A 56239-nucleotide genomic window follows, 5' to 3' on the forward strand; every position below is an offset into this window, starting at 1 on the left:
ACGCGGGCAAGGCCATCCGGCCCGCGCTCGTCCTGGCCGCGGTGCGGGCGCTCGGCGGCGATCCGCGCGCGGCCGTCCGGGCGGCGGCGGCCGTGGAGTTGACCCACCACTTCACGCTGCTGCACGACGACGTCATGGACCGGGGCGCCACCCGTGGGCGCCGTCCCACCGCGTGGACCGTGTTCGGCGACGCCGACGCGATCCTCGCGGGGGACGCCCTCCAGGACCTGGCACAGCGGCTGCTCGCCGAGGACCCCCACCCGGGGGCCGCGGTGGCCGCCACCCGCCTGGCCGCCTGCGTCGTGGAACTGTGCGCCGGGCAGCGGGCGGACCGCGCCCTGGAGCGGCGCGCCCCCGGGGAGGTCTCGCTCGCCGAGTGCCTCGCCACGGCCGAAGCCAGGACCGGGGCGCTGCTCGGCTGCGCCTGTGCGATCGGGGCGGTGTACGCGGGCGCGGGCGTGGAGACCGCCGATGCCCTCGACGGGTTCGGGAGGCAGGCCGGGCTCGCCTTCCGGCTCATCGACGACGTGATCGGGATCTGGGGAGATCCCGCACGCACGGGCAGGCCCGGGTGGGCGGACCTCGCGGCTCGCAGGAAGTCGCTGCCGGTGGTCGCCGCGCTCGCCTCCGGCACCCCGGACGGCGCAGCCCTGGCCGTGCTGTACGACCGTAGGGCGCGGACGGGAGACCTGGACCGGATGGCCCGCGCGGTCGAGGGCGCCGGAGGGCGGGACTGGGCGCAGGCGCAGGCCGCCGACCGGATGTCCCGCGCCCTGCAGGAGGTCGCCCGCGCGGTGCCGGACCCCGAGCGGGCGGGGGGTCTGCTGACGCTCGCGGAGTTCGTCACCCGGCGATCCCACTGACGACCGGCCCGAGGGGGGTGCCCGGTGGGTGGGGGTCCGTGGTGCCGCGCCATGCGGCCCGCGGACCCCGCCCGCCGGGCGTTCGGACCGCCGTACCACCGCGTCGCCGCGTACGAAACGATCACTTAGGCTGCAACCGGCAGCACGGGGGGAGGAGTTGACGGTGAAGGGGTGGGGTCGTGGGAGTGGCGATACGGAGAGCGGTCGAGCGTGACCGGGCGGACGTCGTCCGGCTGATGAACGAGTCGTTCCACCGGGACCCGGTGAGCAGCTGGCTGTTCCCGGACGAGGAGCGCCGACGGAGCAGGCACGGCGCGCTGATGAGCGCCTTCCTCGATCTCGCGTTCGCGGAGGGGTACGTGGACATCGCCGAGGACGGCTCGGCGGTGGCCCTGTGGTGGTCGGTTCCCGCGGGCGCGGGGCACGGGGACGGCGCGCCCGAGGACGGGCCCGCGCAGCTCCGGGAGGCCGTCGACCCGGCGAACGAACGGGTGGAGGTGATCGGCCAGTTGACGTCCGACATCCATCCGACCGACCGGCCGCACCAGTATCTGCACATGATCGCCGTGCGGCCCGACCGGCAGGGGCAGGGGCTCGGCACGGCGCTCGTCGCCTCCGTCCTCGAACGGTGCGACCGCGACGGGCTGCACGCCTATCTGGAGGCGAGCAACGCGCGCAGCCGCGCGCTGTACCTGCGCCTCGGCTTCACCGATCTGGGGGCGGCGCTCGACCTCCCGGACGGGCCCACGATGTGGCCCATGTGGCGCGAGCCGAAGGCATCCTGAACCGACGGAACTCCCTGCACGTCCCGCCTGGAGGGTGGCGGAAGCGGCCCTCCGCGCCCGCTCACCCGCCGTCTCGGAGAGGTCCCGGCTTGCGCAAGCTCACCTACTTCGTCGCCGTCTCGATCGACGGGTTCATCGGTGACCCGAGCGGAGACGCCAACTCCTACATGGCGTACGTGGACGAGGAGTTCCTGGAGTTCCTGAAGACGGAGTACCCGGAGACGATCTCCGTCGCCGGACGTCGCGTCCTCGGCTTCGACGGAGCGCCGAACCAGAAGTTCGACACCGTCATCCAGGGCATGAACACCTACCAGGTCGGCCTGGACGAGGGCATCGCGAGCCCGTACGCGCATCTGCGCGAGTACGTCGCCTCGCGCAGCCTGGGCGCGGCGCCCGACCCGAAGGTGCAGGTCATCGCCGACGACCTCATCGGCAAGGTCCGCGAACTCAAGGCCGAGGACAGCGGCCTCGACATCTGGCTGTGCGGCGGCGCGCGGCTCGCGGGCCTGCTGCGCGACGAGATCGACGAGCTCGTGCTGAAGACGTATCCGGTGCTGCTCGGCTCCGGCATGCCGATGTTCACGGGCGTGGAGTCCGCCGTCAGCGGCTTCGCGCTGACCTCGTCCCGGGTCTTCGGCAACGGAGTCGTCGTACGGAACTACGCGCGGCAGCCCGCGGACGGGTGACCCCCGGACCGCAACCCGACACCGCTCGGGCCGAAGCAGGCACCCCTCGGGCTGTGCGGCCCCCATAAATCGCCATATCCTGGCCTTATGGGCACTGATGGGAGCCGGTCCGTCCCCCGTCCCGAGGGTGAGCACGTCTGCCCCAGCTGTGGACGGCAGGTCGGCACGGCCGTCAAGCGGCGCAAAGTGCTCGGGGTCTTCGTCCCCGTCTGGGGACCGGCCCCGTGCCACAACCCCGCGTGTGACGCGTGCGTCACCGAGGAGCAGTCCGAGGACCGGGGCAGGCGCGGTCACAAGAGCAGGCGGCGGAGCGCTCCGCCGCAGAAGGCGCGCCCCCGGGCGCCCGGCCCCGCCGAGGCCGACACCAAGTCGGTCGTGGAGACGGAACCGGACCCCGGCGCCTGAGCCGTCGGCGCCCGGGGCTCCCGACGGGGTCGCCGGGTTCTCGGCTGGGTGCTGAACCCCCAACTGACCTGCGCGGACGGCCGATTGTCAGTGGGCGCCGATAAGGTCGCGGGCATGAAGGTCACATGGGGGAAGCGGTGGGCCGCCGCGCTGGTGGCGGTGGTGGCCCTCGCCGGGTGCGGGGCCGGAGGCGGCGGCCGGGACGGTGCCGGTGTGTCGGCCCGTGGCGCGCGGCTGTCCGGAGCGCCCGAGGTCGACTCGGAGCGTGACCTTCCGGAACTGCCCCTGGACCGCTACGAGTTCAGTCGGCGCGACTACGACCGACAGGAGGCCGCCACCCTGCGCCTCACCCAGGTCTGCATGAAGTCCTACGGCTTCGCCGACTTCCCCCTGCACTGGCGCGAGCGCGACGCCACCCTGGGCGGCGTCGCCGTCGCAGCGGTCATCTCGACCACGCTCACCGGCTCGCTCGACCTGGACCGGGCCCGGCGCTTGGGGTACGGCGTGGACGGCGACGCACTGAAGGAGTACCGCGAGCGGCGGCTCCCGAAGGGGCGCCTGATCACACAGGACGAGTACGCGGTGCTGCGCGGCGTGGGCGAGGGCCCGAGCGGCGGCGGTTTCAAGGTCGACGGCCGGGAGGTGCCGAGCGGCGGCTGCTCCCAGCGCGGCGCGCGGCAGCTGAGGGCCGACGTCAAGGACGAGCCGCGCCTGACCTGGTACGTCACGAAGCGCCGCACGGCACTCGACAAGGCCGTCGCCAAGGACCGGCGGATGCGGCGCGCCCTCGACGTCTGGGCCGACTGCGTCGAGGACAAGGGCTTCGCCCGCTACGCCAGCCCGGAAGCCGCCTTCCGGGACAAGGCCTGGCGGCGCGGCGGCGACGGGCGGACCGGGCACACGCCCCGGGAGCGCGGCACGGCCGTCGCCGACATCGAGTGCAAGCGCGAGCACAACACGGCGGGAGTGTGGTGGACCGTGGCCGCCGAGAAGCAGCGGTACGACATATCCCGGCACCAGGCGTCGTACGACGCGGTCCGTGCCGACCTGGAGCGGGTGCGGGCGGCGGTGCGGCGGGCGCTCGCCTAGCGGCCGTTCACCGCGGGCGGCGCGCCCGGTGCCGGGCCACCGCGTCGTTGTTGGCACACCGCACCGAGCAGTACGCGCGACGGCCCGCGCGCGAGGTGTCCACGAAGGCGCGGCCGCAGCCCGCGCGGGCGCAGCGGCCCAGGCGGCGGGCGTCCGCGTGGCACGCGATGTACGCGAGCCCGGCCGCCGTCAGGGCGCGGACGTGGGCCACGGGGTCGGCGCCGGGCGCGCTGTAGTGGAAGTGCGGGGTGCCGTCGTGCAGGGCGATGTACGGGCGGCTCGACGCCTCTTCGAGGAGCCGGTTGAGACGGGCGCAGCGCTCCGCGAGGTCCTGCGGGCCGAAGCAGTCGGCGAGGCGGCGGGCCCAGGTCCGGAGGTCCCGCCGCTGCGCGGGGCCGAGCGCGTGCTCCACGACGCCGTGCGCGGCGAGCAGGGCGGAGGGGTCGTCGGCCGTGGCCGTGTCGCCTGGGCCCGCGCCTCTCGGGTCCGCCTCGCCCGGGCCCACGCCGTCGCGGCCCGTGCCGTCGCGGCCCCCGCCGTCAGGGCTCGCCTCACCCAGGCCCGCGCCACCCGGGCCCGCGCCATCCGGGCCCGCCTCGCCCAGATCCGCCTCACCCGGGCCGGCCCCGTTCGGGCCAGCCCCGTCCGGGCCCGCATACGCGTTCACCAGGTCCGCGGCGAGCAGCGCTGCCTCGCCTCCGTAATGGTTGAAATGCATAAGGGCATGACATCACGCTGGGCCCATGGGGAACACTCGCGCCGCGCGCGGCGCCCTCGGCCTGGTGCTCGCGCAGGTGGTCAGCCTGCAGGCGGGCGCGGCGGTCGCCAAGGCCGCGTACGGGCAGGTGAGTCCGACCGCCCTCGCGGGCCTGCGGCTGGGGTTCGCGGCCCTCGTGCTGTGGTGCGTGGTGCGGCCCCGGCCCCGGCGGTTCACGGCCGAGCGGTGGTGGGCCGCCGTGGGGCTCGGCGTGGTCCTCGCCGCCATGAACACGGCGTACTTCCAGGCCATCGGGAAGCTGCCGCTCGGGGTCGCCGCCACCCTCGAACTGCTCGGGCCGCTCCTGCTCGCCCTGGCGCTCTCGCGCAGCCCGGCACAGCTGTGCGCGGGGCTGCTAGCCCTCGCGGGGGTGCTGCTGCTCGCGGCGCCGGGCGGGGCGCTGCCGGTCGCGGGGCTCGCGCTCGGCGCGCTCGCCGCGGGCTGCCGGGCCGCGTACGTGGTGCTCAACCGGCGCGTGGGGCGGCTCTTCCCGGACTGGTCCGGGCTCACGGTGGCGCTGGCGGTGGGCGCGCTGCTCCTGGTGCCGGTCGCGGTGTTCACCGACGGCGCGGCCGTCGCCCGGCACCCGGGAGTCCTCGCCACCGGCCTCCTCGTCGCGCTCCTCTCGTCCCTGATCCCGTACTCCCTCGACCTGCTCGCCCTGCGTCGCATCGGCGTCCGCGCCTTCGGCGTCCTGCTGGCCCTCGGGCCCGCGGCGGGCGCGGCCGTCGGCTTCGTCGCCCTCGGTGAGCGGCTGAACGCCCGGCAGTGCGGGGCGGTGGCGCTCGTGGTCGTGGCCTGCGCGTGGGCGGTGTGGTCGGGGGACGGAGGCCGCGGCACCGAGACCGGGGGCCGTTCCGCCGGGGAGGGAGGCCGCGCAACCGGGGACGGGGGCCGCACCGCCACCGGCGAAGGCCGCGCCGCCGAGGCCGGGGGCCGTACCGCCACCGGCGAAGGGCGTGGTGGCCAGGGGCAGGGCTGGGGCGGTTGAGGGGGGCGGGCCTGGCGCGCGCACGGGCTCACCGGGCGGTGGGGTCGTGTGCATGATGGGGCCATGACCCGACTCGAAGGCCTCATCCGGTGACCGACACCCAGGCAGGCCTCATACGCCCGGCCGACCCCGTGCGCCCCCGCCCCTTCGACGCCGTGCTCACCGATCTCGACGGCGTCATCCGTTTCTACGACATGTCCCGCCTCACGGAGCTGGAGCGCGCGGCGGGGCTGCCCGAGGGGGCCACCGCCGAGATCGCCTTCGCGCCCGAGACCGATCTGCCGCTGATGCTCGGCCGGATCGGCAAGGACGAGTGGGTGGCGGCGATCGCCACCGGGCTCGCCGAACACCGGGGGCTCGACGCGGCGCGCGGCCACGAACTGGGGCTCGCGCTGGCCGAGTCGGCGTTCTGGGCCGACCGGACGGTCGTGGACCTGCTGGGCCGCGCCCGCGCCCACGTACCGGTGTCGATCGTCACCAACGCCACGCCCTGGCTGGACGAGGACCTGGCGCGGCTCGGCCTGACGGCCCTGGTGGACGACGTCGTCGGCAGCGCCGCGCTCGGCCTGGCCAAGCCCGACCGGCGGATCTACGAACTGGCCGCCGAGCGCGTCGGAGCCGCCGTCACGCGCTGCCTGTTCGTGGACGACCGCGAGGAGAACGTGGCCGCGGCGACCGCGCTCGGGATGAGGGGCGTGCTGTACCGCGGGCCGGACGACCTGCGGGCGGCCCTCGCACCCCTGCTCGGCTGACCCGGGCGCGGGCGCCCCACCCCGTGTCGCCCGCCGCCGGGCGCGGTGGCCCCGTCACCCGGCCCGTCCGCCGGAGCGGGGCCGTCCGGTCGGTCGGGCCGGGGTCGGCACACGCGCGTCCATCTGTCTGTCCTCCACATCACACGCAGGCCCATGTCACATTCGGGCGGGGATCGATACCGTGGACGTACCGCTTCGTGATCTTCTGGTCGGCGCCGCAGCGCGGCGGGTGACGCACCGCCGTTCTCGGTGTGTCGCTGCTTTGACGGATCGCGACGAAGGAATGTGACAGATGGACGGAAGAGATCTCCTGGCGGAGCGCTTCGAGGAGCACAGGCCCCACCTGAAGGCCGTCGCGTACCGCATGCTGGGCTCCCTGAGCGAGGCCGAGGACGCCGTCCAGGAGACCTGGCTCAAGCTCAGCCGCACCGACAGCGACGCCGTGCAGAACCTGGGCGGCTGGCTGACGACCGTCGTGGGCCGCGTCTGCCTGGACCTGCTGCGCGCCCGCCAGCAGCGCGGCGAGCAGTCGCTCGACGTGCCCGACACCTATGTGCCCGACCCGCAGGTCAGCGCGCTGCCCGGGCGCCGCGAGACGGTCGACCCCGAAGAGGAGGCGCTGCTCACCGACTCGGTGGGGCTCGCCCTCCTCGTCGTCCTTGACACGCTCAGCCCGGCCGAGCGCCTGGCGTTCGTGCTGCACGACATGTTCGCCGTGCCGTTCGAGGACATCGCGCCCATCGTGGAGCGGGCCCCGGCCGCGACCCGGCAGCTGGCGAGCCGGGCCCGCCGCCGGGTGCGCGACGCGGCGCCGGTGCCGGACCCGGACCGGGCCAAGCAGCGCGAGGTCGTCGAGGCGTTCCTCGCGGCGGCGCGCGGCGGCGACTTCGACGCGCTGCTCGAACTCCTGGACCCGGACGTGGTGCTGCGGGCCGACGGCGGCGAGGTCGCGGGCCTGTCGCGCCTGGTGCGGGGCGCCCAGGCGGTGGTGGCGGGGGCGCGTTCGTTCGCCACCGTCGCGCTCGCCACGCACCTGGTGCTCGTCAACGGCAGGGTGGGCCAGCTCTCGGTGGTGGACGGCAAGCCGTTCTCCGTCGGCGAGTTCACGGTCCGCGACGGCCGGATCGTCGAGATCAACATCCTGGCGGACCACGACCGTCTCGCCGCCCTCCTGGACTCCGCCACGGTCACGGCCGTCACCGGGGAGGCCACGGACTGACGGGAGCCGTCCCCCGACCCCGGGGGACGGCGCCAGGCCGCCTGCGTCCGCCGTATCAGCCCGCCTGCGTCCGCGCGTCAGCCCACCCGGGTCCGCCGCGTGACCCGCCGCACGTACTCCTTCCGGTCCAGGGGGTCGTGGTCCGTGCGCGGGCGCTCCGGCGGTGCCCCGCGCACCGGCTCGTAGCGCTCGAAGGCGGACTCCAGCTCGCCCTCGCCGCGCGTGAGTCCGGGCAGGAGCCGCTCCAGCTCGTGCACGCGCGCGGCCGGGACCACGCCGTCGAGCACGTACGCCGGGCCGTGCACCGTCGGCGCGTACGGCACCGCGCCGATCCGCCCGAGCGCGGGCAGCAGGGTGCCGAACACATCGGCGGGCACGGTCAGCCGGAACCGGTGCACCGGCTCGTGCACCCGCGTGCCCGCCGCCCGCAGCGCGGCCATGAGGACGAGCGGCGTCAGCCGGCGGAAGTCCCCGGCCGTGCTCGACATGCTCTTGTCGAAGACCGCGTGCGCGTGGCTCTGCCGCGGCCATTACCCGCAGCGCGTCAGGGTGACGAGGCAGTCGGAGACCTCCCAGCCGTGCAGGCCCTGTCGCAGCGTCTCCCGCACGGTCTCCTCGACCGCCGCGAAGAACGCGTACGGCATCGAGCCCAGCTCGACGCCGAGGCGGAACGCCACCCCGGACCCCGGCGGCGAGGGCGCCACGCGCAGGCCCACCGTGGCGAGGAACGGATTGAGGTCCGTGTCGATGACCTCGACGTGCGTGCCGGTCCCGACGACCCGCTCCACGCACAGCGCCGTGGTCGCGCGGAAGTCGACGCCGACGCCGAACTTCTCGGCGAGCGTGGTCTCGATGACCTCCTTCTGGACCTCGCCGTACAGCGATACGGAGACCTCCTGGCGCAGCGGGTCCTGGCGCAGGCCGATCAGCGGGTCCTGCTCGGCGAGCCGGGTGAGCGCGGTGTGCAGCGCGCCCCTGTCGCCCGGGCGGCGCGGCTCGACGACGGTCTCCAGGGTGGGCGGCGCGAAGTGCCGCCGCGGCGCGTGCCGTTCCGGTACGGCGCGCACCTCGCCGAGCACGTCCCCGATCCGTACGTCGCCGAGCCCCCACACCCGGGCGATCTGCCCGGCGACGGCGGCCTCGCGGCGCACGGCCGTGCCCTGCTCGAAGACGCCGACCGCGGTGACCTTGCCGGGCTCCGCGCGGCCCCCGAAGGGCACCCGGTCGCGCACGCGCAGCGTGCCGGAGTACAGGCGCGTGTACGCCACCTTCTCGCCCGCGGCGCCGCGCTCGACCTTGAAGACGGTGCCCGCGAGCGGCCCCTCCGGGCTGCCGGTGGCCCGGGGCAGCAGTTCCTTGACGGCGTCCGTCAGCGCGTCGAGGCCGGTGCCCGTGATGGCCGAGCCGAAGAGCACCGGGTGCGCCTCGGCCCGCCGCGTCTGCTCCGCCAGGGCCGCGCGCAGCCGCGCGTACGTGAGAGTGGCGTGGTCGTCCACGACGTACGCGGCGAGCAGCGCGTCGTCCCGCTCGGCGAGCGACTCGGCGAGCAGGGCGCGGAAGCGGGCGTCCTCGGGCGCGTGGCGGACGGCGCGCGCGCCCCGCGTACCGGGGGAGTGGACCGTGCCCAGGGCGACGGCGGCCGGGGTCAGTTTCCGGCCGATCTCGGCGCGTACGCGCTCGATGTCGGCACCCCGGCGGACTTGATGGTGATCCCGCGCCGCCGCTCCAGGGCGAGCGAGTCGGTGAGGGTGCTGCCGTCGTCGACGCTGCCGAGCTCGTCGACGACACCGGCGGCGTGCAGGAGCCGCTCGGTCAGGCTGGTCTTACCGGCGTCTACGTGCGCCAGGATCCCCAAGTTCAGCAAGGGTGAAGGGGTGTGCGACGGCACAGGGCGTCATGTCCTCGTGATGGGGGGCGATTCCTTTCCGGCGGGACATGGACGTCTGGCGCATCTGAGGTCTCCTGGTCGGGGAGGTACGGGCGGGACACGACCAGCGCAGCAGGGGGCGCGGCGGCGGAGCAACCGATTTCCGCGGCCGCGGCATGGCGAAGGGGCCCGGCCGGATCGCTCCTGCCGGGCCCCTCCACGTGTGAACCGCCCTGGGATCAGGCCTTCTTGGTCTCCCAGAAGATGCGGTCGATCTCGGCGATGAGCTCCAGGGCCTTCTCGCCGGTCTTCGGGTCCGTCGACGCCTTGGCGGCCGACAGGGCCTTCAGGGTGTCGTTGACCAGCACGTGCAGCTGCGGGTACTTCTCGAAGTGCGGCGGCTTGAAGTAGTCGCTCCACAGCACCGAGACGTGGTGCTTGGCGAGCTCGGCGCGCTGCTCCTTGATGACCGTCGCGCGGGCCTGGAAGTGCGCGTCGTCGTTCGCGGCCATCTTCTCCTGGACGGCCTTGACCGACTCCGCCTCGATGCGGGCCTGGGCGGGGTCGTACACGCCGCAAGGCAGGTCACAGTGGGCGCTGGCCTTGACCTTGGGGGCAAACAGGCGGGAAAGCATTCAGCTGTCCTTCCTCGTGATCGTCTTCTCAGGTGGGACATTACTCCGTGAGAGACGCGTTTTCGCGAGTGCCCCCATGGGCTTAGGACAAAAGTCCAGGGTCACACTGGAACTGGTGGAGGATGGGACCGGGAGGTTGTCTGATGCCGGAAATGACGGCAGACGGGCGGGAGACACGCGTGCCGTTCCAGTTGATCGAGGTCGACGGACCGTCGATGGTGCCCACGCTGAATCCGGGGGACTGGATGCTGGTGCAGCACGGCGCGCGGGTGCGGCCCGGCGACGTGGTGATCCTGCGGCATCCGCTGCAGCAGGACCTGTTGGTGGTCAAGCGCGCGGTCGAGCGGCGGGACGGCGGCTGGTGGGTGCTCGGCGACAACCCGTACAACACGGGCGGCGACAGCAACGTCTACGGAGTGGTGCCGGAGGACCTGGTGCTCGCCCGGGTGCGGGGGCGCTTCCGGCCGCTCGGCAGGTTCCGCGAGGAGCGTGAGGCGCTGGGGCGGCGTCAGCTCTCCCTGACGGCGCTGGTCTCCTGGACCTTCTCCGCCGTGCGTCCCGTGCTCGCCGACCGCTCGCTCTCCAGGCGCTTGCGCGCGCGGTAGGCCGCCACGTTCGCACGGGTCGCGCAGCGGTCGGAGCAGTAGCGCCGGGAGCGGTTCGTCGAGGTGTCCAGATAGGCGTTGCGGCACGGCGCCGCCTCGCACAGGCCGAGCCGGTCCACGCCGTGCTCGGTGAGGTGGAAGGCGAGGCCCATGGCCGCGATCGCCGCGTACCCGGCGGTGACGTTCGACGGGTGGTCGGCCAGGTGCATGTGCCACAGCGGACGCCCGTCGTCGTCGCGGTAGTCGTGGCCGGAGATCTGCGGACTCACCGGGAACTCCAGGAGCAGGGAGTTCAGCAGGTCCACGGCGAGGGTCTCGTCGCCGCCGTCCGCCGCCTCGAAGACCGACCTGAGCCGTGCCCGCACCGAGCGGAAGCGCGTCACGTCCGAGTCCGTGGCGCGCCGGGCCGCCTGCTGGTTGGCCCCGAACAGCTCGCGGACCGCCTCGACCGACGTCAGCGTGTCCTTATTGCGCGCCGGCTCCTCGGTGTTGACCAGACGTACGGCGTAGTCCGAGTAATAGGCCAGTTCCACTTGTAGTCCTTACCGGGGCGGGCTATCTTCGTCTGCGGGCGTGGTAACAGTCGATGTTCTATCGCGGGTGTTACCTGTCGAGGTTAATCGAGGGTAGTACGGGACGGAGGGCTTCCGGTGACGGAAACGGCTAGCGGTACGGGATTCGGAACCGACTGGCGTGCCTGGCAGGACAGCTGGGACCGGCAGCAGGAGTGGTACATGCCGGACCGCGAGGAGCGGTTCCGCGTCATGCTCGACATGGTCGAGGCCCTGGTCGGCCGCGCGCCCCGCGTCCTGGACCTCGCGTGCGGGACGGGCACCATCACGGCCCGGCTCCTGGCCAGGTTCCCCGGGGCCACCAGCGTCGGCGTCGACCTCGACCCGGCCCTGCTCGCCATCGCCGAGGGCACCTTCGCGGGTGACGACCGGGTCACCTTCGTGACCGCGGACCTGAAGGACCCGGACTGGGCCGCGCAGCTGCCGCACGACTCCTACGACGCCGTGCTCACCGCCACCGCCCTGCACTGGCTGTACAGCGAGCCGCTGGCCGCGCTGTACCACCGGCTCGGCGGGCTCGTCCGCGACGGCGGCGTCTTCCTCAACGCCGACCACATGCCCGACCCGACGACGCCGCGCCTCAACGCCGCCGACCGCGAGCAGCGCCACGCCCGCCAGGCCGAGGCCCGGGCCGCGGGCGTCCTCGACTGGGCGGACTGGTGGGCGATCGCCGCGCAGGACCCGGTGCTCGCGGGGCCCACGGCCAAGCGCTTCGAGATCTACGGCGAGCACGCGGACGGCGACACCCCGCCCGCCGAGTGGCACGCCCGCACCCTGCGCGAGGCGGGCTTCGCGGAGGCCCGCACGGTGTGGTCGTCGCCGTCGGACGCGATGGTCCTAGGCCTGAAGTAGGGACTTCCGCGCGTCCGGCAGGAAGGGGCGGTCCGGATCCCGAAGGATCCGGACCGCCCCTTCCGCGATTGCGGCACCCCGCGAGGGCTACAGCACCTTCGACAGGAACGACTTCGTCCGCTCGTGCTGCGGGTCCGTCAGGACGTCCCTCGGGTTCCCGGACTCGACCACCACACCGCCGTCCATGAAGACGAGGCTGTCGCCGACCTCGCGCGCGAAGCCCATCTCGTGCGTGACGACGACCATCGTCATGCCGGACTCGGCCAGGTCGCGCATCACGTCGAGCACGTCACCGACGAGCTCCGGGTCGAGCGCCGACGTCGGCTCGTCGAACAGCATCAGCTTCGGGTCCATCGCCAGCGCGCGGGCGATGGCCACGCGCTGCTGCTGGCCGCCGGACAGCTGCGAGGGGTAGTTCTTCGCCTTGTCGGCGAGCCCGACCCGCTCCAGGAGCTGCCCCGCACGCTCCCGCGCCGCCGCCTTGGACTGGCCCTTGACCTGGACCGGCGCCTCCATGACGTTCTCCAGGGCCGTCATGTGCGGGAAGAGGTTGAAGCGCTGGAAGACCATGCCGATGTCCCGGCGCTTCATGGCGACTTCGCTGTCCTTGAGCTCGTACAGCTTGTCGCCCTTCTGCCGGTAGCCGACCAGCTCCCCGTCTACGTAGAGACGGCCGGCGTTGACCTTCTCCAGGTGGTTGATGCAGCGCAGGAACGTCGACTTGCCGGAGCCGGAGGGGCCGATGAGGCAGAACACCTCGCCGGACTCGACCTCCAGGTCGATGCCCTTGAGGACCTCTACGTGGCCGAACGACTTGTGGACGTTCTCGGCCTTCACCATGGCGGTCATCAGCGCACTCCCGAACGGTTGCCCAGCGACACCATGTTCGCCTTGATCTTCTGCCAGGGGGTGTCCGGCAGGCTGCGCGAGGAGCCGCGCGCGTAGTACCGCTCCAGGTAGAACTGGCCGACGCTGAGGATCGACGTCATGATCAGGTACCAGGTGGCGGCGAGGAGCAGGGCCTCGACCGTGGCGCCCGACGAGGTGCCGATGTCCTGGGCGTAGCGCAGGAGTTCGTAGTACTGGACGGCCGCCACGAGGGAGGTCGTCTTCAGCATGTTGATGACCTCGTTGCCCGTCGGCGGGACGATCACGCGCATCGCCTGCGGGATGATGATGCGCCGCAGCGTCTTGCCGTGGCTCATGCCGAGCGCCTGCGAGGCCTCCGTCTGGCCCTCGTCGACCGAGAGCAGACCGGCGCGGCAGATCTCCGCCATGTACGCGGCCTCGTTCAGACCGAGGCCGAGCAGCGCCGTCAGGAACGGCGTCATGAAGTCCGACCACTCGTCCTGGTAGATCGGCCCGAGGTTGATGTACTCGAAGACGAAGCCCAGGTTGAACCAGACGAAGAGCTGGACCAGGACCGGCGTGCCCCGGAAGAACCAGATGTAGAACCACGCGATCGACGAGGTCACCGGGTTCTTCGACAGGCGCATCACCGACAGGAGCACACCGCCCACGACGCCGATGAGCATCGAGAGGACCGTGAGGACCAGGGTCTCGCGGACACCCTTGAGGATGCGCTCGTCGAAGAAGTTGTCGGGGATGGCGTCCCAGTTGATGTCGCCCTGGGAGAAGGCGTAGATGATCGCGCCGAGTACGCCGAGGGCGAGCACGCCGGCTACGTAGCGGCCGTAGTGCCGCACCGGGACGGCCTTGATGGCCTCCGGCGCGGAGCGTGGCGGCTCGTCCTTGGGGCCGGGCGAGCCCGACTTGGTGATGTCCGTTGTCACGGGTGGTGCCTTTCAGCGACGAGGTGTGACGAGGGGTGCGGCAGGGTGCGCGCCTGCCGCGGGCCTTCGGTGGCTTCCGCCCTTCGGTGGCTGCGGGCCCGCCGCGGCTTCGGCCCGGCGCGGGCCTTCGACGGCCGCGCGGCCGCCGAAGGCCGGTGTTCCGCCGTCGGCGTGCCGGTGGCCTAGGGTCCGCTTCGCGGGCTTCCGGTGGCTTCCGTCGGTCTTGCGGTGGCCCGGGCCCGGCGACCGGTGGTCGCCGCGCCCGGCGGGCGGGGGCCTGCCGCGGGGGCCGCGGCCGTCGACGGGCCGCGGCGGGCGGTCAGGCGCCGCTCACTTGCCGCCGTTGACCTTGGCTTCCTTGACCGCGCCGGCCTCGACGCCCCACTCCTTGATGATCTTCTCGTACTGGCCGTTCGCGATGATCGCGCCGAGCGCGGCCTTGATCGCGTCGCGCAGCTTGGTGTTGTCCTTGGAGACCGCGATGCCGTACGGGGCCGCCTCCACCTGCTCGCCCACGAGCTGGAAGTCCTTGCCGCCGCCGGAGGTCTTCACCGCGTACGCCGCGACCGGGAAGTCCGAGGAGCCCGCGTCCGCGCCGCCCGAGCGCAGCCGGGTCTGGGCCTGCTGGTCGTTGTCGAAGGACTCGATGGAGATCTTCTTGCCGCCCTTGCACTTCTTCGACTCGGCCTTGGCCATGTCGTGCGAGACGGTGCCGCGCTGGACCACGATCTTCTTGCCGCAGAGGTCGGACCAGGTCTTGATGCCCTGGTCCTCGCCCTTCTTGGTGTAGATCGAGACGCCCGCGATGAAGTAGTCGACGAAGTCGACGCCCTTGCCGACCTTCTTGCCGGTCTCCTCGTCGACGCCCTCCTGGCGGTTCTTGGTGTCCGTCATCGCCGACATCGCGATGTCGTAGCGCTTGGAGCGCAGACCGCCCAGGAGCGTGTCGAAGGTGCCGTTGTCGAACTGGAACTCCACGCCGAGCTGCTTGCCCATGGCCTCGGCGATGTCGGGGTCGATGCCGACCGTGTCGCCGTTCTTGTCCTTGAACTCGACCGGCGGGTAGGCGATGTCGGAGCCGACCTTGATGACGCCCTTGTTGCGGACGCTCGCGGGGAGCATGTCGGACAGCGGCGCGTCGACGACCTTCTTGCCGCCGTCGCCCTTCTTGTTGTCCCGCTGGTCGCCGCATCCCGTCAGGAGCAGCGAGCCGGCGACCGCGATCGCGCCGACAGCGACGATCCGGGACTTCGCGGACTTCGCGGCGGTCGTGCGACAAGTGGTGCTTGCGGTCATAGGGGTCCTCCGGCGGATGGGGAGTAGCCATGGGTCTGACATGGGGTCGTGCACACACCTTCGGGCGTCGCGACCTCGTGTGATGGTGCATCTTGCCATTCGGACCGTCCGATTCTGGGGGCCGGAGATGTCAAAATCGGATAACGGGTGATCCGGCGACCACAACGGGCCGCTACGCCTTGCTCATTGACGTGGTGGGGCGAAGCGGTGACAACCACGGGATAACCACCCAATCTCGCTATGCGGACCCGCCGAACGGACCTTTGTGTCATAGAGGGATGAATCCCTGACCTCCGCGTGCCCGTCCCGGGCCGGAAACCCGCCGTTCACATGGGGCTGCGACAGATATGGCTCGTCGGCGGCGGGAGGCATCCGGTAGAAAAGACGGTTACACCCCTCATCCGGGGCCAGGGCGCGTGTGCGGCGCGCCCGCGCGTCCGTTACGTACCTCCCGTACCGCTTCGCCGACAGGCGGAGGGTCGCGGGCCGCGAGGCCCGGGGCCTCAGCGCGGACGCGGTTCCCGCCCCACTTCTCCACCAGGAAGTGGTCCACCCTCAACCATGAACACTTAAGGGGTCAGACACAGTGGCAGCGGAGATCGTCAATCCTCGCAGCGACAGCGGTACGAGTACCGGTCACGAAGGCGCCGACGAGCCCTTCGATCCGGCCTTCGCCCTGCATCGCGGCGGCAAGATGGCCGTGCAGGCAACCGTCCCGGTGCGGAACAAGGACGACCTGTCCCTCGCGTACACGCCCGGCGTGGCGAAGGTGTGCAGCGCCATCGCGGAACAGCCGGAGCTCGTCCACGACTACACCTGGAAGTCGAACGTCGTCGCCGTCGTCACCGACGGCACGGCCGTGCTCGGCCTCGGGGACATCGGGGCGGAGGCCTCCCTTCCGGTGATGGAGGGCAAGGCCATCCTCTTCAAGCAGTTCGGCGGCGTCGACGCCGTGCCGATCGCCCTCGGCACCACCGACACGGACGAGATCATCGAGACCGTGGTGCGGCTCGCCCCCTCCTTCGGCGGGGTGAACCTGGAGGACATCTCCGCGCCGCGCTGCTTCGAGATCGAGCGGCGCCTCCAGGAGCGGCTCGACATCCCGGTCTTCCACGACGACCAGCACGGCACGGCGGTCGTCACCCTCGCCGCGCTGCGCAACGCGGCGCGGCTCACCGACCGGACGCTCGGCGACCTGCGCGCCGTGATCTCGGGCGCGGGCGCGGCGGGCGTCGCCATCGCGAAGTTCCTCCTCGAGGCCGGGCTCGGCGACGTCGCGGTCGCTGACCGCAAGGGCATCGTCAGCCGGGACCGGGACGACCTCACCCCGGTCAAGCGGGAGCTCGCGGAGCTCACGAACAAGGCGGGCCTGAGCGGCTCCCTGGAGAGCGCGCTCGCCGGTGCGGACGTGTTCATCGGCGTGTCCGGCGGTACGGTCCCCGAGGCCGCGGTGGCCTCGATGGCGCCGAACTCGTTCGTGTTCGCCATGGCCAACCCGAACCCCGAGGTGCACCCGGACGTCGCCCACAAGTACGCCGCCGTGGTGGCGACGGGCCGTTCGGACTACCCGAACCAGATCAACAACGTCCTCGCCTTCCCCGGCATCTTCGCGGGCGCGCTCCAGGTGCGGGCCTCCCGGATCACCGAGGGCATGAAGATCGCGGCCGCGGACGCGCTCGCCGACGTGGTCGGGGACGAGCTCTCCGCCGCGTATGTGATCCCGTCCCCGTTCGACGAGCGGGTGGCGCCCGCGGTCACCGCGGCGGTCGCCGCGGCGGCCCGGGCCGAAGGGGTCGCCCGGCGCTGACGCCCCTTGGCCCCACCTCGCTCGGCGGGGTGGGGCTTCGCGCTTTCCGGCCGCGGGCCGCGGGTGCGGTGCCTTGTGCGGGGTGCGGCTGTCGCGGGGGCCGGGGTGTGGCGCGGGCTCCGGAGGCCGGGGCGCGGTGTGGGCCCGGGGGCCGGGACTGGGGGCCGGGAGTGGGGTCTCTGGAGGCTGGGGGTGCGGCGCGGAGCCCGGGGCGTGGCGTGGGTACGGAGGCCGGGGTGCGGGGCCGGGGGTGCGGGGCCGGGGGTGCGGCGTTGGTCCGGGGACCGGGTGTGGTCGGGGTGGGCGCGGTGTGGGTCACACCCGTGGGCCGTTCCCAAGGTCCGGGGGCCGGACTACGGTCGGCGCCATGTTCGCTGCCTACGCCGCCCGCATCGACTCCACGCACCCCCTCAACGGCCTTGAGCTGGGTGACCGACCGGCCCCCGAGCCCCGCCCCGGCTGGTCCACCGTGAACGTCAAGGCCGCCTCCCTCAACCACCACGACCTGTGGTCCCTGCGCGGGGTCGGCCTCGATCAGGACAAGCTCCCGATGATCCTCGGCTGTGACGCGGCCGGGACCGACGAGGACGGCAACGACGTCGTCCTGCACTCCGTAATCGGCCAGTCAGGTCACGGCGTCGGCCCGCACGAGCGCCGCACCATCCTCACCGAGAAGTACCAGGGCACCTTCGCCGAGCAGGTCTCCGTGCCCACCTGGAACGTCCTGCCCAAGCCCGCGGGCCTCTCCTTCGCCGAGGCCGCCTGCCTGCCCACGGCCTGGCTCACCGCCTACCGCATGCTGTTCACCAACGCGGGCGTACGTCCCGGCGACTCGGTCCTCGTCCAGGGCGCGGGCGGAGGCGTCGCGACCGCCGCGATCGTGCTCGGCCGGGCCGCCGGGCTCAAGGTCTTCGCCACCAGCCGCGACGAGGCCAAGCGCAAGCGGGCCGTGGAGCTGGGCGCGGTGGAGGCGCTGCCCGCGGGCGCGCGGCTGCCGCAGCGGGTCGACGCGGTGATCGAGACGGTCGGCGCCGCCACCTGGTCGCACTCGATCAAGTCGCTCCGCCCCGGCGGCACCCTGGTGATCTCCGGCGCCACCAGCGGCGACCGCCCCTCGCACGCCGAGCTGACCCGGGTCTTCTTCCTGGAGCTGCGCATCGTCGGCTCCACGATGGGCACGAAGGACGAACTCGAAGACCTGCTCGCGTTCTGCGCGAACACCGGCGTGCGGCCCGTCATCGACGAGGTCCTGCCGCTGGACCGCGCCCGGGAGGGCTTCGCGCGCCTGGAGGCGGGTGACCAGTTCGGCAAGATCGTACTGACGGTCTGAGCGTCCCGGGGCCTCCCCGCCCGCCCGCCTATTCGTCAACCACGGTTGACGAATAGGCGGGCGTCAACCTACATTGACACCCATGACCGAAGCAACGGATCTCGCCGAGCGCGCGGGCGACCGCGATCCCCGGGTCGGGCTGCGTGCCGTCACCGCGCTGCGGCGTCTCGTGGAGCAGCTCGAAGCAGTCCAGGTGCGCAGCGCCCGCCAGCAGGGCTGGTCGTGGCAGCAGATCGCCGCCGAACTCGGCGTGAGCAGGCAGGCCGTGCACAAGAAGTACGGGAGGCAGTGATGTTCGAGCGATTCACGAGAAATGCCCGGGCCGTGGTCACCGGCGCGGTCGAGCACGCCGAGCGGGCGGGTGCCGATTCCATCGACGACGGCCATCTGCTGTTGGCCCTGCTCGACCGGCGGGGCAGCCGCGCCTCCTTCGCCCTGGCGGCGCTGGGGGCCGACCGGCGGCGCGAGGAGATCGCCGAGGCGCTGGCCGACGCCCGCCGCCGGGGCGGTCTCACCCAGGCGGACACCGAGGCGCTCGCCGGGCTCGGCATCGACGTCGAGGAGATCGTCGCCCGAGTCGAGGAGACCCATGGGGCGGGTGTCCTGGCGACCGTCGGGGAGGGGCGGGGGCGCAAGGGGATCGGTTCCCGGTTCGGCCATCGCGGCTTCACCCGGGACGCCAAGGGCACGCTGGAGCGGGCCCTGCGGATCGCCACCGCGAACCGGGCGCGCACCATCGGCGACGAGCACATCCTGCTCGCTCTGACGAGCCGCCCCGGCATCGTGGCGGAGGTCCTCGGCGACCGGGGCGTGACGCGTGAGGCGCTGGACCGGGTGCTGACGTAGGGGTGGCGGCGGGGTGTGGGCCGGTGGTGTGGCTCGGCGGCGCGGCCTGGTGGTGTGGCTGGGCGGCGTGGCTGGGGGCCGAGGCCGTGAAGGGTGGCTGCGTGGCGTGGCGTGGCTCGGCGATGTGGGCCGGTGGTGTGGCTGCGCGGCGCGGCCTGATGGTGTGGCTCGGCGGCGTGGTCAGGGGCCGTGGCCAGGGGCCGTGGCCCTGAAGGGTGGCTCCGGGTGTGGTCGGGTGACGCGGTCCGGTGGTGTGGCTCGGTGGTGCGGTCCGGTGGTGTGGCTCGGTGGTGCGGGCCGGTGGTGCGGTCCGGTGGTGCGGGCTCGGCGACGCGGTCCGGTGGTGTGGCTCGGCGATGCGGGGCTGTGGCGCGGGCCGGGCGTGGGCTCGGCGGGTGCCCGGACCCCGGGCGCCCCGAGCGCTCCCGGGGCCGGGCCCGCCGTCGCCCCTCAGGGCTTGGGCATGCGCAGTATCGCCGTGACATGGGCCGCCGCTTCCGAGAGGTGGCGGCGGGCCTCGCGGAGCTGGTCCGGGGAGACCCCGTGGTCGCGGGCCGTGTCACGGACGTCGTCGCGGAAGCGGTCGAGGAGCCGCTCCAGGTCGCGCGCGGGGTCCGCGCCCGTCGCCTCCTCCTGGGCCCAGTCCGGCAGATACTCCACCGGCACTTGGGCCTGCGGCGGCGTGAACACGGGGCCCGGCGCGGACGCCTTGGCGTGCTCGGCGGCCTCGTCCTGCTCGGGTGCCCCTTCTCCTGACGCCTTGGCCGTGCCGGAGGCCCTGCCCGTCTCGGAGGCCTTGCTCGTGTCAGAGGCCTTGCTCGTGTCGGACACCGTGTCCTGGCCGGGTGCCTCGCCGTGCCGGGGGGCCTTGGCGCGCTTGCCCTCCGGGTCGCCGAAGCCGAAGTCCACGAAGTCCTTGCCGAACTCCCTGCCGAAGTCGCCGACCTCCTTGGCCAGCTCGGCGAGCCCTTCCCGTACCCCGGTGGGCCAGTCGCCACGCGCGAAGTGCTCCTGCACGTGGTCCTGCACCCGCTGGGCCATGCGCTGCCACTCCTCCCGCGCCTCCTCGTGGGCCTGCTCCCGCGCGTCCTTGGCCTGGCGGCGGGCCCGCTGGGCCTCCTCGCGGGCCCGGCGGCTCTCGTCCTTCGCGCGCCGCGCCTGCTCCTTCCACTCCTGCCGGGCGCGGCGGACCTCCTCCTTCGCCTGGCGCCAGCCCTCGCTGTCCGTCCACGCGCCGTCGAAGAGGTCGCCGAGGCCCGAGTGGCCCGCGCCGGTCCTGCCCGCCGTCCGGGCCTGCTGGGCCGCCGCCCGCATCTCGCGCCGCAGCTCGCCCGCCGCGCCCTGCACGCCGTCGCGGATCTCGGCGGCCAGCTCGGCGACCGACTCGCGGATCTCCAGCTCCAGATCGGCCAGCTCGCCGCTGCGCCCGGCGAGCTCGGCGCGGCCCGCGTCCGTGATCGAGTAGACCTTCCTTCCGCCCTCCGTGGTGTGGGTGACCAGGCCCTCCGCCTCCAGCTTGGCCAGGCGGGGGTAGACGGTGCCCGCCGATGGCGCGTACAGCCCCTGGAAGCGCTCTTCGAGGAGGCGGATCACCTCATAGCCGTGGCGCGGGGCCTCGTCCAGGAGCTTGAGCAGATACAGGCGCAGACGGCCGTGGGCGAACACGGGGGGCATCTCAGAGCACCTTCTTGTCGGTCGGGGCGTCGGCGGCGGTGTCCGCCTCCGGGGTGCCGGTCGGGGTCTCGGGCCCGGCGTCGGCCGGGGGAGCCGAGGGCGGGGCGTCCGTCGGGGCGGCATTCCGCGGGGGCTCGTCGGTCTCGTACCGATCTTCCTCTACCGCCGGCCTGCGCAGAAGCGCGATCGAGCCGGAGACCGTCGTCGCCTTGAGCTGGCCGCGGCCGGAGCCGAGCCTGCCGGTGATCTTCTTCGCGCCCCAGTGGCCGGTGATCCTGAGGTCCTCGAAGTCGCTGGAGACCGAGCCGCTCGTGGTGTCCGCCTCCACATCCGCGTGCCCCGGGTGGGGCAGCCGGATGGCGATCTCGCCCGAGACGCTGCTGAGTCCGACGTCGGCCGGACCGCCGACCGGGTCCAGATCCAGGATCATCGAGCCGCTCACCGATTCGGCCCGAACGGAGGACCCTGCTCCGTCGACGACCGTCAGGTCGCCCGAGACCGAGTTGAACCGCAGCTCGCCGGTGATGCCCTGGGCCTCGACGGCGCCGGAGACCGTCTCGGCCCGGACCGGCCCGGTCAGGCCGACCAGGGTGGAGTCGCCCGAGATGCTCCGCACCTCCGCCCGGCCCTCGATCCCGGTGACCACCGCGCCCGCGCCGACCACGCCCACCTCGACCTGGGTCCCGGCCGGGACGGCCAGCGACACCACCGCGCTGCGGCGCGCGCCCTTGGGGGTGAGCCAGCCCAGGAGGCCCTTCCAGGGCAGGTCCTCGTACACGACGGAGAGCGTGCCGTCGGAGTGCGTCACGGCGAGCGGGGGGCCCGAGATCTCGGACACTTCGAGCCTTCCGGTGTCGTCGCTCGTGCCCACCACGTTCACCGTGCCGTTCACGACGCGGACGCGCAGGCGCCTCACCGGCGCGTCGAACGTCAGCTTCCTGGGCTCATCGACGGACCACTTCGGCATGGTGACTGACCTCCTGGGGCGGCTCGGACGCAACGCGCCATATCGCATCCTTGGCTATACACGATATATCGCGGATGCGGAAAGTCAAGAGGTACTTCTTCGCCGGAAACCGGACGCCGCCCTTCACCGGGAAGTGGCGGGGCCCTTCGCCGGGCGTCGGATGGCGGATGCCCTCCTTCGCTGGAAACCGGCGGTCATCGCTCGGCGGCGCCGTCCGGCGCCTCGGCGGTATCGGACGCCGCAGGCCCGAGCGCCAAACATCATGGTTTGTCCTAGCGTGGGGCCATGTCCTCCGAGTCGACCCCCGCCCGCGCGACCGACCCCGCCGACGCCGCCTCCTCTCCCGGTGCGCTACTGCTCTGCCGGGCCCGGCCGGACTCCGTGGAGACGGTCGCCCAACTGCTGCGCGAGCGGATGCTGCTCGCGCCCGCGGGCCCGGAGTGGAGCGTGCTCGTGCCCGAGGGCAAGCCGTGGCTGGAGGGCGGCGAGCCGGTCGACAGTGTGCTCGCCGGGTGGGCGACCGCGCTCGCCGTCGGCTCGCCGTGGCCGGTTCTCGCGCTGTGGTGGGACGCCGACCGCTCCGGCTGCACGCTCGCGGCGGGCTTCCGGCGGACGGTCGGCTATGTGTGGCTGGCGAACGGCACCCCGGTCGGCGAGGACGAGGCGATGCGGACGTTCGCCGCCCGGCTCGGCCTCGACCCGGTGCTCGACATGCAGGCCCTGGACACGCTGACCCGCCCCGACTCGGAGGCCGACGCGCGCGCCCGGCTGCGCGGCCTCATCGCGGTGCTCACGCGCGTGGGGGTCGATCTGCCGCCCGGCCTGAGCCCGGGCGAGTCCGCCGACCGGCTGCGGGAAGTGGCCCGCGTCCTGGACGGCGTACGGCACGTCGAGTGGTCGGGCTGGCGTGACGCGGTGCGTGCCGAGCTCGACGCGGTGGAGAGCGGCCCGCTGGGCCCCTGGCTGCGCGGGCCGCGGGCGCGGGCCCTCGCGGGTGCCCAGCTCGCGGCGGGCGTTCCGCTCCTCGCCTGGTCCCTGCGGCGGCGCGGCGGTGGCGGCTGGGCGGTGGCGGGCCTCGTCCTCGTGGTGCACGGGGTGCTGGGGTTCGCCTACGACCGGGCGCGCGAGCGGGACTAGCGGCGCGCGGCCCGAGGTTCGCGCGCCTTCAGCGGGCCGTGCCGCCCGTCAGCGTGTCCGTACCGCGTCGAGGACCAGGCCGAGCAGGCGGTCCGGGCGCTGGGGGTCCTCGGGCGACCGTTCGTCCGTGCGTGCCGTCGACAGGGCGATGCCGACGACCAGGTGGAGCAGGTCGGAAGGGCTCAGGTCGGGGCGTGCGGCGCCCGCTCGCTGAGCGCGGGTGAGGAGCGCCGCCACGGCGTCGTGGACGCGCTGGTGGCAGTCGGCGCCCAGGGCGCCCGACTCCTCCAGCTGCTCGACCAGCAGGGCGCCGCCGAGGCCGTGGTTCACGCGCGCGTGGACGAGGAACGCGTGCAGCCACTCCGCGAGGGCGTCGTAGGCGGAGTCCGCCGCCAGGAGGTCGTCCGCGCGGCCGCACAGGGTGTCGATGCCGTCCTTCAGGACGGCCGCCAGCAGTTCGGGCCGCCCGGAGAAGTTGCGGTACAGCGTGCCGGGTCCGACGCCCGCGCGGCGGGCGATGTCGTTGAGGGACGCCTCGGCTCCCGCTTCCGCGAAGGCCTCCCGCGCGGCGGCGACGATGCGCTCGCGATTGCGGACGGCGTCCGCGCGCGGGGCGCGGCCGTGGGCCGGGGCGACGGCCCGGGTGGTCGCCGCCCGTCCTGGGGGCTCGGTCATCTCTGGTCCCAGAGGGTCGGGGTAGCTGTCCGGAGAACTTCTCCGTATCGTACCTCCACAGATATCCGGAGAGGTTCTCCGGTAAGAGTGGGAGGTGTCGACGTGCGAGGACTCCGAGGAACGGACGGGCTCGGGCGGGTCGGTGTCTGGACCTTCGCCTTCGAAGGGCAGCCCGCCGGACGGGTGCGCGAGGCGGCCGCCGAGATCGAGGAACTGGGGTACGGGGCCCTCTGGTACGGGGAGGCGTTCGGACGCGACACGGTGGGGCAGGCCTGGCTGCTGCTCTCCGCCACGCGGCACCTCCCGGTCGCCTCCGGGATCGCGAGCATCGCCTACCGCGAGCCGCTCGCCATGGCCAACGCCGAGCGCACGCTCGGGGAGGCCTTCCCCGGACGGTACGTCCTCGGGCTCGGCGGACACCGGGTCGACGGCGCCGTCATCGAAGTGGACGGCTATCGCGTCCCCGCGCGCGGGAGGGCGGTGACGACCATGAGGGCCTATCTGGACGCCATGGACGCGGCGCCCGCGCACGGGCCGGTGCCGGACCCCGCTCCCCGTCGGCTCCTCGCCGCGCTGGGCCCGAAGATGCTGGGGCTCGCGGCGGAGCGCACCGCGGGAGCGCACACGTACTTCGTACCCGTGGAGCACGCCGCGCGCGCCCGCGCGGCCCTCGGGCCGGACGCCTTCCTCGCCGTGGAGCAGGCGGTCGTCCTCGATACGGACCGGGCGCGGGCGCGGGCCGTGGCCGAGGAGCACGTCGCCGGGTACGCGCGCGTGCCGCATCAGGTGGCGAGCCTGCGGCGGCTCGGGTTCGGCGACGACGACCTGCCGCCGGGCGGCCCGAGCCGCAGGCTCGTCGACGCGATCGTCGCCTACGGGGATGCCGACGTGCTCCACGCGCGCGTACGGGAACACCTGGACGCCGGGGCGGACCACGTGTGCGTCCAGGTCCTGACGGCCGGCGGGGCGTTCCCGCTGCGCGAGTGGCGCGAGCTCGCGCCGGCGCTAACGGCGGTGCCCGCCCGCCCCTAGGGCGTACAGCTCCGCCCACTGCCGCGCGGTGAGGTCCTTGGGCAGCCGCGCCGGGCCGATGCCGTGGCGGTCGAGCCACTCCCGCACGCCGCGCCTGGGGAGCTCCGGGCAGGCGGTGGCGACGATCCGGGGCAGGCCCCGGCCGCGGCCCGTGAAGACGCGGTGCACCAGGTCCTGGTAGGCCTTCAGGGCCGCGCGGTCGACGAGCGGGCGGTCGCGGCGGGCGATCGTCAGGAGGCCGCCGTCCACGTTCGGGCGCGGCCGGAACGCCCCGGCGGGGACCCGCCGCGCGAGCGTGAAGGCGTACCAGGGCCACCACTGGGCCGTCATCAGCGTGGCCCCGCCGACGCCCGCACGCCGGCGCGCGACCTCCCACTGGACCAGCAGGACGGCATCCGTCCAGGCCGGTGCGCGCAGGATGCGGCGGAGCATCGGCGTCGTCTCGTGGAAGGGCAGGTTCCCGGCCAGGACGTGCGGCGTCGTCGGCATCGCGTAACGCAGGAAGTCGGCTGTGACGATCGTCGTCGAGCGGTTCGTGCGGCGCTCCAGGCGCGCGGCGTGACGGGCGTCGATCTCGATGCCCGTCAGGCTCCGGCCGAGCTCCTGGAGGGGCAGCGTGAGGGAGCCGTCGCCCGTGCCGATCTCGACGATCGGCCCCCGGGTGCGGGCCACGAGGCCCACGAAGGCGTCGATCGTGGCCCGGTCGGTGAGGAAGTTCTGGCCGAGCTCATGACGGCCGTGGCGGTACGAGGGGGTGGTGGTGCGGTGCGTGCGCACTGGGACTCCGCGGCTTCGAGGTGAGCCGGGCAGCACGAGGTGCCGCTCGGCGCTGACGCGCTGAAGCGGCGGAGCGTTCCGTTCCTGAGGGCCACCGGGACGCGAGGCGTCCGGTGGGCGCGGGAGAGTCCGACCGCCGCTACGGGCGGCGGTACCTCGTCACCGCGCAGGCGGCACTGGCTGCGATTCCACACATGCCGCGCACGGTAGGCCGTCGGCGGAGCCGACGGCAAACGGTTTACGGAGCCCGGGCGGGCCGCGGTGCTCCGCTGGAATCGGTGCGACTGGCTGTTGGCCGCCTGCCGGTCCGCCGTGGCTGGTCGCGCAGTTCCCCGCGCCCCTTCGGGGCACTGCCGAGCCGCGGATCGGCACAGCCCCGCGCCCCTTCGGGGCACTGTCCAGTCGCGGCCCCGGGACTCCTACTCGTCCTCGTCCTCGTCGTCCAGGCGCGCCAGCCACGTCGCCAGGCGCTCCACCGGCACCTCGAAGTCCGGGTTGAGGTCCACGAACGTGCGGAGCTGCTCGGCCAGCCACTCGAAGGTGACCTCCTCCTCGCCGCGCCGCTTCTCCAGCTCCTCGATGCCACGGTCGGTGAAGTACAAAGTCATGCTCCTGACGAGACGGGATGTGCCCGTTCATCGTAGGCCGCGACGCCGGTGGGCCCGGCCCCGAGTCCGAGAACTCGGGGCCGGGCCCACCTTCCGTACGACCGTGCCGGGGCCTAGGCCTCGAACACCTCGCGCACCAGCTGCTCCTGCTCGGCCTGGTGCCGCTTGGCGGAGCCGACCGCCGGGGCGGAGCCGTGCGGCCGCGAGATGCGGCGCAGGCGCTCGCCGTGCGGGATGTCGGCGCCGACCGCCAGGTCCAGGTGGTCGATCAGGTTGAGGGCGATGAACGGCCACGCGCCCTGGTTCGCCGGCTCCTCCTGGGCCCACAGGTACTTCTCGGCGTTCGGGTGCTTGGCGATCTCCGCCTGGAGCTCGGCACCCGGCAGCGGGTACAGGCGCTCGATGCGGATGATCGCGATGTCCGTCGCGCCGCGCTTCTGCCGCTCGGCTTCCAGGTCGTAGTAGAACTTGCCGGCGCAGAACACGACCTTGCGGACCGCGGCCGGGTCCACCGTGGTGTCGCCGATGACGGGGCGGAAGCCGCCCGTCGTGAACTCCTCCGTCTTCGAGGCCGCGGCCTTGAGGCGCAGCATCGACTTCGGCGTGAAGACCACCAGCGGCTTGTGGTGCGGGTTGTGCACCTGCCACCGCAGGAGGTGGAAGTAGTTCGACGGGAGCGTCGGCATCGCGACCGTCATGTTGTTCTGGGCGCAGAGCTGGAGGAAGCGCTCCGGGCGGGCCGACGAGTGGTCGGGGCCCTGGCCCTCGTAGCCGTGCGGCAGGAGGAGCGTGACGCCGGACGTCTGCGCCCACTTCTGCTCGGCCGACGAGATGAACTCGTCCACCACGGTCTGCGCGCCGTTCACGAAGTCGCCGAACTGCGCTTCCCACATGACGAGCGACTCGGGGCGGGCCAGCGAGTAGCCGTACTCGAAGCCCATCGCCGCGTACTCGGACAGGAGCGAGTCGTAGACGTTGTAGCGGGCCTGGTCCTCGGAGAGGTACAGCAGCGGGGTGTAGTCCTCGCCGGTCGTCTGGTCCACGAGGACGCCGTGCCGCTGGCCGAAGGTGCCGCGCCGGGAGTCCTGGCCCGCGAGGCGGACCGGGGTGCCCTCCATCAGCAGGGAGCCGATGGCGAGGGTCTCGCCCATGCCCCAGTCGATGGTGCCGTCCTCGACCATGGCCGTGCGGCGCTGCAGCTGCGGCAGCAGACGCGGGTGCACGGTGATCCGCTCGGGGATGTTGACCTGGGACTCGGCGATCCGCTTGACGACCTCCTGGGAGACCGCGGTGTCCACGGCCACGGGGAACTCGGTCTGCGGGGCCGGGACCTCAGCCGGAGCCGGGGTCGTGGTGGCCTCGCGGACCTCCGTGAAGACCTTCTCCAGCTGGCCCTGGAAGTCCTGGAGGGCCTGCTCGGCCTCTTCCAGGGTGATGTCGCCGCGACCGATCAGGGACTCGGTGTAGAGCTTGCGCACCGAGCGCTTCTTGTCGATCAGGCTGTACATCTGCGGGTTCGTGAACGACGGGTTGTCGGTCTCGTTGTGCCCGCGGCGGCGGTAGCAGATCAGGTCGATGACCACGTCCTTGTTGAACGCCTGCCGGAACTCGAAGGCCAGGCGGGCCACGCGGACCACGGCCTCCGGGTCGTCGCCGTTCACGTGGAAGATCGGCGCCTCGATCATGCGGGCCACGTCGGTGGAGTACATCGACGAGCGCGCGGACTCCGGCGGGGCCGTGAAGCCGACCTGGTTGTTGATGACGATGTGGACCGTGCCGCCCGTGCGGTAGCCGCGCAGCTGCGACATGTTGAGCGTCTCGGCGACCACGCCCTGGCCCGCGAAGGCCGCGTCTCCGTGGAGGGCGACCGGCAGGACGGTGAAGTCCGTGCCCCCCTTGTTGATGATGTCCTGCTTGGCGCGGGCGACGCCCTCCAGGACCGGGTCGACCGCCTCCAGGTGCGAGGGGTTGGCGACCAGGGAGACCTTGATCTGCTCGCCGTCCAGGCCCGTGAAGGTGCCCTCGGCGCCCAGGTGGTACTTCACGTCGCCGGAGCCGTGCATCGACTTCGGGTCGAGGTTGCCCTCGAACTCGCGGAAGATCTGCGCGTACGACTTGCCGACGATGTTCGCGAGCACGTTCAGCCGGCCGCGGTGGGCCATGCCGATGACGACCTCGTCCAGGCGCGACTCGGCCGCGGAGTCGATGACCGCGTCGAGCAGCGGGATGACGGACTCGCCGCCCTCCAGGGAGAAGCGCTTCTGGCCGACGTACTTCGTCTGCAGGAAGGTCTCGAACGCCTCCGCCGCGTTGAGCCGGCGCAGGATGCGCAGCTGCTCCTCGCGCTCCGGCTTGGCGTGCGGGCGCTCGATGCGGTCCTGGAGCCACTTGCGCTGCTTCGGGTCCTGGATGTGCATGAACTCGATGCCCGTGGTGCGGCAGTACGAGTCGCGCAGGACGCCGAGGATGTCGCGGAGCTTCATCATCGACTTGCCGGCGAAGCCGCCGACGGCGAACTCGCGCTCCAGGTCCCAGAGCGTCAGGCCGTGCTCGGTGATGTCCAGGTCCGGGTGCTTGCGCTGCTTGTACTCCAGCGGGTCCGTGTCGGCCATGACGTGGCCGCGGACGCGGTAGGAGTGGATCAGCTCGAAGACCCGGGCGGCCTTCGTGACGTCGTCGTCGTGCGAGGCGTCGATGTCCTTGAGCCAGCGGACCGGCTCGTAGGGGATGCGCAGCGCCTCGAAGATCTCGTCGTAGAAGCCGCCGTCGCCGAGGAGGAGGTTCGCGACGATCCGCAGGAACTCGCCGGAGGCGGCACCCTGGATGACCCGGTGGTCGTACGTCGAGGTCAGGGTCATGACCTTGGAGATGCCCAGCTTGTTCAGGGTGTCCTGGGAGGTGCCCTGGAACTCGGCCGGGTAGTCCATGGAGCCGACGCCCATGATGACCGACTGGCCGGGCATGAGGCGCGGCACGGAGTGGACGGTGCCGAGGCCGCCGGGGTTGGTCAGGGAGACCGTGACGCCGGTGAAGTCGTCCATGCCGAGCTTGCCGTCGCGGGCGCGCCGGACGATGTCCTCGTAGGCCTGCCAGAACTCGAAGAAGTTCAGGGTCTCGGCCTTCTTGATGCCCGCGACGACCAGCTGGCGGTCGCCGTTGGGCTTCACCAGGTCGATGGCGAGGCCGAAGTTGATGTGCTCCGGCTTGACCAGCGTCGGCTTGCCGTCCTTCTCCACGAAGGAGTAGTTCATCGACGGCATGGCCTTGATGGCCTGCACCATCGCGTACCCGATGAGGTGCGTGAAGGAGATCTTCCCGCCGCGGGCGCGCTTGAGGTGGTTGTTGATGACGATGCGGTTGTCGAACAGCAGCTTCACCGGGACCGCGCGCACGGACGTGGCCGTGGGCACCTCCAGGGAGGCGTTCATGTTCTTCGCCACGGCGGCCGAGGGGCCGCGCAGGGTCACGTACTCGGGACCGGCGGGCGCCTCCGTCGCGGGCGCGGCCTTGGCCGCGGGCTTCGCGGCCGCGGGCTTCGCCGCGGCGGCGGGCTTGGCGGCGGGGGCCGGGGCCTTCGCGGCGGGCGCGGGCGGCGCGGCAGCGGGCTGCGCGGCGGGCGCGGCCGGGGCGGCCGGGGCCGGGGCGGGGGACGTGGTGGGCGCGGCCCCCGCGGCCGCGTCACCCGCCGGCTTGGCCGGAGCGGCGGCGACGGACGCGCCTACCCCTGGCTTGTAGTCGGCGAAGAAGTCCCACCAGGCACGGTCGACCGAATTCGGGTCCTGGAGGTACTGCTGATAGATCTCGTCGACGAGCCACTCATTGGGACCGAACGCGGCAGCAGGGTTCTTGCCCTGCGCTTCTTGGTCGGTCGAAGTGCTCGAGTTACTGGGGGACTGTGGCGACACGGCGGCAACCGCCCTCTTCCGCTTCACAAGGTGATGGACAGCGGAAATAAAGGCTACGCCTCCATCGACGTCAGGTGCAGGCCGGGCCGGTCATCCGTCGCGTAAGTCACACTGGATTGCGAGTTTCGGGGCGGTAAATGGCGGGAAACAAGCGAGGTTTGCCTACGCCACTGCGCCGCGTGGAGACCCCTGGGGCACGTCGACACGCGGTTGCGGCCCGTCCGGCGCGTGACCTGCGCGCCCGTGACTCGCTTCCGCTTCGAACCTTACGTCAACTTCAGTCGTCGAGCAGGCCCGGAAGGCTGACCTGGATCCGGCAGCCGCGAGCCGATTCGGCCACCCCGATGTGGCCGCCGTGGAGATCGACGGCCCAGCGGGCGATGGCGAGGCCGAGGCCGGTGCCGCCGTCGCCTCCGGGAGGGGCGCCGGCGTGCGCGCCCCGGTTGAAGCGCTCGAAGACCCGGTGCCACTCCGACTCGGGGATCCCGGGGCCCTCGTCGAGGACCTCCAGGTCCAGGGACTCCGGATAGGGGCCCCGCCGGGCGCGGACCGTGACGCGGCCGTGCGGCGGGCTGTGCTTCACGGCGTTGTCGATCAGATTGGCGACCACCTGGTGCAGACGCTCGGCGTCGGCGTGCGCCGTCAGCTCCGGAGGCGACACGTCCAGGTGCAGATGGACATCCGTACGGGTGTGGCTGCCGGAGCCCGACGGCATCCCTTTGCGCGAGGAGGCGACCATATTGGCCTCCTTCAGGACCCCCGACAGATAAGGCCACACTTCGAAGCGGCGCGCTTTGAGGGGGACGACCCCGTTGTCCAGGCGGGAGAGGTCGAGGAGGGTGTCCACGAGGCGGCCCAGGCGCTCCGTCTGCTTCAGGGCCGTGCGCATCGTCTCCGGGTCTGCGGCCGAGACCCCGTCGACGACGTTCTCCAGGACGGCCCGCAGGGCCGCGATGGGGGTGCGCAGCTCGTGCGAGACGTTGGCGACGAGCTCCTTGCGCTGCTGGTCCTGCGCCTCCAGGTCGTCAGCCATGCGGTTGATCGTCGTGGCCACGTCGCCGAGCTCGTCGCGCCGGTCGGCGCCGCGCACGCGCCGCGTGTAGTCGCCGTGCGAGACCGCGCGGGCCACCGAGTTCATCTCGTCCAGCGGCGCGGTGAGGCCGTGGGCCACGAACTGCGTGATCAGCAGGGTGGCGATCACCGAGAAGACCGTGATGAAGCGCAGCTCGGTCTCGGTCTTCATGGCCACCATCAGCAGCCCGGTGGTGATGAACACCGAGACGACGACCAGCGTCCCGAGCTTCGTCTTGATGGAGAACGGCCTGAGCCCGCCGAAGGGACCGCTCATCCCCCCACCTCCGCCCCGGTCGCAGCGCCACCTCAGACCCATGCCCGGGGTGCCGCCCGCCGTACCCCGCGCGGCGCCGTGCGCCGTCGTACCGCTCCCGGCGCTCTGGGGCGTCGTACCGCTCAGGGCGCTGGGGGGCGGGCCGTCGGCGGCGCCGGGGTCCGCGGTCATGGCGTCGGGGTCTCCAGGGCGTACCCGACGCCGTGAACCGTACGGATGCGCTCCGCGCCGATCTTGCGCCGCAGCGCCTTGATGTGGCTGTCGACCGTGCGGGTGCCGGAGGCGTCCGCCCAGTCCCACACCTCGGCGAGCAGCTGCTCGCGCGAGAGCACCGCGCGCGGGGTGTTGGCCAGACACACCAGGAGGTCGAACTCCGTGGGTGTCAGATGCACGTCCTCGCTGCGCACCCGCACCCGCCGCTGCGCGTGGTCGATCTCCAGCTCGCCGAGCCGGAGGATGCCGCTGCGCGGCGTCGTCGCGGCGAGCGCGGCCCGCTCCACGCGGCGCAGCAGCACATGAACGCGTGCGGCCAGTTCGCGCATGGAGAAGGGTTTGGTCATGTAGTCGTCCGCCCCGACGCCGAGCCCGACGAGCATGTCCGTCTCGTCGTCCCGCGCCGTCAGCATCAGCACCGGTACGGGACGCTGGGCCTGCACGCGGCGGCAGACCTCCAGGCCGTCGAATCCCGGCAGCATGATGTCGAGGATCAGTAGATCGGGCTGCCAGGCCTGGGCGGTGTCCACCGCCGCCGGGCCGTCCGCCGCCGTTTGCACGACGAAACCCTCGGCGCGCAGACGGGCGGCGATGGCGTCCACGATCGTCGGGTCGTCCTCGACCACGAGGACCCGGCGCTGTGCTCCTGGCATCGCCGCCGTGGCGCTGTTGTGGGAGGTGTGTGTCTGCTCCATCGCCCCGCCCCTGACGTGATCGCTTGGTGTCCGGTCAGCAGAGTACGGGGCGCGGAGGCACCTCGGCTACGCAGCCCTTGTCGCGAGGTGGACCACGTCCGGTACGCCCCGGGCAACGGCGATCTCTTCCGTACGTACGTGCTGGAATCCGGCATTCCGCAAAGCGGAGTCGAAAGCGGGTGACGGCTGCGCGGACCACACCGCCAGGACGCCGCCGGGGTTGAGGCGGGTGTGACAGGCGGCGAGGCCGGTGGGGGAGTAGAGGCTCTCGTTGTCCTGGGTGACGGTCCAGTCGGGTCCGTTGTCGATGTCCAGACAGAGGGCGTCGTACCTGGCGGGGGTCGCGTCGTCCGTGGTCCTGGGCGCGATGGAATGCGGAGATTCCGGTTCGTTGACGCTTGCGAATGCGCCCCTGACATATGCGATCAGATCGGTGTGCAGGATCTCCGTGCGCGGGTCGGCGCGCGCCTGCTCCGAGAGCTCCCCGAGCGGTCCGTCCCGATGCCAGTCGATGACGGCCTGCTCCCGCTCCACCACCGTGATGCGGCCCCAGCGGGGGTCCGCGGCCGCGTGGGCGAGCGAGAAGCCGACGCCCAGGCCGCCGATGAGGACGCTGGGCCGCGGGCGCCCGTCCAGCGCGTCGTACGCGGCGTCGACCAGGAGGCGCTCGGAACGGCCGTCCGAGGTGTCCATGAGGAACGTGCCGTTGGCGATGATCTGGAGCAGGTCCCCGTGGCGCCGCAGCACGACTTCGCCGTAGGGGCCGTCGCGCCTGTCGAGGACCACGGGGGGATCGGGGCGGTACGGAGTGCGCATCCCCTCATCCTGCTGTTCCCGTCCCGCCGACTCCAGGGAATTCGAGCGACCCGGAGGGTCTCGGTAGGCCCGCGTGCGACGCCGCGGAATGGTGTCGGGTTGCTGTGAGTTCCTGTGAATCGCGTCGCACGTGGCGTCGGTCATAGACAGCGCGGGGTTGATCGGTGAAGCGTGAACGTGATCGATTCGTGATGTAGTGAACGTGATCGATTCGTGATGCAGTCGCGTAGGAAGTTCCTAGTGAAGTTCCGTGACGGAGGGAGCGCCTCAGCGTGAACCGGACCATTTCTGGCGTGGGCACCTCTGTGGGTACTGGCGAGGGCGCTTCTACGGGGAGTACGGGGTCTACGGAGTCCACGAGGTCTGGCGGGGGAGCCGGTGCGGCTTCTGGTCAGGACTCCGGGGCTTCCGCCCCGGGCGGCCCCGAGGCGACCGGCGGCAGAGACGTGCTGGGCGGGGCGCCGGGCGAGGACCTGTTGGACGGGATACCCCGCGAGGGCCTGTTGGGCGGGATACCCCGCGAGGGCGTGCTGGACGCGATGCCGCGGCAGCGGCGGGTGGTCGCGGCCGGGGCGCTCGCGGGGGCGGCGGGTGGTTTTGAGGGGGTGGCTTCCGGGAGCGGGGCTGGAGCCGCTGTCGGCTCTGGTGTCGATTCCGATTCCGGTTCCGATTCCGGATGGGGTTCCGGTTCGGTCGGGGCGGGTGCTGCTGCGGCTGGTCCGGCCGAGGCCGGTATGGCTGTGGCCGGGGGCGGGCCGGGCTCCGGCTCTGTCCCTGCGGTGGCCGTGCCCGCCACGTCTGTGCCCCTCGGCGCCGCCGCCGCGCGGGCCGGGATGCGCGGGCTGCGGCCCTGGCGGCTGCTGCCGACCCCCACGGGCACGCCCTTCACCTTCTGCTACGCGGTCGTCCTCCTCGTCACCTCGCTGGTCGCCGAGCACGCCGACCCGTCGGTGATCTCCTCGATGCACCAGGGTTCGAGCACGGATGTCGCCCATTTGGCGGACAGGCCCGTATTCGTCCTCGTCGCCAGCGCGCTGTGGATCGCGGGCGGCATCACGTCGCCGTACGCCATCGGGTTCCTGTTCGTCCTGACCGCGCTCGAACGGCGCGTGGGCGCGCTGCGCGCCGCGGCCGTCTTCGTGCTCGGGCACGTCGTCGCGACGCTGGCCACGGAAATCCCAGTGGGGCTCTCGGTCCTCGTCGGCCACCTGCCCGGCACGTCGCTGCACCGGCTCGACTACGGCATCAGCTTCGGGGTCGCCGCGAGCGTCGGCGCCCTCGCGGGCGTCCTCGCGCCGTGGCTGCGCTGGGCGGTCCTCGCGGGCTTCGGCTGGATGCTCGTCGAGGACCTCATCGCGTTCACCGACCCGATGACGAACTGGGGTCATCTGCTCGCCCTCACGGTGGGAGTGGCGACGTGGCCGCTGCTGCGGAGCGGTGTGGGGCGGACTGCGGTTTAGGGGGTTGCCGGGGCTCGGTGCCCTGTGCCCTGTGCTGTGGTGCCGGGTGTCTGGCGTCTTGTGCCTGTGTCTTTGCCTGGGGCTGGGTGCCTGGCGCCTGGGCCCGGGGCCGGGTGTTTGGTGCCTGCGTCCGGGGTCGGTGCTCGGGCGGGGCTTGGCGGTGGGGTTCGGGTCCGGCGGAGGCGTAGGCGCTGACGCCGGGCTCGGCTCGTGTGCCGGGCTTGGTTTGTGTGGCGGGCTCGGCTCGGGTGGCGGCCCTGGCGGCTGTGGGCCTGGTCGTGGTGCCGCCCGGCCGCGGTACCTGGAATCTGTGATGGCGTCAGAAATCAATGCGCGCGAGACTCTTGCGGCGCAAGACAATGTCCGACTATCTTGTACCGCATGACAAAGGAGCTGTCCGCGTCGCACGACCAGCGCCGTAGCCAGCTGCTGCGCGGGGTGCTCGATCTGTGCCTGCTCGCGCTCATCGCGGAGCGGCCTCGGTACGGCTATGAGTTCGTGGAAGCCCTGACCGAGAGCGGTCTTGACCTGGTGAGCGAGGGGAGCATCTATCCCCTGCTCGCGCGCATGCAGCGGGCAGGCCTGGTCGAGTCCTATCGCGCTCCGTCCGCAGCGGGCGGAGCGCCGCGGAAGTACTACCGCCTCACCGAGGCGGGCGCGGCCGAGCTGACCAGCGGCCGCACCACCTGGACCGCCTTCACGGGCGCGGTCTCCAGCACCTTGGGGACGTGACCAGGGCACACGACACGGCGCACAACGGGGGGACGAAACTCATGACGTACGAAACGAAGAACGAAGCGGTGACCGGCGCGGCGACGGCCAACGCCACGGTGACCGGCGCAACCGCGATCGGTGACACGGCCACTGGCGGCACGCCCACCGGTGGCACGCCCACTGGTGACACGCCCTCTGGTGAGGCGGGGATCAGTGCGGCGACGGCCCGCGAAGCGAAGGGCGGAGGGGCACCTCCACCGGGCGGTCGCGCCCCGGACCGCGACCCGCTGGACGAGGCAGCGCGCGTCACCGGCCTCACCCGCGAGCGCGTCCTGGCGATCTGCCGGAGCAACTGGGAGTACCGCGGAATCGACGACGCCTCCCTGCGCGAGATGCTCAGCGAGCTCTCTCATCACCTGGAGGAAGCCGCCGCCGCGGGCCGCACTCCGCAGGACGTGGTCGGGCCCGACGTGAAGGCGTTCGCCGCCTCCTGGGCTCGCGCGCACACGCCCCTGCCGCTGCGCGTCCTGCGCATGGCCGCGCTGATCCCCTTCGTCGTCGGCTCCCTGCTGCTGCTCACCCACCTCATCGACCGAACCCTGACCCTGTCGATAGAAGCGCCCCGGATCGCCTTCTACGGAGCGCTGGCAGCAGGCGCCGTCATCTTGGAAATGCGGCGAGGGAACCTCGGCTTCAGAGGCTGGATGCTCATCGGCCTGGCCGCGCTGCCCGTAGCGGCGCTCGTCGGCTGGCTCATAGGTGATGACCCACTCTTCCGCCTGCCGCTGTGGGGCACGCTGCTGTTCCTCCTGCCCGGCCTGCCGTACGCCATCAAGGACGTCCGCGCGAGAAAGGGCGAGCCCTCGCAGGGCTGAGGGATCCGGCGGTGCCGCCGAGGGGGGGGCGGCGGCACGCGAGGGGATGGACCGCCGGGCCGCCGGGACGGTTCAGCGGCTGATCAGCGGCCGCCAGATCGGGCCAGCGGCTGCCGGGACGGCCAGCGTCCGCGACGGCCGGTATCCGTGCCGGCCGACGGCCGCCGACAAGTCGGGCGACAGCTGCCCCATCGGCAGGCAGCGGCTCACGCGGCGGACAAGACGATCACCGACACGAGGTGTCGGACAGCAGCCGGGCCGGGCCCGCCACACCAGGCGACCCCGGCAGCCAAGGGCGGCCCGTCACGTCCATCACCACCAGCCCGCAGCACCCGTCACCTGTCGGCGGCACCCGTCACCAGCCATCGCTCACCGCGCCCGTCACCTGCCCGCAGCACCCGCCACTAGCCACCGCTCACCGCACCCGTCACCAGCCCACCCACCCGCCAACGCCCCACCCAACAACGCCCCGCCGTCGCTCAAGACTCGTCCGGCCCCTTGCGGCGGGCGCTCGTCAGTGAAGCCACCACCCGCCAGCCGAGCGCCTCGTACAAGGCGCGCCCCTCCACGGTCCCGGCCAGGACGCCGACCTCGCAGCCCTGTTCGGCCGCGGCTGTCTGAAGCGTGCGCATGACCAGACTGCCCAGGCCGCGGCGGCGGTGCTCCGGTGAGGTCTCGATCTGGTCGGCGACCGCCGTGCGGCCCGTCGGCGCCATCTGGCCGCGCGCCGCCCAAGAGCCATCGGCCGCGGTCACCATCGTCCGTACGACACCGCCCCGCGTCCACGTGCGCAGCCGGTAACCCTCAGGTGCCACCAGGCGATCCGGGGTCACCGGGGACAGGGGCACCGTCATCAGATAGCCCTCCTCCGGATCGACCCACCACTCCGGGCCGAGCCACGGCGTCACCCGCGACGGCTCGGCGAAGACCTTCAGCCAGATGTCCGCACCCGACACCGACGCCGCGACCTTGCGCACGTCGGCCTCCTGGACACCGCCCCGGGGCAAGCCGAAGACGTGCCGGGACGGATGCTTGGCCAGGCCGACGTCGATCGTGTAGCCCCACGGCTCCACCACCGGGGGAGCCGCGCCGCGGGAGACGACCCAGCCGTCGACCCAGGCGCGCACCGCCTCGTTCGCTCCCAAGACCTCCAAGACCTCCAAGGCCCCCGTGGCCCCCAAGGTCGCTGCGGCCTCCTCGGCCGTCGTAGCCCCCGTCGCGTCCATCCGTACGTCTCCCAACGTCGACTGGCCATGTAATGGACAGTCAAGAGGTGCAGCCATAACGAGTAATGGTTGAACTGGCTAGGGGAACGTTACTGAGTGGCATCTCTGTGGCGGCAGAGGTGATCGCTCACAGCGAACAAACCCGTGGGAACAATCAGGGACTCATGAGCATTGAGTCGGTATAGCTCAACTTGAATGCCGAAGGGGAGATCATGGCTGCTGAGTCCACGGCTAACACATCGCTCGCTCTGCCCGTGCTGCCGCTCGACGACGAGGTCGTGCTGCCCGGCATGGTGGTGCCGTTCGACCTGTCCGACGCCGACGTACGAGCCGCGGTGGAGGCCGCACAGGCCGCCGCGAGGTCCAGTGGGAGTAGCAGCAAGCCGAAGGTGCTGCTTGTTCCGCGCATCGACGGGACGTACGCGGGCACCGGTGTGCTCGGCACCGTCGAGCAGGTGGGCCGGCTGTCGGACGGCGACCCCGGCGCGTTGATCCGCGGGCGGGCCCGGGTGCGCATCGGTGCGGGCACCACCGGCCCCGGTGCCGCGCTGTGGGTGGAGGGCGCGCAGGTCGAGGAGACCGTGCCGGATCCGCTGCCCGGGGCCACGGCCGAGCTGGTCAAGGAGTACAAGGCGCTGGCCACGAGCTGGCTGAAGAAGCGCGGGGCCTGGCAGGTCGTGGACCGCGTGCAGCAGATCGAGGACGTCTCGGCGCTCGCGGACAACTCCGGCTACTCGCCGTTCCTCACCACCGAGCAGAAGGTCAAGCTCCTGGAGACAGAGGACCCGACGGTCCGTCTGAAGCTCGCCACCGAGCAGCTGCGCGAGCACCTGGCCGAGCAGGACGTCGCCGAGTCGATCGCCAAGGACGTCCAGGAGGGCGTGGACAAGCAGCAGCGCGAGTTCCTGCTGAGGCGGCAGCTGGAGGCGGTGCGCAAGGAGCTGCGCGAGCTGAACGGCCAGGAGGGCGAGGAGGAGTCCGACGACTACCGCGCCCGGGTCGAGGCCGCCGACCTGCCCGAGCACGTACGGGAAGCGGCCCTGAAGGAGGTCGAGAAGCTGGAGCGCACGAGCGACCAGTCTCCCGAGGGCTCCTGGATCCGCACCTGGCTGGACACGGTTCTGGAGCTGCCGTGGACCGAGCGGACCGAGGACGCGTACGACATCAAGGGCGCGCAGGAGGTCCTGGACGCCGAGCACGCGGGTCTGGAGGACGTGAAGGAGCGGATCACCGAGTACCTGGCGGTGCGCAAGCGGCGCACGGACCGCGGCATGGGCGTGATCGGCGGTCGCCGCGGCGGAGCGGTGCTCGCGCTGGTCGGGCCGCCCGGCGTCGGCAAGACCTCGCTGGGGGAGTCGGTGGCGCACGCCATGGGGCGCAAGTTCGTGCGGGTCGCGCTCGGCGGCGTGCGGGACGAGGCGGAGATCCGCGGCCACCGGCGCACCTATGTGGGCGCCCTGCCGGGGCGGATCGTGCGGGCCATCAAGGAGGCCGGTTCGATGAACCCGGTGGTGCTCCTGGACGAGATCGACAAGGTGGGCTCGGACTTCCGGGGCGACCCGGCGGCCGCGCTCCTCGAAGTGCTCGACCCGGCGCAGAACCACACCTTCCGCGACCACTACCTGGAGGTGGAGCTGGATCTGAGCGACGTGGTCTTCCTGGCCACGGCCAATGTCCTGGAGGCCATTCCCGAGGCCCTGCTCGACCGCATGGAGCTGGTCCGCCTCGACGGCTACACCGAGGACGAGAAGGTCGTCATCGGCAGGGACCACCTGATCCCCCGCCAGCTCGACCGGGCCGGACTCGGTGAGGGCGAGGTGACGATCGACGAGAGCGCGCTGCGCAAGCTCGCCGGGGAGTACACGCGCGAGGCGGGCGTGCGCAATCTGGAGCGTTCCATCGCCCGGCTGCTCCGGAAGGTCGCGGCGCAGCACGAGCTGGGCGAGCGGGAGCTGCCGTTCACGGTCGGCGCGGAGGAGCTGCGCGGTCTGATCGGGCGGCCGCACCACGTGCCGGAGTCGGCGCAGGACCCGGCCGAGCGGCGCACCGCGGTGCCCGGCGTGGCCACGGGGCTCGCGGTCACCGGAGCGGGCGGCGACGTGCTGTTCGTCGAGGCCTCGCTCGCCGATCCGGAGACGGGTGCGGCCGGTCTGACGCTCACCGGGCAGCTGGGTGACGTGATGAAGGAGTCCGCGCAGATCGCGCTGTCCTTCCTGCGCTCCCACGGTGCCGAGCTGGAGCTGCCCGTCGGCGATCTGAAGGACCGGGGCGCGCACATCCACTTCCCGGCGGGCGCGGTGCCCAAGGACGGGCCGAGCGCGGGCATCACGATGACGACGGCGCTCGCGTCGCTGCTCAGCGGCCGTCTGGTGCGCACGGACGTGGCGATGACCGGTGAGGTGTCGCTGACCGGCCGGGTGCTGCCGATCGGCGGCGTCAAGCAGAAGCTGCTCGCGGCCCACCGCGCCGGGATCACCACGGTGATCATCCCGAAGCGGAACGAGCCGGACCTGGACGACGTCCCCGCCGAGGTCCTGGAGAAGCTCGACGTACACGCGGTGACGGACGTCCGACAGGTGCTCGACCTGGCGCTCGCGCCGGCCGAGGTGAAGGTTCCCGCCGCGGCGTGACGGGCGCGGCGGGGCGGTGAAGGTCCGGGGCTGTGAGGGCCCCGGACCTTGCCGCACCCGCTCTCATGGGGCGACCCGCGGCTGCCGGTCAGCGCGTCTGCCGGTCGGTCGGGTCTGCCGGTCGGTCGGGTCGGTCGGTCGGGTCGGTCGGCCGGGTCCCGGTCGGGGCGGCCGGTCAGCCGTTGGCCAGGGCCTGTACGCGGTCGTAGGCGCCGTTGAACTTGTCGTGGTCGCCGACGATCGGGCCGGAGGACGTGTACTGCCACATGGTGTGGAAGCCCCAGCCGGCGGGGAGTTCACCGGGGCTGGTGTTGTAGCGCGCGATCCACAGCGGGTGGGCGGAGGCGAAGCCGCCGTAGTTGCCCGTGCACTGCTTCCACCAGGTGGTGGCCGTGTAGATCACGGCGTCGCGGCCGGTGCGGGCCCGGTAGGTGTCCAGGAAGTCCTGGATCCAACTGACCATCCCGCTCTGGGACTTGCCGAAGCAGGCGGCGCCGTAGGGGTTCCACTCGATGTCGAGGGCGCCGGGCAGCGTCCTGCCGTCGCGGGACCAGCCGCCGCCGTTGTCGACGAAGTAGTTGGCCTGGGCGGCGCCGCTGGAGGTGTCGGGGGTGGCGAAGTGGTAGGCGCCGCGGATCATGCCGACGTTGTACGAGCCGTTGTACTGCTGCGCGAAGTACGGATTGCGGTAGGAGGTGGACTCCGTGGCCTTCACGTAGGCCCATCGGACGCCGCTGTCCCACAGGGCCTGCCAGTTGACGTTGCCCTGGTGGCTGCTGACGTCGACGCCCTCCGTCTGGGCGGCGTCGCCGCCGCTCGGCCTGCCGCCCTGGCCGTCGTGTTCGACGACGCCCTGGCCCATGCGGGCGCTGCCGCGCGGCGGGATGCCGTCACCGTCGGCGGACTGTGCGGCGCCGGGCAGGGCGAGGAGGAGCGCGAGGGCGGACAGGACGGCGAGGAGAACGCCCGCGGCGGGATGTCCGCGGCGGGCCGTACGGGATCTGTGCACGGGCATGGCGTGCCTCCGAAAGGCCTCGTGGAGCCCGTTCGGCGGGGGCGTGGCCGAAGGTGTGGCGCTTCGCCGGTACGGCGGACGGGCTCGGTGGGGGGACCTGTCGACATGTCGCTGACCAGTCCGCGCCAAGGGGACCCGTGACACGAGGCTACTGGTGTGAACATGTCACTGATGAAGCTACGCACGTAGACAACGGGAGGGAAGGGCCTCTCGTGGCCGCCGTTGGTCTACGCCTGCGAAATACTGGGCGAGCTGCGGCGATGGCTGCGGCTGGCGAAAACTTTCAGGATCGGGAAAGTGCGGCAGGGGTGCTGACATGCGTGAGGACACGCACCACGGCGGGGGTTCGGGCGGGGACGGCGCGGCGGTGGGCGGTGGTGTGGACCACGAGTTCCTCGCCCTGGAGCGGGAGCTGACGCTGCTGCTCCGCCGCGCCCGGGCCTCGTCCGGCGAGATGGCCCGCCAGGTCCACCCGGATCTCGAACCGGCCGCGTACGGGCTGCTCGCCTTCCTGGACGAGTCCGGGCCGCGGCGCGCCACGGACCTGGCCGCCTTCATCGGCGTCGGCAAGGCCACCATGAGCCGGCAGCTGCGGGCCCTGGAGCAGCTCGGCCTGGTCACGCGGGAGCCGGACCCCGCGGACGGCAGGGCCTGGCTCGTGCGGCTCACGGAGGAGGGCAGGGACCGGTTCCGCACGGTGCGCCGCGGGCGGCGTGAGCGGTACGTGCGGCAGCTCGCCGGGTGGGACCGGGCTGAAGTGGCGGAGCTGGCCCGGCTGCTCCGCCAGCTCAACGCGCGGGCCGAGCTCTAGGCGGCCCGGCCTCGGTCCCGGCCCTGCCTCAGCTCGGCTCGGGCCTCGCTCCGGCTCGGCCCCACCTTGGCCCGGCTCTGGCCCGGCTCGGCTCCGGCCCCGGCCCGGCTCCGCTCCGGCTCTGGCCCGGCTCCGGCTCTGGCCCGGCTCCGGCTCTGGCCCGGCTCCGCTCGGCCTCGGCCTCGGCCCGGCCTCGGCCCGGCCCCGGCCCCGCCGTGGCCTCGTTCCGCCCCGGCGTCCCCTCCCGCTTCGCGCAATTGCGCTTCGTACGTGGGTACATGACCCGGCGCGGCCGTGCCGGTACGGGGTCGGGTGTGTCGCGGTCGCGGCTACAGCTCCGCGTACACCACGGCCGCGTCGTCGTGCCGCTTTCCGCGGGGGAACGCCGTGCCGTCCGGGTCCGCCGTCTCCAACTCGCGTACGCGCTCGACGAGTCCCCGCGGGCCGTCCTTGCGCAGCAGCGCGAAGCAGTCGGCCCAGCCGCCCTCGCGGAACGTCTCGACCCAGCGCCCGGCCCCGTCCGTGAGCGCGGCGAGGGCGGTGACGGCGGAGCGGGGCAGTTCGCCGGTGACCGCGAGGGCGGCGACGCCGGGGTCGGCGGCGGCGGTGTGGAAGCCGCCCTCCGCGTTCCGCAGTGCCTCGACGGCGGCCGCGTACTCACCGCCGAGCGCCCGCCGTTCGGCGGAGCCGCGCGGCAGTGCCCGTACGGCGTCGCGCAGTGCGCGCACGGCGGCCGGAAGCTCGTCCAGACGCCGGTCGAGGACCGCCTCCACCGTGCCGCCGGGCCCCGCGAGGAGCAGCGCCGAGTCGGACAGGACGAGGTACGAGACGCGCTCGGCGTCCCACCGGGCGAGGACCACCGTCGCCTGCGGGGTGCGCGGGTGAGAAAGGTCACAGGTGTCACGGTGGGTGTCCGCGGTGCGCGAGACGGCTGCCGCGAGAATCTCAGGGAGCGTCAGGTCCGGTCGTGAAACGGACAGTTCGCCCAGTGAGCCGCCGAGGCGGGCGGTGAACCAGGGGACGGAATGCAGACAGCCGACGTCCTCGGCCGGGGGCGTCACGCCGTCGAGCAGGACCAGTGATCCGCCCTGTCCGGACGCGGGCAGCGCGACCGAGGCGTAGTCCTCGTTGGGGCGGTCGGGGTCGCCGGGTTCGGTGGCCAGTTCGATGCGCATCGGGTCAGTCTGCCCGAGGCCCGCCGGGGCCCGGCCGGGGGGCGCGCGCCACTGCCGGGGCGGTCCGGCGGCGGCGGTCAGGGCAGGGGAAATCAGCCGGAATCGGCGGCTCCGAAGGGTGTGGCGGCGCATCCTGCCAAAGCCGTCCACGGACGTCCAACCGGCGCACCGCGCGCGGCCCGCACGACACGCAGCGTGACTTGCTCGCCAACTCCCAGTCGATGTTCACTCCTTCAGGTGGCCAGGCAGACGATGCGAGACTGCCGCGCACCGGCACTGGAATCGTCTGGCAAGGTCAGGGTCCGTGCCGGGAGCGCTCGCGTTGACGGATCGTCACCCGGGCCCTAGGGCAGACGAAAACAGGAATGCGAGCTCCGGTGCAAGAGATGCGGCCTCGGCGCGAAGGCAGCCAGAAGGCCCCGGGAGGGGCCAGACCGGGCGCCGCGACCCCTCCCTCCGGCCAGGGCACCGCCGCCGCGGGGCGCGAGGGCCGCGCGGAGACCCCTGCCAACGCGTCCGCAGGGGCCGACGCGTCCGCAGGAGCCGCCGCTTCCGCGGGGGCCGCGGAAGCCACGAACCGGATGGAAGCCGCGAACCGTACGGAAGCCACGAACCGCGCCGAGCACCCCACCGGCGCGCCGCCCCGGGCCCAGCACCCCACCAGTACCCCGTCGGACGCCGAGCGGTCGTCCGGCGCAGGGCCCCGCAGGCAGCGCGGCACCGGCGCCCAGGCCCGCGCCGAGCGCCCCACCGGCGCCTCGCCCGCCTCCCCGCACGCCACCAGCGCTCCGGCGGACGCCGAGCCGACGCCCGGCCCGGCCCGGCCGGTGCCGCAGCAGGCCGCCGCCCAGCCCGCGCCGCAGCAGGCCGCCGCCGCGCAGCCGTCCGCCCCGCAGGCCGCGACCCCGCAGCCGGCCACCCCGTCCGCCCCGCAGGCCGCGGCCCCGCAACCAGACACCCCCCAGCCCCCCAAAGCCCGGGTCCGCAACCGCCTCATCGTGGCTGTCGCCGTGGTCGCCGCCGCCGTCGCCGGGGCCGGGGCGCCCGCGATCGTCGCCGCGTCCGGGGACCTCGGCGACTCGCAGAGCCTCGTCACGCTGTCCGAGCTCACCCAGCAGGCCATCACGCTCAGCCACTCGCTGGCCGACGAGCGCGACGAGGTCACCGCGTACATCGCCGCCGGGCGCCCGGACGGCAAGGGCCTGTCCGAGAGCCGCAGCGCCCGCGTGGACCGGCGGATCGAGGAGCTGCGCGAGGCCGCCGCCGACGCGAACACCAACAGCTCCGTCACGGCCGGGCTCCGCCGGGACCTCGCGGAGCTCGCCACCGTGCGGCGCTCCGCGCTCACCGGCAGGAGCACCGCCCTCGACGCCCACAAGGCGTACGCGAAGGCCATCGACGAACTCCACGCCCTCACCCGCGAACTGGCCGAGAAGCTGCCGCCGCGCGCGGGCTCCGGCGCCTACGCGCTCGCCGACCTCGACCACGCCGTCGACCAGGCGGGCGCCACGCGCGGCCTGCTCCTCGCCGCCCTGTCCGTGCCCCGCCCGGCCGCCACGGGATCCACCGTCGACCCGGTCACCGGCCTGCCCACCTCCGGGTCCGACCAGGCGGACGCCGAGGCCGGGCAGCGCGACGACCTCAGCACCGCGGCCCAGCGGGCCCACGTCCGCGAGCTCGCCGCGCTCGCCGACTTCCAGGGCGCCGCGCCCGGCAAGGCCCGCGCCACCTACGAGTCGACGGTCACCGGCTCCGAGGTGACCACCGCCGAGCAGTACCTGGACCGGCTCACCGACGAGCGCAGGCTGTCCGCCGCGGACCAGCGCCTCGACCGGGACAAGGTCAACGCCGCCCTCTCCGCGCGCATCGAGGCCATGCGCGGCGCCGAGAACGCGCTCGCCGCCGACCGTACGAAGAGCCTCGCGGAGCTGCGTGACGACGATGTCACCGCCCTGGAGATCAGGGTGGCGCTCGTCGGCGCGCTGCTGCTCCTCGCCGTCGGCGTCGCCATGGCGACGGCCCGCTCGCTCACCCGCCCGCTCGCCGTGCTCCGTCTCGGCGCGGCCCGGGTCGCGGCGGCGCCCGCGACGGCGGAGCCGGTGCGGTTCACCGGCCGCGACGACGAGTTCGCCGCCGTCGTACGGTCCGTCAACGCGCTGCACGGCCACGCCGTCGCCGTCCAGGAGCGCCTCGGCACGCTGGAGGCCGACCGCAAGCACCTCATCGGGCGGCGCCAGACGATGGCCGACGCCCGCCAGGCGATGGCCGACGAGCGCGACGCGCTGCGCGCCGAACTCGCCGAAGCCGCCACGCACCTGGACCGGGTGCGGCGCGGCATACAGGGCACGTTCGTGAACCTCGCGCTGCGCACGCTCGGCCTCGTCGAGCGCCAGCTCGCCGTCATCGAGAACCTGGAGGAGCGCGAGCAGGACCCCGACCGGCTCGCCACCCTGTTCAAGCTCGACCACCTCGCCACCGTCACGCGCCGCCACAGCGAGAACCTCCTCGTCCTCGCGGGCGCCGACCACGGCCATCAGCACGCGGGCCCGGTGCCGCTCGTCGACGTCGTGCGCGCCGCCGTCAGCGAGATCGAGCGGTACGAGCGCGTCCGCATCGCCACGCTGCCCTCGCACGCCCACATCGCCGGGTTCGCCGCGGACGACATCAGCCACCTGGTGGCGGAGCTCCTGGAGAACGCGACGTCGTTCTCGCCGCCCGACTCCTCCGTCGAGGTGTCCGGCTGGCTCCTGGAGAACGGCGAGGTGATGCTCTCCGTACAGGACGACGGCATCGGCGCGAGCGTGGAGCGGCTGCGGGAGCTGAACGCGCGGCTCGCCGAGTACTCCGCGTTCTCCCCCGAGGACGCGTACGAGCACGAGAGCGGTGACGCGCTCGGGCTCGGCCTGTACGTGGTGGCCCGGCTCGCGGCCCGGCACGGGGCGCGGGTGCGCCTTCGCGAGCAGAAGCAGGGCGGCGTGGCCGCCGTCGTGGTGCTGCCCGACGGCATACTCACCGAGCCGCCCGCCGCCGTGGCCCCGGCGCCCGAGCCGCCCGCGCCGCCGCTCGCCGCCGCGCCGCCGGACGCCGTGCCCCCGGCCCCGCCCACCGCCGTGCCCGCAGCCCGGGACGGGGAGCCACCCGTGCCCCGGCCCGGCTCCGAGGGGGAGGCCGACGCCCACGAGCTGCCGACGCGCGCGGGGGAGCGGGACCCCCTGATCGCGGCCGCCGAGACCACCCTGGAACTCCTGGCGCCGACCTTCGGGACCGACCACCCCGACCGGACCCAGGAGCCGTCGGCGCACGCGCGGCCCGCCGACGACGCGCCCGCCGGACCGTCGGCCCGCCCCCAGCAGGAAGCGCCGACCCCGGCGCACCCCGGCCGCGTCGAGCCCGAGGCGGACACCCCGCCGCAGGACGCGCCCCAGGTCTTCACCGCCAAGGGCCTGCCCAAGCGGACCCCGAAGGTCAGCCCGATCGCCGGGGGACTCACGCCCCGGCCGCGCCCCACCGGTGTCGACGCCGAGGAACTGCGGCGCAGGCTCGGGGGGTTCCAGCGGGGTGCGAGGAGCGGACGGCGCGACGTGGCGGCGGAGCTCGCCGGGGAGGCGGCCCGCGGCCGGGGCACCGCCGGGCCCGAGGGCGCGGCACGGGAAACAGGCACAGCAGAGACCGCAGATGTTCCGGGGGACCCAGTCGAGGAGGCAAGCAGTTGACTGCGCCCATGCGCACGCCCGGTTCTTCCGCCCAGACCACGAAACCCGAGGAGTCCGCGAAACCCGGACGCTCCGACGAGGCCGGACGCTCCGACGAGGCCGCACGGTCCGCGCAGGCCGCACCGCCCGCGCAGGCCGGATCGCCCGCGCAGGCCGCACGCTCCGACGAGGCCGGATCGCCCGCGCAGGCCGCGCTGCCCGCGCAGGCCGCACACACCGTGCACGGCTTGAGCAGCGAGGCCCGCAATCTGCACTGGCTCCTGACCAACCTCGTCGAGGAGGTCGCCGGCATCCTCTCGGTCGCCGTCGTCTCGTCCGACGGCCTCCTGCTGCTGTCCTCCGACCCGGCCCGCAACGCCGAGCGCCGCCCCGCCCACCGCCCCACCGGGCCCAGGGGATCGAGCGCGGACCTCGCCACCATCGTGTCCGGGCTCGGCAGCCTCACCCTCGGCGCGGCGCAGCTCATGGACGGCGGATCGGTCAAGCAGACCGTCGTCGCCATGGCCGAGGGCAGCCTCTTCGTGATGGCGATCAGCGACGGCTCGCTGCTCGGGGTGCACGCGACCCCCGACTGCGACATGACGGTGGTGGCGTACCACATGGCGCTGTTCGTCGGCCGGGCCGGGCACGTCCTGACACCCGAACTCCGCAGCGAGCTGCGGCAGTCGATGGAGAGCGTCTGATGGGCGCGGGCGCGGCGGCGCCCCGCCTGCCGGTGCGCGGCGCCGACCGGAAGCCCGCGCGGGTCCGGCCCTACTCGCTCACCGGCGGCCGCACCCGCTTCGGGCACGTCCTGCTCGTCGAGACGTTCGTGGCCGCGCAGCCCGTGCTCGAAGCGGCCGGGGAGCGGCGCGAGCTGGGGCGGGGCGACGCGCTGGGCGCCCGGGTGATGCCGGAGCTGCTCGCGATCGTGGAGCTCTGCCGCCGGATGCGTACGGTCGCGGAGATCTCGGCGCTGTTGAAGATACCGCTCGGCGTGGTCCGCGTGCTGCTCAGCGACCTCGCCGACCAGGGAAGGATCCGCGTGTACGGGACGGGCCACGGCCCGGGGCGGCCGGACCGCGCGCTGCTGGAAAGGGTGTTGCATGGGCTCCGCGGTATCTGAGACCCGGGTCCAGGAACTGCTCGACGGCGAAGAGGCCGTACAGGACTGGCAGCTGGACCGCACGCGCGCGCCGATCGCCACGAAGATCGTGGTCGCGGGCGGCTTCGGCGTCGGCAAGACGACGCTCGTCTCGGCCGTCTCCGAGATCACGCCCCTGCGGACGGAGGCGCTGATGACACAGGCCAGCGCCGACACCGACGATCTGAGCGCGACCCCCGGCAAGACCACGACCACGGTCGCCATGGACTTCGGCCGCATCACGCTGGCCGACGACCTCGTCCTGTACCTGTTCGGCACGCCGGGGCAGCAGCGCTTCTGGTTCATGTGGGACGACCTGGTGCGCGGCGCGATCGGCGCGGTCGTCCTCGCCGACACCCGCAGGCTCACCGACTGCTTCCCCGCGCTCGACTACTTCGAGAGCTGCGGGCTTCCGTACGTCGTGGCGGTCAACCACTTCGAGGGCACCGAGCGCTACGAGGCGGAGGACGTCCGTGAGGCGCTCACCGTGGCCGACCGGATACCCGTGCTGATCATGGACGCGCGGCAGCGGCCCTCCGTGATCGAATCGCTGCTCGCCCTGGTGGGCCACGCGCTGGACGAAACGCCCGAGTGACGGCTCGGGCGTGCCCGCGCCCGTGCGCCCGCCGCGTTCCATGAGGTAGGGAAGGACCCGCATGCGCAAGATACTCATCGTCGGAGCCGGTCAGTCCGGTCTCCAGCTCGCGCTCGGACTCCAGTCAGGGGGGTACGAGGTCACGCTGATGTCCAACCGCACGGCGGACGAGATCCGTTCGGGCCGGGTCATGTCGACGCAGTGCATGTTCGCCACCGCGCTCCAGCACGAGCGCGATCTGGGGCTCAACTTCTGGGAGTCGCAGGCCCCGGACATCGAGGGCGTCGGCGTCTCCGTCGCCGGGCCCGACTCCGCCCGCGTCATCGACTGGGTGGGCCGGCTCGACGGCCACGCGCAATCCGTCGACCAGCGCGTGAAGATGGCCGGGTGGATGGAGACGTTCGCCCAGCGCGGCGGTCAGCTCGTCATCCACGGCGCGGCCGTCGGCGACCTCGACTACTTCTCGCGCGCCTACGACCTGGTCCTGGTGTCGGCGGGCAAGGGCGAGCTGGTGTCGATGTTCGAGCGCGACCCGCGGCGCTCGCCGTACGCCGTGCCGCAGCGGGCGCTCGCCGTCGCCTACGTCCACGGCCTCGGGCCGCGCCCGGAGCACCCCGAGTTCGACGCGGTCCGCTGCAACCTCGTGCCGGGGGTCGGCGAGCTGTTCGTGATGCCGACGCTCACCACGTCCGGGCGGGCGGACATCCTCTTCTGGGAGGGCGTTCCGGGCGGCCCGCTCGACGTCTTCGACGGGGTGAAGGACCCCGGCGAGCACCTCTCCCTGACCCTGGAACTCCTGGAGAAGTTCCTGCCCTGGGAGTACGCGCGCGCCACGAAGGCCGAACTGACCGACGCGGGCGGCACGCTGGCCGGGCGGTACGCCCCCACCGTGCGCAAGCCCGTCGGGCGGCTGCCCTCCGGCGGCCTCGTCCTCGGCGTCGCCGACGTGGTCGTCGCGAACGACCCGATCACCGGGCAGGGGTCCAACTCCGCCTCCAAGTGCGCGGCGTCGTACCTTGCGTCCATCGTGGAGCACGGGGACCGACCCTTCGACGAGGCCTGGATGGAGGCCGCGTTCGAGCGGTACTGGGAGACCGCGCGGCACGTCACGAAGTGGACCAACGCGATGCTGGCGCCGCCGCCGGAGCACGTCATCGGCCTCCTCGGGGCGGCGGGCGACCTCAAGCCCGTGGCCGACCGCTTCGCCAACGGCTTCAACGACCCGGCGGACTTCGAGGGCTACTTCTACGACCCCGCGCGTACGCAGGCGTACCTGGCGGAGGTGGCTTCCGCCTAGGCCCCCGCTCCTCGAAAGCCGGAGGGGCTGAAGGATCCAGCCCGTCCGGCGCTCGATGACGAGGCGCGGAGCGCCGACCGGCTAGTCGGCAGCGGTGCCCGAGGCGATCGCGGCTTCCACCTCGGCCACCCGCTGCCGCTCCTCAGAGGCGAAGCGCTCCGCGTCGAGCTTCTCCGCGATCTCCTCGTCCTGGGCCATCAGCAGGTCCAGGTTCGCGTCGCCCATCTCGAAGACGCCCATGTCGACGTAGGCCCGCTGGAGCCGTTCGCCCCACAGGCCGATGTCCTTGACGCAGGGGACGATCCGGCTGAACAGGAGGCGGCGGAAGAGCTGGAGGTACTCGGAGCGCTCGCTGTACTCCCCGGCCTCGCGCGGCGGGATGCCGAAGTTCTCCAGGACCTCGACGCCCCGCAGCCGGTCCCGCATCAGATAACAGCCCTCGATGACGAACTCCTCGCGCTCGCGCAGCTCCGCGTCGCCGAGCTCCTTGTAGTGGTCGCGCAGGGCCATCCGGCCGAAGGCCACGTGCCGGGCCTCGTCCTGCATGACGTAGGCGAGGATCTGCTTCGGGAGCGGCTTGTCCGTGGTGTCGCGGATCATGCCGAACGCGGCGAGGGCGAGGCCTTCGATGAGGACCTGCATGCCCAGGTACGGCATGTCCCAGCGGGAGTCGCGCAGGGTGTCGCCGAGCAGCGCCTGGAGGCTGTCGTTGACCGGGTAGAGCATGCCGATCTTCTCGTGCAGGAAGCGGCCGTAGACCTCGGCGTGCCGGGCCTCGTCCATGGTCTGGGTGGCGGAGTAGAACTTCGCGTCCAGGTCGGGCACGGACTCCACGATGCGGGCCGCGCACACCATGGCCCCCTGCTCGCCGTGCAGGAACTGGCTGAACTGCCAGGAGGCGTAGTGCCTGCGCAGCTCACCGCGCTCGCGCGCGGTCATCAGGTCCCAGTGCCGCGTGCCGTAGAGGGTCATGGCCTCGTCGGGGGTGCCGAGCGGGTCGAGGGGGTCCACCTCCAGGTCCCAGTCGACGCGCTTCGCCCCGTCCCACTGCTTGTCCTTGCCCTTCTGGTACAGGTTCAGCAGGCGCTCGCGCCCTTCGTCGTACTCCCAGCTGAAGCGGGCCGCTCCCGTGGCGGGCACCTGCCAGGTGAGGTCCTGCTGGCCGTTGACGTACAGATCGCGCGTGGACACGGACGGCTCCTCACGGTCTCGGCGGCCCCGAGGTCCCCGCAACCGCCGCGAAATGGTGGCTGGTTGGCAGGCTCACACGGTGGTAGACGAGGGGTCAACAAGTTGCGCACAGGGGATTGACGGTCTTGCTGACAAGCAGTCTTATAAGAGGTGACCGCTGGTAACCCGCCTCAGGCACCTCAGACAGCACCCCGAAGAGCAGGAGACCTCATGACGACCGTGACCGAAGACGGCGAGCTCACCGTTCTGCGGGACGCGCTCGGCCTGCTCAAGGATCGCGAGCAAGTGGCCGTACGGCTCCTGGAGTCCTCCGCCAAGCACTCCTTCGACCCGGACCGGGAGATCGACTGGGACGCCCCCGTCGAGGACGGCAAGTGGTTCTGGCCGCCGGAGCTCGTCTCGCTCTACGACACCCCGCTGTGGAAGCGGATGTCCGAGGAGCAGCGCTTCGACCTCGCCCGGCACGAGGCGGCCTCGCTCGCCTCGCTCGGCATCTGGTTCGAGATCATCCTGATGCAGCTGCTCGTACGGCACATCTACGACAAGTCCGTGACCAGCGCGCACGTGCGGTACGCGCTCACCGAGATAGCCGACGAGTGCCGCCACTCGATGATGTTCGCCCGCATGATCCAGAAGGGCGACGCGCCCACCTACCCCGTGACGCGGCTCAACCACAACCTCGCCCGCGTCCTCAAGACCGTCTCGACCACGCCCGGTTCGTTCGCCTGCACGCTGCTCGGCGAGGAGATCCTCGACTGGATGCAGCGCCTCACGTTCCCGGACGAGCGCGTGCAGACCCTGGTGCGCGGCGTGACCCGCATCCACGTCGTGGAGGAGGCCCGGCACGTCCGCTACGCACGCGAGGAGCTGCGCCGCCAGATGGTGACCGCCCCGCGCTGGGAGCGCGAGCTGACCCGGATCAGCTCCGGCGAGGCCGCCCGCGTCTTCTCCATCGCCTTCGTCAACCCGCAGGTCTACACGGACGTGGGCCTCGACCGCCGCGAGGCCGTCGCCCAGGTCAAGGCGAGCGGCCACCGCCGCGAGGTCATGCAGAGCGGGGCGAAGCGCCTCACCGACTTCCTCGACGACATCGGGGTCCTGCGCGGGGTGGGCCGCAGGCTGTGGAAGTCGTCGGGCCTGCTCGCCTGAGCGCGCTGAGGGGCGCGGGGCCGCGTCGACGTGCGGCTCCGCCGTGGCCGGGCGCGCCCGGCCACGGCGAACCCGCAGGTGACGGAAGGCCCATTGGTAGGACAACCCGGTTACCCTGCGGGGCATGACCACGACCCGTGCGTACCGACGCCTCAGCGTCGAGGCGCGGCGGAGCCAGCTGCTCGACGCCGCCCTCTCGCTGTTCGCGCACCGCGCGCCCGAAGAGGTCTCGCTCGACGACGTGGCGGAGGCCGCGGGCGTCTCGCGCCCCCTCGTCTACCGCTACTTCCCCGGCGGCAAGCAGCAGTTGTACGAGGCCGCGCTGCGGTCGGCCGCCGACGACCTCGAACGGTGCTTCGCCGAGCCCCAGGACGGGCCGCTCACCCAGCGCCTGTCCCGGGCCGTCGACCGGTACCTGGCGTTCGTGGACGAGCACGACGCCGGGTTCAGCGCGCTGCTCCAGGGCGGCAGCGTCGTGGAGACCTCCCGCACGACCGCCATCGTGGACGAGGTGCGGCGCTCCGCCGTCACGCACATCCTCGCCCATATGGACCTCGCCGAACCGGCCGGGCCGCGGCTGCGCACCACCGTGCGGATGTGGGTCACCGCGGTGGAGGCGGCCTCCCTGATCTGGCTCGACGAGGACAAGCGGCCGCCGCTCGACGAGCTGCGGGAACTGCTCGTCGAGCAGTTCGTCGCCCAGGTCGCGGCCACCGCGGGGCGGGATCCGCAGACCGCCGACGTGGTGCGCCGCGCCCTGGCCCTGGAGAGCCCCGAGGGGCCGGTGGGCGAGCTGGTCCGGCGGATCCTGCCGGTGGTCGCGGAGGCCGCGCACCTGGTGTGACGGGCGCCCGGGGCGCGGGGTGACGGACACTGGGCCGGTGAAGAGTGAAGACACCCCCTTCGTGGGCGGCCCGCTGGACGGCCGCGTGCTCCCGGTCCTGCTCGGGCCGACCGGTCATCCGCCGAAGGTCTACCGGGTCCCGGTGCCCGACGGCGCGGGGGGCGAGCCCACGGTGCTCGTCTACCGCCGGGTGGCCGCCGAGTCCGCGAAGCGGTTCGGGCTGCACGCGGGCTGGCGGTACGAGTACGCGCCCGACGCGGACCCCCGCGGCGGCCGCCTGCGCGACCTGAAGTGGCCCTGGTCCAAGCCGGGCCCTCCGGCCGGGCGGGGGAGCGACTGAGCCCCGGTGCCCCCCATCGCGCCGCGCGCTCGTCCTCAATCGCCGGACGGGCTCGATCTCGCTGCGGCGCCGCCGTCGACCGCGTGCAACTGGACGCGCCGTGCGCCCCTGGTACGAGTGACCTCGTTGCGCCAACCGCCCACCGCCGGGAGGCGGACCCCGCCCGGCGGCCGGATGCTCGCGGTGCGCGCCGGAAGGCCCGTCGCGCACCGGAGGTGATGACGTGTCAGGAAGGCTGCTGCGCTGGGCCTGCGCGGGCTCCGCGCTCTCCGCACTGGTGACGACGCCCCTCCCCGTGCTGCCACCGGCCCACGCCGCCCCCCGGCCCGCACCCGCCCCGGGCGAGCGCTCCGTGGCCACCCTCCTCACGGACCTTCAGCGCCTGTACCGCAGGGCCGAGGAGTCCACCGAGACGTACAACGCCACCGACGAGAAGCTCAAGGAGCAGCGCCGCAAGGTCGCCGACCTCGACCGGCGCCTCGGTGCGGCCCGGACCGCCGCGCGCGACGGCCGCGGCGCGGCGGGCCGCCTGGCCCGCCAGCAGTACCAGAACAACAGCGTGGAGATCTCCTCCTACGTCCGGCTGCTGCTCGCCCGCAGCCCGCGGGGCGCCCTCGACCAGCGCCACGTGCTGCGCCGGGCCGCGGCCGACCGGGCCGCGGCCGTCGCCCGCCTCACCGACGGCGAGAAGCGGGCCGACGCCCTCGCCCGCGCCGCCCAGCGGGCCCTGACCGCGCAGGAGGCCCTCGCCCGGCGGCAGGAGCGGGCCCGCGACGGCGTACGGACGCGGCTGCGCGAGGTCGAGGAGCTGCTCGCCTCGCTCAGCGCCGAGGAGCTCGCCGCGGTGGGCCGGGCCGAGCGCACCGGCGCGGACGCCGCCCAGCGCGAGCTCGTCGCGTCCGGAGCGCTCGGCGCGCCCGGCGTTCTGCGGGCCCCTTCGGCCCGGGGGGAGCGGGCCGTGCGGTACGCCGTCGCACAGATCGGCAAGCCGTACGAGTGGGGTGCGGAGGGGCCCGCGACGTTCGACTGCTCCGGGCTCACGCAGCGGGCCTGGGGCGCGGGCGGGCGGGAGATCCCGCGGACCAGCCAGGAGCAGTGGGCGCGTCTGCCCCGGGTGCCGCTGCGGCAGTTGCGCCCCGGCGACCTGGTCGTCTACTTCCCCGAGGCCACGCACGTCGGGCTCTATCTGGGCGACGGGCTCGTGGTGCACGCGCCCCGGCCCGGGGCGAAGGTGAAGGTCTCCCCGCTCGCGGCCAACCCCCTCCTCGGCGCGGTACGCCCCGACCGGGGCGCGGAACCGGTGTCCGGCTACCGTCCACCGCGCTTGCCCGCCGGGGCCCGGGCGGGCGCGGATACGGGGCTGAGCGAGGACCTGCCCTGAGCGGCACGGCCCCTTAGGGGGCGCGGGGAACTGCGCGACCAGCCACAACGGGCCCGCAGGCAACAGACGACGCAAAGCCCTCAGCCAGAGAGCGCGGCCTCCATGACAGCCCGGGCAATGGGGGCGGCACTGCCCCCACCGCTGATGTCCGCGCGCGCAGCGGCCGCGTCCTCGACGACCACCGCCACCGCCACCGACGGCTCCCCGTCACCCGGCTTCTGCGCCCAGGAGATGAACCAGGCGTACGGCGTACCGGAGTTGCCGAGCCCGTGCTGCGCGGTGCCGGTCTTGCCGCCCACGGTCACCCCGGGGATCGCCGCGTTCGTGCCGGTGCCCTCCTCGACGACCTCCGTCATCAGCTCCCGCAGCCGCAGCGCCGTGCCGGGCCCCATGGCCTGGTGCAGCGTGCGCGTGGCCGTCGAGTCCACCGTGGTCCCGGACCCGGTGGTGGTCCGCTCCACGAGGTGCGGCGCCTTGACGAAGCCGCCGTTGGCCACGGCCGCCGCCACCATCGCCATCTGCAGGGGCGTGGCCCGGGTGTCGTACTGGCCGATGGCCGAGAGCGCGAGCTGCGCCCGGTCCATCGACGTGTCGAAGGTGCTGGCGGCCACCGACGACGGCACCTTGATCCCGGGGTCGTTGAAGCCGAACTTCCCCGCCGTCTCCACCAGGGCGTCGAGCCCCGTGTCGGCGCCCAGCTTGGCGAACACGGTGTTGCACGACCAGCGGAAGGCATAGCGCAGGCTCGCGTCGGTGCAGCCGGTGACCTCGTTCGACAGGCGCGTGGAGGTGCCGGGGAGCGTGTACGGGTCGGGGGACCTCGTCGGCGCGTCCAGGTCGGTGATCTCGCCCGAGTCGAGCGCGGCCGCCGCCGTGACCACCTTGAACGTCGAGCCGGGCGGATACGTCTGGCGCAGCGCGCGGTTCAGCATCGGCTTGTCGGGGTCGCCGTTGAGCCGGGCCCAGGAGTCCGTCACCGAGCGGCTCGTCCCGGAGAGCCGCTCGGGGTCGTACGACGGCGTCGACACCAGCGCGAGGATCCTGCCGGTGGCCGGTTCGAGCGCGGCCACGGCGCCCTTCTTGCCGTCGAGCCCGGCGTGGGCGGCCCGCTGCACCGCGGCCCTGACGGTGGTGACGACGTCGCCGCCGGGGCTGCGCGAGCGGGTGAGGTCGTGCCACAGCGGCAGCGGCGCGAGCATCGGGTCGGTGCCGGAGAGCACGGAGTCCTCGGCGTGCTCCAGGAACGTCGTGCCGTACACCTGCGAGGCGAAGCCCGTCACCGGCGCGTACAGCGGGCCGTTCGTGTACGTCCGCTCGTGGCGCAGCTGCTCGCCGGTGTCCTTGGAGCCGGTGACCGGACGGCCGTCCACCAGGATGTCGCCGCGGGGCTCGGCGAAGCGCTCGATGGCCCGGCGGCGGTTGGCGGGGTTGTCGTCGTACTTCTCGGCGTCGAAGACCTGCACGCGGGTGGCGTTCACGAGCAGCGCCACGAGCAGCAGCAGGCAGAACGCCGCGGCGTGGCGGATGTACCGGGTCACGGGGACGCCTCCTGCTGCGGCTGGGCCCCGGCGGACTCCGTGCCGGCCGGGGCGTGGGCGCGGGCCGAGTCGCTCAGCCGGATGAGCAGCGCCACGATGATCCAGTTGGTGACGACGGACGAGCCGCCCTGCGCGAGGAACGGCATCGCCATGCCGGTCAGCGGG

The 56239-nt window shown here is 73.0% G+C and carries 51 protein-coding genes and 1 pseudogene (2 of these 52 cut by a window edge); 30 read left to right on the forward strand and 22 right to left on the reverse strand.

Annotated elements, in window-relative coordinates; genetic code table 11:
* From C9F11_RS27290 to C9F11_RS27310, 5 genes are all read left to right on the forward strand, one after another.
* Window positions 1–863 carry the 3' portion of a polyprenyl synthetase family protein gene (locus tag C9F11_RS27290; RefSeq protein ID WP_138961738.1) on the forward strand. Its footprint begins 214 nt before the window's first position, so 863 of the gene's 1077 nt are visible here — the last part of the coding sequence; its start codon lies beyond the left edge, outside the window; it ends in the stop codon at window positions 861–863.
* A gap of 179 nt (window positions 864–1042) precedes the next feature.
* Window positions 1043–1648, forward strand: a complete 606-nt coding sequence (locus tag C9F11_RS27295; protein ID WP_138961740.1) for a GNAT family N-acetyltransferase — start codon at window positions 1043–1045, stop codon at window positions 1646–1648.
* Between the two features lie 89 nt (window positions 1649–1737).
* Entirely contained in the window at window positions 1738–2334 is a 597-nt protein-coding gene (locus C9F11_RS27300; RefSeq protein ID WP_138961741.1) for a dihydrofolate reductase family protein, read from the forward strand.
* A gap of 87 nt (window positions 2335–2421) precedes the next feature.
* Window positions 2422–2739, forward strand: a complete 318-nt coding sequence (locus tag C9F11_RS27305) for a hypothetical protein (RefSeq protein WP_138961743.1) — start codon at window positions 2422–2424, stop codon at window positions 2737–2739.
* A 114-nt stretch (window positions 2740–2853) separates the two neighbouring features.
* A complete protein-coding gene (locus C9F11_RS27310) occupies window positions 2854–3828 on the forward strand; it encodes a hypothetical protein (RefSeq protein ID WP_138961744.1) in 975 nt (324 codons plus the stop codon).
* Window positions 3829–3835: 7 nt separating this feature from the next.
* Here the strand turns inward: C9F11_RS27310 and C9F11_RS27315 are convergent, their stop codons facing one another.
* Entirely contained in the window at window positions 3836–4546 is a 711-nt protein-coding gene (locus tag C9F11_RS27315) for a CGNR zinc finger domain-containing protein (protein ID WP_212767831.1), read from the reverse strand.
* Window positions 4547–4571: 25 nt separating this feature from the next.
* On the opposite strand from C9F11_RS27315, the gene C9F11_RS27320 reads away from it, so the two are divergent.
* The 3 genes from C9F11_RS27320 (at window position 4572) to C9F11_RS27330 (ending at window position 7547) form a co-directional block, all read left to right on the forward strand.
* Window positions 4572–5576: an EamA family transporter gene (locus C9F11_RS27320; RefSeq protein ID WP_212767832.1), complete on the forward strand. Its 1005-nt coding sequence runs from the start codon at window positions 4572–4574 to the stop codon at window positions 5574–5576.
* 89 nt (window positions 5577–5665) lie between these two features.
* On the forward strand, window positions 5666–6328 hold the full coding sequence (locus tag C9F11_RS27325) for an HAD-IA family hydrolase (RefSeq protein ID WP_249401904.1): 663 nt from the start codon (window positions 5666–5668) through the stop codon (window positions 6326–6328).
* 292 nt (window positions 6329–6620) lie between these two features.
* Window positions 6621–7547 (forward strand): sigma-70 family RNA polymerase sigma factor, encoded by a 927-nt coding sequence (locus C9F11_RS27330; RefSeq protein ID WP_138961745.1) that lies wholly within the window; start codon window positions 6621–6623, stop codon window positions 7545–7547.
* A gap of 77 nt (window positions 7548–7624) precedes the next feature.
* On the opposite strand, the pseudogene C9F11_RS49865 reads toward C9F11_RS27330, so the two are convergent.
* Together C9F11_RS49865 and sodN are read right to left on the reverse strand one after the other, a co-directional pair.
* Window positions 7625–9411, reverse strand: a pseudogene (locus C9F11_RS49865) (GTP-binding protein).
* 242 nt (window positions 9412–9653) lie between these two features.
* On the reverse strand, window positions 9654–10049 hold the full coding sequence (gene sodN, locus C9F11_RS27340; RefSeq protein ID WP_138961746.1) for a superoxide dismutase, Ni: 396 nt from the start codon (window positions 10047–10049) through the stop codon (window positions 9654–9656).
* Between the two features lie 143 nt (window positions 10050–10192).
* Here sodN and sodX point away from each other — a divergent pair, with 143 nt between their 5' ends.
* Window positions 10193–10654 carry a nickel-type superoxide dismutase maturation protease gene (gene sodX, locus C9F11_RS27345; protein WP_138961747.1) on the forward strand — a complete coding sequence of 154 codons (462 nt, stop codon included), beginning with the start codon at window positions 10193–10195 and terminating at the stop codon, window positions 10652–10654.
* Here the strand turns inward: sodX and C9F11_RS27350 are convergent.
* On the reverse strand, window positions 10558–11187 hold the full coding sequence (locus C9F11_RS27350) for a CGNR zinc finger domain-containing protein (RefSeq protein ID WP_138961748.1): 630 nt from the start codon (window positions 11185–11187) through the stop codon (window positions 10558–10560). The genes sodX and C9F11_RS27350 overlap by 97 nt on opposite strands.
* Window positions 11188–11304: 117 nt before the next feature.
* Between C9F11_RS27350 and C9F11_RS27355 the strand changes: the two genes are divergently transcribed.
* A complete protein-coding gene (locus tag C9F11_RS27355; protein WP_249401905.1) occupies window positions 11305–12078 on the forward strand; it encodes a class I SAM-dependent methyltransferase in 774 nt (257 codons plus the stop codon).
* Between the two features lie 87 nt (window positions 12079–12165).
* Here the strand turns inward: C9F11_RS27355 and C9F11_RS27360 are convergent, their stop codons facing one another.
* The 3 genes from C9F11_RS27360 to C9F11_RS27370 form a co-directional block, all read right to left on the reverse strand.
* Window positions 12166–12927 (reverse strand): amino acid ABC transporter ATP-binding protein, encoded by a 762-nt coding sequence (locus tag C9F11_RS27360; RefSeq protein WP_138961749.1) that lies wholly within the window; start codon window positions 12925–12927, stop codon window positions 12166–12168.
* Window positions 12927–13871: an amino acid ABC transporter permease gene (locus tag C9F11_RS27365; protein WP_138961750.1), complete on the reverse strand. Its 945-nt coding sequence runs from the start codon at window positions 13869–13871 to the stop codon at window positions 12927–12929. The genes C9F11_RS27360 and C9F11_RS27365 overlap by 1 nt, the downstream gene beginning before the upstream one ends.
* 330 nt (window positions 13872–14201) lie before the next feature.
* Entirely contained in the window at window positions 14202–15167 is a 966-nt protein-coding gene (locus C9F11_RS27370) for an ABC transporter substrate-binding protein (RefSeq protein ID WP_138961751.1), read from the reverse strand.
* A gap of 586 nt (window positions 15168–15753) precedes the next feature.
* On the opposite strand from C9F11_RS27370, the gene C9F11_RS27375 reads away from it, so the two are divergent.
* From C9F11_RS27375 to C9F11_RS27390, 4 genes are all read left to right on the forward strand, one after another.
* Window positions 15754–16974, forward strand: a complete 1221-nt coding sequence (locus tag C9F11_RS27375) for an NADP-dependent malic enzyme (protein ID WP_138961752.1) — start codon at window positions 15754–15756, stop codon at window positions 16972–16974.
* 367 nt (window positions 16975–17341) lie between these two features.
* Window positions 17342–18304: a zinc-binding dehydrogenase gene (locus C9F11_RS27380; protein WP_138961753.1), complete on the forward strand. Its 963-nt coding sequence runs from the start codon at window positions 17342–17344 to the stop codon at window positions 18302–18304.
* Between the two features lie 82 nt (window positions 18305–18386).
* On the forward strand, window positions 18387–18596 hold the full coding sequence (locus C9F11_RS27385; protein WP_138961754.1) for a helix-turn-helix transcriptional regulator: 210 nt from the start codon (window positions 18387–18389) through the stop codon (window positions 18594–18596).
* Entirely contained in the window at window positions 18596–19150 is a 555-nt protein-coding gene (locus tag C9F11_RS27390) for a Clp protease N-terminal domain-containing protein (RefSeq protein ID WP_138961755.1), read from the forward strand. Before C9F11_RS27385 ends, C9F11_RS27390 begins: the two co-directional genes overlap by 1 nt.
* Before the next feature lie 450 nt (window positions 19151–19600).
* Here the strand turns inward: C9F11_RS27390 and C9F11_RS27395 are convergent, their stop codons facing one another.
* Together C9F11_RS27395 and C9F11_RS27400 are read right to left on the reverse strand one after the other, a co-directional pair.
* Entirely contained in the window at window positions 19601–20824 is a 1224-nt protein-coding gene (locus C9F11_RS27395) for a PadR family transcriptional regulator (RefSeq protein ID WP_138961756.1), read from the reverse strand.
* Between the two features lies 1 nt (window position 20825).
* Window positions 20826–21791, reverse strand: coding sequence for a DUF4097 family beta strand repeat-containing protein (locus C9F11_RS27400; protein ID WP_138961757.1), 966 nt, complete (start codon window positions 21789–21791; stop codon window positions 20826–20828).
* 285 nt (window positions 21792–22076) lie between these two features.
* On the opposite strand from C9F11_RS27400, the gene C9F11_RS27405 reads away from it, so the two are divergent.
* Window positions 22077–22928 carry a hypothetical protein gene (locus C9F11_RS27405; RefSeq protein WP_138961758.1) on the forward strand — a complete coding sequence of 284 codons (852 nt, stop codon included), beginning with the start codon at window positions 22077–22079 and terminating at the stop codon, window positions 22926–22928.
* 48 nt (window positions 22929–22976) lie between these two features.
* Here the strand turns inward: C9F11_RS27405 and C9F11_RS27410 are convergent, their stop codons facing one another.
* The gene (locus C9F11_RS27410; protein ID WP_138961759.1) at window positions 22977–23603 is read right to left on the reverse strand and encodes a TetR/AcrR family transcriptional regulator; all 627 of its coding nucleotides are present in this window, start codon (window positions 23601–23603) and stop codon (window positions 22977–22979) included.
* A gap of 102 nt (window positions 23604–23705) precedes the next feature.
* On the opposite strand from C9F11_RS27410, the gene C9F11_RS27415 reads away from it, so the two are divergent.
* Window positions 23706–24635: a TIGR03620 family F420-dependent LLM class oxidoreductase gene (locus tag C9F11_RS27415; RefSeq protein WP_138961760.1), complete on the forward strand. Its 930-nt coding sequence runs from the start codon at window positions 23706–23708 to the stop codon at window positions 24633–24635.
* Here C9F11_RS27415 and erm read toward each other — a convergent pair.
* From erm to C9F11_RS27445, 6 genes are all read right to left on the reverse strand, one after another.
* Entirely contained in the window at window positions 24609–25412 is an 804-nt protein-coding gene (gene erm / locus C9F11_RS27420; RefSeq protein ID WP_138961761.1) for a 23S ribosomal RNA methyltransferase Erm, read from the reverse strand. The two genes, C9F11_RS27415 and erm, sit on opposite strands and share 27 nt — an antisense overlap.
* 419 nt (window positions 25413–25831) lie before the next feature.
* On the reverse strand, window positions 25832–26014 hold the full coding sequence (locus C9F11_RS27425) for a DUF6104 family protein (protein WP_003961784.1): 183 nt from the start codon (window positions 26012–26014) through the stop codon (window positions 25832–25834).
* A gap of 119 nt (window positions 26015–26133) precedes the next feature.
* On the reverse strand, window positions 26134–29925 hold the full coding sequence (locus C9F11_RS27430) for a multifunctional oxoglutarate decarboxylase/oxoglutarate dehydrogenase thiamine pyrophosphate-binding subunit/dihydrolipoyllysine-residue succinyltransferase subunit (RefSeq protein ID WP_138961762.1): 3792 nt from the start codon (window positions 29923–29925) through the stop codon (window positions 26134–26136).
* Window positions 29926–30202: 277 nt separating this feature from the next.
* A complete protein-coding gene (locus C9F11_RS27435; protein ID WP_138967067.1) occupies window positions 30203–31273 on the reverse strand; it encodes a HAMP domain-containing sensor histidine kinase in 1071 nt (356 codons plus the stop codon).
* A gap of 167 nt (window positions 31274–31440) precedes the next feature.
* Complete coding sequence (locus tag C9F11_RS27440) at window positions 31441–32181, reverse strand: response regulator transcription factor (protein ID WP_016641312.1); 741 nt, start codon at window positions 32179–32181, stop codon at window positions 31441–31443.
* Window positions 32182–32247: 66 nt separating this feature from the next.
* A complete protein-coding gene (locus C9F11_RS27445) occupies window positions 32248–32997 on the reverse strand; it encodes a spermidine synthase (RefSeq protein WP_138961763.1) in 750 nt (249 codons plus the stop codon).
* A gap of 734 nt (window positions 32998–33731) precedes the next feature.
* Between C9F11_RS27445 and C9F11_RS27450 the strand changes: the two genes are divergently transcribed.
* From C9F11_RS27450 to C9F11_RS27460, 3 genes are all read left to right on the forward strand, one after another.
* A complete protein-coding gene (locus C9F11_RS27450) occupies window positions 33732–34457 on the forward strand; it encodes a rhomboid-like protein (protein WP_249401906.1) in 726 nt (241 codons plus the stop codon).
* A 381-nt stretch (window positions 34458–34838) separates the two neighbouring features.
* The gene (locus tag C9F11_RS27455) at window positions 34839–35189 is read left to right on the forward strand and encodes a PadR family transcriptional regulator (protein ID WP_138961764.1); all 351 of its coding nucleotides are present in this window, start codon (window positions 34839–34841) and stop codon (window positions 35187–35189) included.
* 41 nt (window positions 35190–35230) lie between these two features.
* Window positions 35231–36046 carry a hypothetical protein gene (locus C9F11_RS27460; RefSeq protein ID WP_138961765.1) on the forward strand — a complete coding sequence of 272 codons (816 nt, stop codon included), beginning with the start codon at window positions 35231–35233 and terminating at the stop codon, window positions 36044–36046.
* A gap of 479 nt (window positions 36047–36525) precedes the next feature.
* On the opposite strand, the gene C9F11_RS27465 is transcribed toward C9F11_RS27460, so the two are convergent.
* Entirely contained in the window at window positions 36526–37191 is a 666-nt protein-coding gene (locus C9F11_RS27465; RefSeq protein WP_249401907.1) for a GNAT family N-acetyltransferase, read from the reverse strand.
* A gap of 293 nt (window positions 37192–37484) precedes the next feature.
* Between C9F11_RS27465 and lon the strand changes: the two genes are divergently transcribed.
* Window positions 37485–39902, forward strand: a complete 2418-nt coding sequence (gene lon / locus C9F11_RS27470; RefSeq protein WP_138961767.1) for an endopeptidase La — start codon at window positions 37485–37487, stop codon at window positions 39900–39902.
* A gap of 175 nt (window positions 39903–40077) precedes the next feature.
* Here the strand turns inward: lon and C9F11_RS27475 are convergent, their stop codons facing one another.
* A complete protein-coding gene (locus C9F11_RS27475; protein ID WP_138961768.1) occupies window positions 40078–40917 on the reverse strand; it encodes a lysozyme in 840 nt (279 codons plus the stop codon).
* Between the two features lie 316 nt (window positions 40918–41233).
* Between C9F11_RS27475 and C9F11_RS27480 the strand changes: the two genes are divergently transcribed.
* Window positions 41234–41728, forward strand: a complete 495-nt coding sequence (locus C9F11_RS27480; RefSeq protein ID WP_138961769.1) for a MarR family transcriptional regulator — start codon at window positions 41234–41236, stop codon at window positions 41726–41728.
* A gap of 329 nt (window positions 41729–42057) precedes the next feature.
* Here C9F11_RS27480 and C9F11_RS27485 read toward each other — a convergent pair whose 3' ends face one another.
* The gene (locus C9F11_RS27485) at window positions 42058–42903 is read right to left on the reverse strand and encodes a hypothetical protein (protein ID WP_138961770.1); all 846 of its coding nucleotides are present in this window, start codon (window positions 42901–42903) and stop codon (window positions 42058–42060) included.
* Window positions 42904–43484: 581 nt separating this feature from the next.
* Between C9F11_RS27485 and C9F11_RS27490 the strand changes: the two genes are divergently transcribed.
* From C9F11_RS27490 to C9F11_RS27510, 5 genes are all read left to right on the forward strand, one after another.
* A complete protein-coding gene (locus tag C9F11_RS27490; protein WP_212767836.1) occupies window positions 43485–46616 on the forward strand; it encodes a nitrate- and nitrite sensing domain-containing protein in 3132 nt (1043 codons plus the stop codon).
* Window positions 46617–46810: 194 nt separating this feature from the next.
* Window positions 46811–47299, forward strand: coding sequence for a roadblock/LC7 domain-containing protein (locus tag C9F11_RS27495; RefSeq protein ID WP_138967073.1), 489 nt, complete (start codon window positions 46811–46813; stop codon window positions 47297–47299).
* The gene (locus C9F11_RS27500) at window positions 47299–47721 is read left to right on the forward strand and encodes a DUF742 domain-containing protein (protein ID WP_138961771.1); all 423 of its coding nucleotides are present in this window, start codon (window positions 47299–47301) and stop codon (window positions 47719–47721) included. The genes C9F11_RS27495 and C9F11_RS27500 overlap by 1 nt, the downstream gene beginning before the upstream one ends.
* Window positions 47702–48334, forward strand: coding sequence for an ATP/GTP-binding protein (locus C9F11_RS27505; RefSeq protein ID WP_138961772.1), 633 nt, complete (start codon window positions 47702–47704; stop codon window positions 48332–48334). Before C9F11_RS27500 ends, C9F11_RS27505 begins: the two co-directional genes overlap by 20 nt.
* 61 nt (window positions 48335–48395) lie before the next feature.
* Window positions 48396–49631, forward strand: a complete 1236-nt coding sequence (locus tag C9F11_RS27510; RefSeq protein ID WP_138961773.1) for a styrene monooxygenase/indole monooxygenase family protein — start codon at window positions 48396–48398, stop codon at window positions 49629–49631.
* A gap of 81 nt (window positions 49632–49712) precedes the next feature.
* On the opposite strand, the gene C9F11_RS27515 is transcribed toward C9F11_RS27510, so the two are convergent.
* Window positions 49713–50822, reverse strand: coding sequence for a ferritin-like domain-containing protein (locus C9F11_RS27515; RefSeq protein ID WP_138961774.1), 1110 nt, complete (start codon window positions 50820–50822; stop codon window positions 49713–49715).
* A 210-nt stretch (window positions 50823–51032) separates the two neighbouring features.
* On the opposite strand from C9F11_RS27515, the gene C9F11_RS27520 reads away from it, so the two are divergent.
* The 4 genes from C9F11_RS27520 (at window position 51033) to C9F11_RS27535 (ending at window position 54536) form a co-directional block, all read left to right on the forward strand.
* Entirely contained in the window at window positions 51033–51971 is a 939-nt protein-coding gene (locus C9F11_RS27520) for a diiron oxygenase (protein WP_138961775.1), read from the forward strand.
* Between the two features lie 124 nt (window positions 51972–52095).
* Window positions 52096–52815 (forward strand): TetR/AcrR family transcriptional regulator, encoded by a 720-nt coding sequence (locus C9F11_RS27525; protein ID WP_138961776.1) that lies wholly within the window; start codon window positions 52096–52098, stop codon window positions 52813–52815.
* Window positions 52816–52852: 37 nt separating this feature from the next.
* Entirely contained in the window at window positions 52853–53155 is a 303-nt protein-coding gene (locus C9F11_RS27530; protein ID WP_138961777.1) for a hypothetical protein, read from the forward strand.
* 295 nt (window positions 53156–53450) lie between these two features.
* On the forward strand, window positions 53451–54536 hold the full coding sequence (locus C9F11_RS27535; protein WP_249402231.1) for a C40 family peptidase: 1086 nt from the start codon (window positions 53451–53453) through the stop codon (window positions 54534–54536).
* An 80-nt stretch (window positions 54537–54616) separates the two neighbouring features.
* On the opposite strand, the gene C9F11_RS27540 is transcribed toward C9F11_RS27535, so the two are convergent.
* Together C9F11_RS27540 and C9F11_RS27545 are read right to left on the reverse strand one after the other, a co-directional pair.
* Complete coding sequence (locus C9F11_RS27540; RefSeq protein WP_138961778.1) at window positions 54617–56074, reverse strand: penicillin-binding transpeptidase domain-containing protein; 1458 nt, start codon at window positions 56072–56074, stop codon at window positions 54617–54619.
* Window positions 56071–56239, reverse strand: partial view of an FtsW/RodA/SpoVE family cell cycle protein gene (locus C9F11_RS27545; protein ID WP_138961779.1) — the 3' end only. 1187 nt of this gene lie beyond the right edge of the window; 169 of the gene's 1356 nt are visible here — the last part of the coding sequence; its start codon lies beyond the right edge, outside the window — the gene reads right to left on this strand; its stop codon occupies window positions 56071–56073. The genes C9F11_RS27540 and C9F11_RS27545 overlap by 4 nt, the downstream gene beginning before the upstream one ends.

The sequence above is a fragment of the Streptomyces sp. YIM 121038 genome, assembly GCF_006088715.1.
Lineage (GTDB): Bacteria > Actinomycetota > Actinomycetes > Streptomycetales > Streptomycetaceae > Streptomyces.

Coding starts and splice junctions, on each gene's coding strand:
- C9F11_RS27305 (WP_138961743.1), top strand. CDS start 2,422: ATGGGCACTGATGGGAGCCGGTCCGTCCCCCGTCCCGAGGGTGAGCAC.
- C9F11_RS27310 (WP_138961744.1), top strand. CDS start 2,854: ATGAAGGTCACATGGGGGAAGCGGTGGGCCGCCGCGCTGGTGGCGGTG.
- C9F11_RS27315 (WP_212767831.1), bottom strand. CDS start 4,546: ATGCATTTCAACCATTACGGAGGCGAGGCAGCGCTGCTCGCCGCGGAC.
- C9F11_RS27320 (WP_212767832.1), top strand. CDS start 4,572: ATGGGGAACACTCGCGCCGCGCGCGGCGCCCTCGGCCTGGTGCTCGCG.
- C9F11_RS27330 (WP_138961745.1), top strand. CDS start 6,621: ATGGACGGAAGAGATCTCCTGGCGGAGCGCTTCGAGGAGCACAGGCCC.
- sodN (WP_138961746.1), bottom strand. CDS start 10,049: ATGCTTTCCCGCCTGTTTGCCCCCAAGGTCAAGGCCAGCGCCCACTGT.
- sodX (WP_138961747.1), top strand. CDS start 10,193: ATGCCGGAAATGACGGCAGACGGGCGGGAGACACGCGTGCCGTTCCAG.
- C9F11_RS27360 (WP_138961749.1), bottom strand. CDS start 12,927: ATGACCGCCATGGTGAAGGCCGAGAACGTCCACAAGTCGTTCGGCCAC.
- C9F11_RS27370 (WP_138961751.1), bottom strand. CDS start 15,167: ATGACCGCAAGCACCACTTGTCGCACGACCGCCGCGAAGTCCGCGAAG.
- C9F11_RS27380 (WP_138961753.1), top strand. CDS start 17,342: ATGTTCGCTGCCTACGCCGCCCGCATCGACTCCACGCACCCCCTCAAC.
- C9F11_RS27385 (WP_138961754.1), top strand. CDS start 18,387: ATGACCGAAGCAACGGATCTCGCCGAGCGCGCGGGCGACCGCGATCCC.
- C9F11_RS27390 (WP_138961755.1), top strand. CDS start 18,596: ATGTTCGAGCGATTCACGAGAAATGCCCGGGCCGTGGTCACCGGCGCG.
- C9F11_RS27395 (WP_138961756.1), bottom strand. CDS start 20,824: ATGCCCCCCGTGTTCGCCCACGGCCGTCTGCGCCTGTATCTGCTCAAG.
- C9F11_RS27400 (WP_138961757.1), bottom strand. CDS start 21,791: ATGCCGAAGTGGTCCGTCGATGAGCCCAGGAAGCTGACGTTCGACGCG.
- C9F11_RS27405 (WP_138961758.1), top strand. CDS start 22,077: ATGTCCTCCGAGTCGACCCCCGCCCGCGCGACCGACCCCGCCGACGCC.
- C9F11_RS27410 (WP_138961759.1), bottom strand. CDS start 23,603: ATGACCGAGCCCCCAGGACGGGCGGCGACCACCCGGGCCGTCGCCCCG.
- C9F11_RS27435 (WP_138967067.1), bottom strand. CDS start 31,273: ATGAGCGGTCCCTTCGGCGGGCTCAGGCCGTTCTCCATCAAGACGAAG.
- C9F11_RS27440 (WP_016641312.1), bottom strand. CDS start 32,181: ATGGAGCAGACACACACCTCCCACAACAGCGCCACGGCGGCGATGCCA.
- C9F11_RS27445 (WP_138961763.1), bottom strand. CDS start 32,997: ATGCGCACTCCGTACCGCCCCGATCCCCCCGTGGTCCTCGACAGGCGC.
- C9F11_RS27450 (WP_249401906.1), top strand. CDS start 33,732: ATGGCTGTGGCCGGGGGCGGGCCGGGCTCCGGCTCTGTCCCTGCGGTG.
- C9F11_RS27455 (WP_138961764.1), top strand. CDS start 34,839: ATGACAAAGGAGCTGTCCGCGTCGCACGACCAGCGCCGTAGCCAGCTG.
- C9F11_RS27460 (WP_138961765.1), top strand. CDS start 35,231: ATGACGTACGAAACGAAGAACGAAGCGGTGACCGGCGCGGCGACGGCC.
- lon (WP_138961767.1), top strand. CDS start 37,485: ATGGCTGCTGAGTCCACGGCTAACACATCGCTCGCTCTGCCCGTGCTG.
- C9F11_RS27475 (WP_138961768.1), bottom strand. CDS start 40,917: ATGCCCGTGCACAGATCCCGTACGGCCCGCCGCGGACATCCCGCCGCG.
- C9F11_RS27480 (WP_138961769.1), top strand. CDS start 41,234: ATGCGTGAGGACACGCACCACGGCGGGGGTTCGGGCGGGGACGGCGCG.
- C9F11_RS27485 (WP_138961770.1), bottom strand. CDS start 42,903: ATGCGCATCGAACTGGCCACCGAACCCGGCGACCCCGACCGCCCCAAC.
- C9F11_RS27490 (WP_212767836.1), top strand. CDS start 43,485: ATGGAAGCCGCGAACCGTACGGAAGCCACGAACCGCGCCGAGCACCCC.
- C9F11_RS27500 (WP_138961771.1), top strand. CDS start 47,299: ATGGGCGCGGGCGCGGCGGCGCCCCGCCTGCCGGTGCGCGGCGCCGAC.
- C9F11_RS27505 (WP_138961772.1), top strand. CDS start 47,702: ATGGGCTCCGCGGTATCTGAGACCCGGGTCCAGGAACTGCTCGACGGC.
- C9F11_RS27510 (WP_138961773.1), top strand. CDS start 48,396: ATGCGCAAGATACTCATCGTCGGAGCCGGTCAGTCCGGTCTCCAGCTC.
- C9F11_RS27520 (WP_138961775.1), top strand. CDS start 51,033: ATGACGACCGTGACCGAAGACGGCGAGCTCACCGTTCTGCGGGACGCG.
- C9F11_RS27525 (WP_138961776.1), top strand. CDS start 52,096: ATGACCACGACCCGTGCGTACCGACGCCTCAGCGTCGAGGCGCGGCGG.